Raw genomic sequence first — 56,758 nt, forward strand, 5'->3', positions numbered from 1 at the left:
TTCAGATGTCGTCCGTCAATTATTAAGCTAGTCCCCACATTGCTGATACAAGTCAACCAATTGTTCATCCCGTGGTCTATCATCAAGGCTTTGGATCGATCTACATCTACTTGGACATCTTTCGATTTGTAAATCAACTCTAAATAGAAGGAACCGTTTCGAGGTAGAATCCTATATTCTCTGATTGCTTTGTAGTCGAGATTGGTAGGCATAGGGAGATAGAAAGCATCCAGTCCGAACCAAGTTTTAACTTTGCTGCCCAATGGGAATCTCAGTAGTCCATCCTTAAGTCGGACGGAGCGACTTGTATAAGTCACTAAAGCTAGACCGCCTTGTCGATAATTTGGCAATCTAGGTCTTTGGGTTACAGTGCCTTTACCAATTCCTTTCAGTAGTCCAATGTAGGATTTAAAAGACTCAGCGACGGTAGTTAAAATCTGTTGCGCGGTATCGGAATAAAATGCTTTGTAATGCAAGTTTTGATTTTCTGTACCCAGCACTTTGTGCAAAAGAGCCCTACTCGGTATTTTGCCTGTTTTAAAGTACATTTGACGAGCATAATATATACCGCAGTTCGTCAACTTCGACGACTCGCTGCAAAGGAATTCTAGAATTGCTTTTAAGTCTTTAGTTGGGCTGATTAAATTCTGTTGACATCCAAACATATTCTCTTTCCTCCTTGTTACAGTATACTAGCATAATAGGATTTCCTTATGTCAACAATCAACAAGATAATTCTGTTTGTATTCACGATTTGACCCGGGAAGTAGATCGAGCTACTTTCCGGGTCAAATCTGTCGTAGCGTATCTTCTGCTATGAAGGAATTAATTGAGCACAAAGATATTAGGCGACTGTCGTCGCTGCCGCTTTCCTCCCCATGTCTAAAGCCAGGGGCTTCTGGCTCGTTTTTTGGTGAATGGTACGGATGGAAAGATGTTTAGCGCGATCGCGTAACTCTGAAAGTAGGGCATCACAGAAATCTATAGCTACTACCGAAAAGCCTAATTGCGCTAAAGGAATAGATTGAAATCCTGAGCCTGCACCTAAATCAATGGCTAATCCTCGCGGTGCGGAGTCGATCCCCAATTGACAAAAAAGAGCGTGATTTCGTTCGATCGCTGCTTCAGGGTTTCCTGACATCCAACTGTAAACGGCAGCAAGTTGCTGGTTATAGTGGTCTTGTGCTGTGTTCATTATTATGCTAATTTCGATGACTCGTTGAAAAGGAGCAAAATCATTCAATCCGATGGAAGCTCAACCACCACTGCCACCTTTTACGCGGGAAACTGCTAAAACTAAAGTTCAAATCGCAGAAGATGACTGGAATAGTCGCGAACTAAAACGAGTAGCTTTAACTTATGCCGAAGATTCACCGTGGCGTAACCCTGTCTAATTTTTCAGTGGAAGGTAACAAATCAAGGCTTTATTAAAAGGCAAATGGGCAAAAGAACTAGACTACTGTTTGAAAAAAGAACTGGGAGTTTTACCGATAATCGAATTTCTGTGCGCTTTGAATAGCAGTGGTAGGATGGTCAGACTGCGGATTTGTTCCTTGAAATAATCTCAGAATATCGAAGAAAAAGGGAAGAGGGAAGAAGAGAAATCCTCCCACTCTCTCAGTCTCTAGGCTTGCTTTCGATAGCGAGCGGATCGCACTTGTATATCATTGATATCTAACCGGATTTGATATAATTCATGTTTGGCGATCGCTTTTAATAACTTTTGTAATTCGCAGTTCAAATTTCCCTATTTGTTGATAATAGCCAAGGTAACAATTCCTGGTTAAAATTTGTCGTAAACTGAGGCTTAGGTGAAAAGTTACTATTGATTATTATGCAAAAGTATAACTTAAAAAAGTTGCAACATGGTTCAGACATTCGCGGTATCGCCATTGAAGGCGTTCCAGACGAACAGGTTAACCGATGCAACCGGAAACGATATGACTTACAGATGTTACTAAAAGTTTGAGCATACATGAACAATTTTTAGAGGAGGGACACTATTGCTCAAATACTGTGCTTGCTGCGTAAGTCCTGAATATTGCTATTTCCTTGCCGCAGCATTGGATCTGGGGTCTAAAGCGTCTCGCAGCCCGTCGCCCAAAAGGTTGAAACCCAGAACAGTCAACGTAATGAGCAAACCGGGAAACAAAATAGTCCAAGGAGACGAAAGAGCGTATCCGCCCTTAAAAGCATCAGAAAGCATCGTCCCCAACTCAGGAACCGGCGGCTGTGCGCCCAAACCCAAAAAACCCAAACCGGCAGCTTCTAGTGTCGCCGTACCAGTCGAAAGAGTTGCTTGTACAACTAGAGGCGCGAGACTTCCCGGCAAAATGTGGCGAAAAATAATCCGTAAGTCGCTGGCGCCCAAGGCCTTGACAGCCAAAACAAATTCTTGTTCCCGCAGAGACAGCACCATACTGCGAGTTAAGCGGATGTAAATCGGAATTTGCACGAGGCTGACGGCGATAATTACGCTTTGCAGGCTCGGCCCGGTGACGGTAACAACGCCGATCGCCAGTAAAATCGAAGGAAAAGCTAGCAAAATATCCGCCAAAGTGCCGATCGCAATTTCCAGCAACCCCCGAAAATACCCGGCCACCAGCCCCAAAAGCGTTCCCACAATTAAACCCGCACCCACAGAAACCAGGCTAACAAGTAAAGATATCCCCAATCCGTGCCACACCCGCACCAACAAATCTCGCCCCAAACTGTCGGTACCAAACCAATGTTTAGCGCTAGGAGCCACTAAGCGCGACAAATAATCTCGATCGACCGCCGAATCGTAAGGGGAAAGTAGGGGGGCCAACAGTGCCGCGATCGTCAGCGCTACAGTCAAAATTAAGCCGATTTTCCCCGAAGTCGATCGCCAAAATCGTTGAAAAGCTGCTTGTGGAAATACTAAGTTGTTATTCAATCTTCGATTTTCCATCTTTTGCTGTAACCAAAAAAACTGAGGACTTGGGCAACTATTAGGATAAATTAACGATCGCGATCGCAGAAATACGTTAACAGGACTTGCTCCAGGGAAACCAAAAACTCGGTGCGTGGATTACCGTCAATATCCCATTGCATTTTTCGGCCCAAATGTCCAGTGCCTGAGCTCTTCCTTAAAGACCCTTTAAGATATAGAGAACAAGATAAATTTAAAAGCACAATGACATCAACCTTACTCAAAACCTCAGCTCGATCGCCCCTCAACGCCCCAACAATCCGCCATTTCCCCAACGGCCTCACCGTTATAGCCGAACACTTGCCGGTCGATGCTGTTAACCTCAGCGTGTGGCTCAATTTAGGCTCAGCCGTCGAACCAGACGACATTAACGGCATGGCTCACTTTTTAGAACACATGATTTTTAAGGGAACTCCGAGCATTCCTAGTGGCGAATTTGAGCGCGCGATCGAGCAACGCGGCGCTGTCACCAATGCTGCCACCAGCCAAGATTACACTAACTATTACATCACCACAGCTCCTAAAGATTTTGCCGAACTAGCCCCGCTGCAAGTTGATGTGTTGCTGAATGCCAGCATTCCCGACGACGCCTTCGATCGCGAACGGCTGGTAGTCTTAGAAGAAATTAGACGATCGGAAGACAATCCCCGCCGCCGCACCTATCAGCGATCGATGGAATTAGCGTTTGAAGTCCTGCCCTACAAGCGACCGGTACTCGGCCCGACTGCGGTAATCGAACAGTTGACAGCGCAACAAATGCGGGATTTCCACAGCAGCCGATATCACCCAGGAGCTATGACAGCCGTAGCTGTCGGCAATTTGCCAGTCGAGCAACTAATAGAAATTGTCGCAGACAGTTTTGCTGCAAAAAGTACAGCACAAAACAACAAAATAAATGTGCCGGCTGTCGGCAACTTTCACCCTGAGCCCCAAATCCTGAACTACGGCGAAGAATCGCCGTTTACAGAAACAGTCCGCCGCGAATTTGTAGACTCTGCCCTTCAGCAAGCCCGACTGATCGTGATGTGGCGAGTGCCAGGTTTCATGGAAATGTCCGAAACTTATGCCCTGGACGTTTTGGCGACAATATTGGGTCACGGCCGCACAACTCGCTTGGTTCAGGATTTGCGCGAGGAAAAAGGGCTAGTCTCGTCAATTTCGGTCAGCAACATGACTCAGCGACTTGGCGGTGTATTCTCAATTTCCGCTCAACTACCCACAGAAAACTTGGCAGCAGTGGAAGCAGCCATCGTCCAACACATCCGCACTCTCCAAACCGAACTGGTAACAGATGCCGAAATTTCCCGCATCCGCACTCAAGTAGCAAATCGGTTTATCTTTGGTAACGAAACTCCGAGCGATCGAGCAAGTTTGTACGGTTACTATCAGTCGATGGTAGGAGATATCGCTCCCGCCCTCAACTATTCCGCCTGCATCCAAGCTCAGACTGCCGAGGATCTCCGAGAAGCCGCTGTCAAATATCTGTCTCCCGACGCAATGGGTGTTGTGGTAATTCGCCCCGACGAAGCATAAATCGGACATCGCCTCAACAGGGCAATTCTGCCATCCCTCTGCTTTTGAGGAATCCAACGGCATTCGGAATTCGGTAGAAACAATGTCAACGCGCACCAGGGATTTTTAGTCAATAGTGCGTGAAATTCGATCGGCCCGCGCCTTGAAGGTTTTGTATCAAATAATGAATATGAAGCCTTTAAGGTACGTGCGATCGGTAAAATTACCGTAATTTTATGAGACGATAAACTGGGAATTATTGACGAGCCAGCAATTTAGTCTAGGGAAACCAGATTTATCGGCGATCGTAATTCTCAAATCTAAAATCTAAAATCTAAAATCGATTGAGCGGCAAAATTACCGTAATTTTATGAGACGATAAACAGGGTATTATTGACAATCGAGCAATTTGGTATGGGGCCACCGGATTTATCTGCGGTCGTAATTCTAAAATCTAAATTCTAAAATCTAAAATCTAAAATCGATTGACAGGGGCACGCAAGCATGAAATTACAAAACTTTCTCAACTCAAACATTAGGTACGATGCCAAAGCAATTGCTGCAGACGACGAACTCAGTAGCCAAATTCAAAGCCGCCTCATTGACCTGGGTTTACTGAAGCCTCCCGTAGACGGGGAATTTGGCCCTCTCTCTACTGCTGCACTCCACCGATTTCAAACTCTGATGAAGTGCGGCGAACCGGGTTTTTTGGGAGCAGTCACAGCCAAAAAGCTGATCGAAACCAAACCAGAGGACATTCCCACACAGCCCCTGATCCTGAAAACGCTCAGAGACACCATTTTTAAATCAAAACCGGTCGCGTCTTCTCAACTTCAGGACTCAGAAAAACAAGTAATACCAGCCGGAAAAGAGTTGGAGATCCTGGCTTTTGCTCCGGCTCGCGGTCACATCCGAGTTGCTCTCCGCAACGAGTCTTTCAAAGGTTCAGGGGTTTGGTATGTTTTCGGAGGACACGCTCAAATTACTCAAGACAGCATTCTGCTTTTTCCGAAACCGAATCCCCCAACTGTCAGGCTGGGCATTCCTTATCTATCGCAACTGGATAACTTGAATAATCCTACAGGTTCTTGCAATGTAACTTCATTAGCGATGTGTATGGAGTTTTTGAAGGTGCCACGGCGCAAACAAACCGGTCAATATGAAGACGAACTTTACGAATATGCGATCGCCAAAGGTTACAGTCGCTGGGACCCCTACGATTTAGCAAAGATTGTTAGAGATTACGGCGCTCAAGATTTCTTTACCGAGAATGCAACTATTGATGACGTTCAAGATTGGCTAGCCAGCGGAAATCCCGCTGTCATCCACGGATACTTCACGTCTTTCGGTCATATTATAGTTGCATCAGGCTACGACAGCGAGGGATTCTTCGTCCACGATCCCTATGGCGAGTGGTTCCGAACTGGCTACGATACAAGTGTCAGCGGTGCTTACTTGCACTATACTTACCGCTTAATCCGCAGCCTCTGTATACCTGACGGAAATTTTTGGGTTCATTTTATCTCGAAGTAATTGGGAATTGGGAATTGGGAATTGGGAATGGGAAATTGGCCTTGTTACTACTGACTAATGATACTAAATCCGGGTTCATTAACTTCTTTATCACTAAGCGGTTGAAACCGCTACCAACGCGATCGCACAAACGAAGTTCCTCTCTAAGAGACTAAGAGATAAAGCGAGTATTTAACCCGGATTTGATATAACAACAGTCAACAGTCAACAGTCAACAGTCAACTAACTATTAATTTTCATGCTCAAATCCAGCCAAGTCGATCGCGTAATCGGAGCACTGGTAGAAATATAGTCAACTCCGGTTTCGGCTACACTTCTAATTGTTTCTAAAGTAACATTGCCGGAAGCTTCAATTTTTACCCGATCGCTCTTTTCGCGAATTATTCCCACAGCCTGTCGCATCAAATCCAAGGACATATTATCTAACATGATAATATCGGCTTTGTGCTGCAAAGCTGTTTCTACTTCAGCGAGAGTTTCGGTTTCGACTTCGATCGTCAGCGGATAGGGGATAGAATTGCGAATTAGGGCGATCGCCTCTGCAATTCCCCCAGCCGCCGCAATGTGATTATCTTTAATCATCACCGCGTCATCTAATCCCATCCGGTGATTGCAAGCACCGCCGACTTGAGTTGCGTATTTTTCCAACAATCTCAATCCCGGCGTTGTCTTGCGCGTATCCACTAATTGCACGGGCAAATCGGCAATTTTGTCAACATATTTCTGAGTTAAAGTAGCGATGCCGCTCAAACGCATTGCCAAGTTTAATGCTACTCTTTCTGCGGTTAGCAGCGCATCGAAATTGCCAGAAATCTCGGCAATTACTTCTCCTTTCTCGCACAGTTTTCCTTCTGGTACTTGGGGGATGAAACTGAGGCTGCTGTCTAAAAGTTTAAATGTGCGATCGGCAATTGGCAATCCCGCAATGACTCCAGCTTCTTTGACAATCCATTTAGCAGTACCCTGGATGCTGTTTGCGGGAAATAAAGCCGATGTTGTGCGATCGCCCCTACCGATATCTTCTAGTAGCCAGTTGTGCAATAGGGAGTCTAAAACTATCCAAGGCGGTAATATTGCTGTCATGTTTTTGTTGGTTGTTATATCAAGATGATATCTACTAGGAACAATAGTCGATCGGGTAATTTTAGGCAAGTTGCAGAATGATGATGGTGTGTGCGATCTGGGGCGATTCCCTTCGGGATAGCTTCGCTTCACGGGATTTGGGACGCGGGGGCGATCGCACTACATAATGGGCTATTCTGTGGCTGACATTGGGTTTTGGTGGTTTAATGGAGTAGATGGGCGATCGCGAGCAGAAACCATGATACAGCCAGTCATTTTTAAAGGAGAGTAAAAAATGATGATAGAAACCGCCATCTTAAAAAATCTCGAAAAATTGCCTGAATCTGTCAAACAAGCAGTCCTTGACTATATAGAATTTCTGGTAAACCGATACGCGGAAGAAGTTCCTAAAACGGAAAAAGCTGCCAAGCGAGGCGGACTTGGAATTTGGAAAGGTAAAATCTGGATGTCTGATGATTTTGATGAACCTCTCGAAGATTTAAAGGATTATATGTAAAGTGGTGCTTAAGCCATTGTTGCGGCGGTTAATATGGCGACATCTACGCATTCTTTAGTAGCTGTCGCGAGTATCCCGTTGACAACCTTGGGTATTGGTGCTTCAATGAATAGATGCGTTTGCTATAAAATCTCAACTTACCAGAGAAAACATGGGTATCAAACAGAAAGCGGACGACGCCAGAAAGAAGGCATATCAGAAAGTCATTGCCACCAAACTTCTTGATGGGATTGAGCAGCTATCTGACAGACCTTCGTCAAAAAGACGATGGATTTGGGAACTACTGCAAAATGCCAAGGATGTCGCCAATGAGCAAGTCAGAGTTGAAATCCTGTTGACGAAAGACTATGTTGAGTTCAGACACAATGGAAAGCCTTTCTCAATTGAAAATATTACTTACTTAATTGAGCAGGTTTCTAGCAAAGAGCGAACTACCGAAGTAAATGAATTACCCAAAACAACTGGCAAATTTGGAACGGGTTTCATGACGACTCACTTGCTCTCACGGCAAGTTGAAGTTAGCAGTATTTTACAAAATATAGAAGATGAGTCTTTGAGCTACAAGCGTTTCAATGTCCTTTTAGACAGAAGCGCAACAAACTTGGATGAAATGATTCAAAAGGTAGATGATGCTTTCTCCATCTTTGAGGAAATTGATAACGATAGCGTCTATCCACCACTCGCAAACTACCAACAGAATCAAAACTGTGATACGTCATTTCGCTATGTCTTGGATAATGCTGGCCTTAAAGTAGCTGAAGCAGGCATTCAGGATTTGCAGAATGCGATCGCTTATGCACTTGCTTTCATACCTACTATTCAATCTGTTACAGTTACCGATGATACTAAGGAGTCAATATACTCTTATCAAACAATCAATCGTCATCAGATTGGCCAAATCTCAATTGTAACTATTGAGAGAAATAGCACTGAGTCTCCATGCGAGACGCAAACCATAGCTTGCTTATCCAATGATAATCAAACTATTACCATTGCTGTTCAAGTTGAAGTTTTAGGAGATGACCGTTACTCAATCAAGGAAATCACTAACGAAATTCCCATTCTTTTTTGTGAATTTCCGCTCATTGGCTCAGAGAGCTTTCCGTATCCTGTTGTGATTAACAGCCATCTGTTTAATCCCACTGAACCCAGAGATAGCATATTATTGAACCCTGAAAATGAGCAGAAGACACCCCTAAACAAAGCGATTATTGAAGAAGCGACATTGCTTTATGGGGACTTGCTGAATCAAGTTACATTAGATTGGCAAAATGTCCATTTGTTGGGAAAACTGAAAAGGGAAGCCAAAATACCAGACAACATTGATATCAATTGGTACAAAGAAAAGATTGCCAATCAAATTGTGGCAAAGCTTAGCGCTGCTCCAGTGGTAGACACAGTTTCAGGTAACAGAATATGCCTAAGTCAAGCCCTGATTTTAGACTACAACTTAAAGCAGGACGTACAACAATTTGCAGACTTGGCTTCTTCACTCCACGCTAATCGTTTACCTAAACCAGATCATGTCCTTGATTGGCATGACATTCTTAAGTCTGATTTTGGCCAGAAGTTTTCGGATGAAATTAGATATACCCTAGAGCAATTGCTGCAAGATATTGCTGCGGAACAAACACTCGATCAACTTGCAATAAGCCTCTCTAAAACTGCTTCAGATACTTTAGAATGGATTAATCAGGTAATTCCGTTCACCAGCCAAAGTCAGGAAAATTTATTAGAGCAATATAATGTTATTCCAAATCAGTATAATCAATTCAAGAAAAAGCAAGAACTGTACAGGGATATAGCAATCCCAGAAGCTTTAAAGGACGTTCTTAAAATTTTGAGCTTAGACTGGAGAGCAGCTCTTGCTCACAAAAAACTTACCTGTCAGCTCTCAAACAGTCGCGATATTGATATAGCAGTTGATAACATTGATAAACTTATCAGAATCAAGGGGCATTTATCTTTAAGGAAAGCAGTTTACACTATTGTCAGTTGCTTTCCTAGTGATGCGGAGTTTGAACAAAATACTAAACTTGTTTCAAAAAGAGATGCCATCTGGGATTTTGCACGAGATATAGATAGTTGTTGTGTACCAAATAAGATTCATCTGGAATCATGGATACCTTCACTTTGGCAAGAAGCAGATTTGTGGCTGATGCAAACTTTAGTTGACGATATTGAAAAGCTCAAAAATGTTCAAAATTTGAGCAAACAGCTCAACGTTACTCCAAAAGATGCTATTTCTTGGCTCGATCGCTTTATTGCCTTCCTAAAACAAGAAGAACAATCGAAGCTATACAGTAAGAAGGTGATTTTTCCCAACCAAGAAGGGATATTCAAAGAAGTGGAACAACTCTATATTGACAACAAAATTCCCGATGAATTAAAGGATGTCTTGGAAGATTTAGGTTGTGGTTGTAGAGGAAAGCTTTTGGACTTAGCGATTAGAGGGTTTGAGAATCATCGTAATCAGTTGACTGTCAAAGACGTTTCAGATGATATTCAAAAGCGCCTTCAAGATGCAAAAAATGATAAGGATGATTTAGCGAAGTATTGGAGTTTTAGTGTCGCCATCTATAAGCTCATTAGCTATTTTCGAGATTCCGAACCCAAGGACTCAAATAAACTAGCTATTTGGGCGTTTGCCGATCGGTTCTACCCTGGCGAAATTCCATCCCAGAAATCCCTGCCTAACCTACAAGACTTTTCATGGAATGCCTGTAATAAATGGATACTAAACTGTATAGCCAAGGCTATCCATAATTGTGAAAACCTAGAAGGTTTTGTAAAATATTTTAACTCAGATCGGAATGCAGCCATTGAATGGCTAGACAACTTTAGCTATTTTGCAGCAGAACAGGATGATAAAATCCTTAATTTGTATGCAATTCTACCCAATCAATCTGGTCAGTTTAGGCACAAAAAAGATATGAAGAAAGATGAGGATCTTCCTGAAGAATTGAAAATGATCCTTGAGCTTCTTACTTCTGATTACTGGAATGATTTCCTGCTCGATCGAAGTTTAAAAAGAGTTGAACAGTTATTTGAGAAAGAAAAAACAAAAACTATTCAAGACATTGCTACAGAAATTGACCAAGCCATAAAAGAGTGGGAACACAATCATAAAACAAGTGATATAAAGTTTACCCAAGTAATCACTGCAATGATTGAATGGTCTAACACTCAACGAGATGATAAAAAAATAGAAAAACTCTTTAGTTATTTTTATGCCAATAAAGCACAACTATTGCTGAAGACATTAGATGACAACGAGGTAAGTAGTGGAATTTTCACGATTCTTAATCATCGGGACAAACTATCAGTTTTAACCGAGTTGGCAGAAAATTCTGAGATATCAGAACAAGATTTGCAAGACTTTGCTCAAAATCGAGCCAAATACAAAGAACTGAAAGAATTGAGAGAACAGATTTCTGAGCAGGAATTTCAAGCTTTTAATCTTTTGAAAAAAGAATTTTCTTTACAAGAGATCGGTGAATTGGTAGACAATAAGGAGAACCAAGATATCGCAGCTATTGGTTGGGAAGGGGAAGAGTTTCTGTACCATAAACTGGTTGAGAAATTTGGTGAAAGTCGTGTTAACTGGCTCAATAAAAATTCTGAAAGTTTCAGTCCCTATGACTTTTCTGTTAGCGATAACGAGGGGAAAGAATATCTGTATATTGACGCAAAAACAACTTCAACTGAAGAGTCTAGAGCCGATAGGATTCCTTTTTATGTCGGTAACTCCGAGTGGAATTTTTCTGAAAACGAGGATCACTATTATTTAGCTAGGGTATTTAGGATTCGGACTGAAACACCAAGAGTTAAGTTTCTTAAACTTGTCCGATTACTAGATGGTTGATGATGGAAGTAGCCTAGCAAATTGGGTATATATTCGATCCCCGATAACTCAACCGTTTAGCTATAACTTAAATTTCAGCGACCGCCCACTATTGACTTCTAAAATTCAGGGCGATCACTTGTGATGATTTTGTTAAAATAAAGAGGACAGAAAGAGGCAACTATTGTGACTATTCGTTATATCGCGATCGCCCTTATTGCAGCAACGTCCCGAATCATTTTTGCCAGAAGTCAACGACTTCCTCGACTTTGTGATGCACAAGCACCAAAATAGAATAGCTGAACCCAAACTCCCAGACGATATTGCTACAGCTTGGGCAAAATGGTTCGAGGAAGTCGATCGCTTGGAAGTAATGACTAATGAGCCCGATAGCGAATTTAAGCTACAGTAAAAGCTATAGCAGTTAATCTAACTCAAGAGCAGCGGGAGACTTTAGGGTGGGCAACTAACGCTGAGGCGAGGTTTGCACGAAATTTGAGCGCGTGGAATTCGGATAGTTTTGCTAATTTAGAATGCAAAAAAGATGTTCGGCGTTTGGGGGTAGCTGTGGAAGTGGCGCGGTGGCCAGCTACTTCGGGGTTCTGCACGATTTAGGTAGAGCCTTTAGAAAAGCGTAAATTCAAGACGTAAACCCTGTAAGGGAAAACCTATCCTAAACATAGGAGTTTTCCGTTTTCAAACTTAAGGACTTAAAATGAGCAAATAGGGGTACTTGGTCAAGCAAATCTCCTGTAGGGCTAGAGAAGGTTATATGGTGCACCAAAGTTTAGGACAACGGTTATCCAGTCTCAGAGTTGGGCAAAAAATCGGTTTAGGATACGCCCTTGCTCTAGGCATTGCTGTGTCTGGAACAATTGCTGGTTTTGGAGTTGGGGATCATTATCAACAACAGACTCAAGAACGAGAACAACACGCGCGTAACGAAGTGGAACTTCTGCATCGTCTGCAATCTCGTGTTCTCCAAGCCCGAACCCACCAACAACAACTCATTCCTCTAGCGCAATACCCAGAAAAATTTCAAAATGAATATGCTCACTTGCTGAAGCATAAAGGTGAAATCCAAGAAATTTGGGCTGAACTTAAGGCATTTGTGGCAAATTATCATAGTCGGCAAGATCATGTACACCACGCAAGGATTATAGCCTTCTTGCAAACCTATGACCCTGTACCACAACTCTACTCACAGGAATTAGAACGCCGAGTTGAACGAATTCGCAGTCTGGATCTTGCGTCACCCACTGAGGTTGAGCAAGCCCAAGCCCTGATGTTGGAATTTACCAACAGCGATTTGGCGCTTGAATTCGATGCCATCTCCGATGATTTGGTGGGTTTTATTGACCATGCTTACGAAGAACTTGAGGTAGCAACAAGGTCATATCGACAGGCTAGTGAAGTTGCTGAGAAAGTGGTGGTTGCAAGTATCGGATTGTCTGTTGCGATCGCCATTCTTTTGGCAATTTTGACCAGCCGAGCAATTGCCCAACCCATTCAATCTCTGACCAGCGTTGCCAGACGAACTACTGAAGAGTCTAATTTTGAGTTACAAGCGACTGTTGAGCAAGATGATGAAATTGGAACGCTTGCTAATGCTTTTAACCAATTAATTCGCGCTGTTCAACAACTGTTACAACAACAGAAAACAGCCAACGAACAACTGGAAAACTACAGCCAAACCCTTGAATCTCAAGTTGAGGTAAGAACCCAAGAACTCAGCGACACAAATACGCAGTTGCAACAACTCTTAGAGAAACTGCAACGCACTCAGGTTCAAATGGTGCAAAGCGAAAAGATGTCTGCTTTGGGGCAAATGGTGGCAGGGGTGGCCCACGAAATCAACAATCCAGTCAACTTCATTCACGGCAACCTGAATCATGTGCAGGAATACGCCCACAATTTATTAGGTTTAGTGCAACTCTACCAGAATTACTATCCCGACCCCGCACCCGAAATCCAAGCTGAGGCCGAAGATATTGATATGGAGTTTATCCAAGCCGATTTACCTAAAGTCCTCGACTCCATGAAACTCGGCACGGATCGCATTCGCCAGATTGTGTTGTCACTCCGCAATTTTTCACGAATGGATGAAGCTGAATTCAAAGCCGTTGATATTCATGAGGGCATTGATAGTACATTGTTGATTTTGCAGCATCGCTTGAAAGATAAACCAGAGCGTCCAGCGATTCAAGTAATTCGTGATTATGGTAATCTACCGCTAATAGAATGCTATCCTGGTCAAATCAATCAGGCGTTTATGAACATCCTGGCAAATGCCATTGATGCGCTGGAAGAAGCCAACGTCAAACGAACCTATCAGGAACTAAAGGAAAATCCCAACCAGATTACCATTCGGACTGCAATGATTGATTCAAAGTGGGTAAAAATTGCAATTTCTGATAACGGAATGGGGATGCCTGAATCTGTTCAGAAACGACTCTTTAATCCATTCTTCACTACAAAGTCTGTGGGTAAGGGAACGGGCATGGGGCTGCCGATTAGCTATCAGATTGTCACTGAGAAACATGGCGGTAAGTTAGATTGCTTCTCAATACCTGGTAAGGGAACGGAGTTTGTCCTTCAAATCCCTTTCCAACAGCAAAAGCGTGATTCGGTCTAACACAATGCGCCCCACCGCCGAAAGGTTTTCTGTTCGACTTTTGAGGTGATCTGGGATGAGGTTTTAGTTGTAATATTCACTTTCTCTTTTCGCCTAACTCCCCAAAAAACTAAAGCCCTTTTCCGTTGTTGCGGGAAAAGAGCTTTAATTTATTATTAACCTGGCACTGAGCTATTTTACCGGGCAGTGACCCGCCGAGTATCTTCGCCATAGCAACGTTTAACAACCGAGTTCGGGATGGATCGGAGTGGTTCCATTACATCATAAGCTGTTGTGCATTTAAATTGTATGTTGAGGGCGGGCAAGATGCCCACCCCACAAGAGTGAAAATTTATTTTACCATGCAATTTAAATGCGGATTAGCTTAAGCACGATGTTGTTATGATTGTGTTAAAATAAATACGACTGAAAGAGGCAATTATGATGACTATTTGTGATATAGCGATCGCTAAATTGCAGCAACTTCCCGAATCATTTTTGCCCGAAATCAACGACTTCCTCGACTTTGTGATGCACCAGCAGGAAAATAGAATAGCTGAACCCAAACTCCCAGACGATATTGCTAAAGCTTGGGCAAAATGGTTCGAGGAGGTCGATCGCTTAAAACTAATGATTAATCAGCCGGAGAGCGAATATTAGCAACTCCTACTCAACAAGTAGCAGCTCGCGATTAGAGAAACAAACTAATATCAACGTGGAAAAACTCGGCTAATTTTCTGGCTTCATCTATTTCGAGATCCCTTCCGCTAACAAAAACTTTATCAACCTCTGTTTCCGTTCCCAAAACAGGAATCAAATCTGATTTGTCCAAATTTCTCGCATCCATTAAATGTTGCAACATTGAAGCAGCATTTCCTGCAGGAATCGGATAATTTTCAGATTCAAATTTTTCAATCAGCGTTATCAAAAGCTCCAGAAATAGCTCTTCCTCCAGCGATCGCATAGGGCTGTGTTCCAGTTCGCAAGCGAGAGCGATCGCGGCCTCGTTTTCTGCTTCATTTGCGATCGGTTTTGGTTGATAGCGAACAAGTAAATCTGTATAAGATTTTGCATCAAAAGTACGGATAATTTTTCCACTCATCCTTACTTATATTTACACAGGTAGCGATTGATTTCCCTATTTAAGCTACAGTAAAAGCTATATTTTCTAGCACTACATTAGGTACATTTCCACTACCTAAAACCTGTGTAGCATCTAAAACTTCTATCCCTACCAATAACTCATTTTCCCCAATATTTAAAGCAATTTCGTCAGTTAACTGTAAAGTGCGACACTGATGCTTACCTTCTACAAGCCTAATGTAGAGAGCATCAATTTCGGAATCATAACTAATCTTCATAAACTTTTACCTCAAAAATAAAATGTATACACTGTGATCACAACTAACTCAGTATCAGTCTCGGCAACAATCGGTACTACTTTCTTGAGAGAATAGAACTTATCCTGCCAATCATTATTATACTGAAAAGTAGCTTGATATTTGTACCTACCATTTTTAGCAAGTTGTCGATTACCTGTCATAATGGTATCAATAATTTCGGCTTCATTGGTACCTCTTTCAATCGCTTGTTCCTGGGCATGATTACTTAATCTAATAGGTTTCACTCTTTCTTGTCCAATAAATTAAAATTTTAAATTCCTAATTCACATGGATATTTACAGTTTCCATGCTCTTAAAAAACTAAGTCCATAAACTAACTTTAGTCCAAGGCGGATGGTTGTGCAAGAGCTAGTTCATGAGCGATGCTTGCAGGAGATGATACCAAATCCTGATTTAATAACCTCTTTATTCTTTAGTCCTCGGAGGCGGACTTCGTTTGTTTAGTAGCGGTTTCAACCGCCAAGCCATAAAGAGAATGATTAATAACTACCCAAAAAACTAAAGCCCTTTTCCGTTGTTGCGGGAAAAGAGCTTTAATTTATTATTAACCTGGCACTGAGCTATTTTACCGGGCAGTGACCCGCCGAGTATCTTCGCCATAGCAACGTTTAACAACCGAGTTCGGGATGGATCGGAGTGGTTCCATTACATCATAAGCACCAGGAAAGCTTTGAAAACTTTTAATCCTGTGTCTGCGTTTAGCTTAATTCTAAGCTTGATGCGCTGCATCTCTTTCGCTCGACTTAATTACTGTATCAAGTTTTCCTTTGTCTGTCAACCCCAAAGTCAAAACTTTTTTTCGCTCGCCCGAAACAGCCCCACATAGCCGAGTTTGACGTATTATTTGCCAGTGGGGTCGATCGACCTTTAACTCACAAATCCAAAAAAGCCGCCTCGGTTCCCTGTTCTCTGCGAATCTTCCCGTCCTTCACAAACCACGCCACGACCTGCTTAACTGTTAATTGTTCGATCGCCCTTTCAGATTCTGTCGCAATTTGCCTCTCATCCCGCAAAGACGCCACCACCCTATTCGTAAAAAAGTTTTCACAACTCGCATCAAGTTCGATCGACCACAAATCTGCTGCTGACCCAGAATATTGAGATTTCTACAAAGGGCCCAAGACTTGCTGTTGTGTAGATGCTTAATAACTCACCAAAAAACTAAAGCCCTTTTCCGTTGTTGCGGGAAAAGAGCTTTAATTTATTATTAACCTGGCACTGAGCTATTTTACCGGGCAGTGACCCGCCGAGTATCTTCGCCATAGCAACGTTTAACAACCGAGTTCGGGATGGATCGGAGTGGTTCCATTACATCATAAGCACCAGGAAAGCTTTGAAAACTTTTAATCCTGTGTCTGCATTAAGCTTGATGCGCTGCATCTCTTTTGCTCGACTTAATTACCTTATCAAGTTTTCCCCTGTCTGTCAACCCCTTTGTCAAAACTTTTTTTCGACGCCCGAAACAGCCCCCAATAGCCGAGCTTCTGTCGCAATTTGCCTCAAAAGCCGCAAAGACGCAATTACCAAATTCGTAAAAAAGTTTTCAAAACTAGCATCAAGTTCTATCGACCACAAATCTGCTGCTGACCCAGAATATTGAGATTTCTACAAAGCGCCCAAGACTTGCTGTGGTGTAGATGCCTAAGAACTCACCAAAAAACTAAAGCCCTTTTCCGTTGTTGCGGGAAAAGAGCTTTAATTTATTATTAACCTGGCACTGAGCTATTTTACCGGGCAGTGACCCGCCGAGTATCTTCGCCATAGCAACGTTTAACAACCGAGTTCGGGATGGATCGGAGTGGTTCCATTACATCATAAGCACCAGGAAAGCTTTGAAAACTTTTAATCCTGTGTCTGCGTTAAGTCAGATGCGCTGCATCTCTTTCGCTCGACTTAATTACTGTATCAAGTTTGCCTTTGTCTGTCAACCCCTTTGTCAAAACTTTTTTTTATCGCCCGAAACCGCTGGAATTATCGGGGTTTGAGGCCGGGTTTGGGGGTGGGACTGATCGACCTTTAACTCACAAATCCAAAAAAGCCGCCTCGGTTCCCTGCTCTCTGCGAATCTTCCCGTCCTTCACAAACCACGCCACGACCTGCTTAACTGTTAATTGTTCGATCGGGCTTTCAGATTCTGTCGCAATTTGCCTCAACGGCCGCAAAGACGCAATTACCAAATTCGTAAAAAAGTTTTCAAAACTAGCATCAAGTTCGATCGATCCTTTAATACTCTCATCATTCTTAATCCAATCCATCACCTGCCCATTAGTCACCTCAGCCACCGGCTTCCCAGTCTCCCCAGCAATTTGCTTGAGCACCCTCAAAGCATAAATTGCCACCCGCGCCGAAAACTTTTCCTTCGACGACAGCAGCGCCATATCAACTTCGGCACACTCTTCCGGCTTTAAAAAATCTGCTAGCGGTTCCATATATTAAAAATTAGTAATTGCTAATCGGTAATGGGTAATCCGTGACATCCGTGACATCCGTGACATCCCTTACACTCATCCGTTGTCGAACTTCCATGCGTGACATCCGTTACATCCGTTACAAAATCCGTTGCCGAACTTCTTCCTTCCTCCTTGCAATCAAATAACCGCAGCGGTGTTCCCCATTAATAATCCAGTGAGTCCGCTCCACAGTACAGTCCGGCAACACCCCCGCAAACATTTCCAACTCATTACCGCAGACACTCGGAAAAGTTTCAGCAACATTAGAAATCGCGCAGTTGTGTTCCATCAACACAAATCGATCGCCCTTCCCAGCGCGATCGCAGATCCCAACCTCTACCGATTCTACAGGATAACACTCAGCCATATAGCCTTCAGCCCTGCGGAGTTCCATTAACTTAGTCACCCGCTCTTCCAGCGAACCCGCACCCACCAGCCGCCGATACTCCGTCGCCTTGCGCTGCCACTGTTTTTGCAAGATAGTAATCACTTGCTCGCGGCCGACGGTTTCCGCCAACGTATCCAGAAAAGAGACAGCAAAATCACCGTAACGATTCGGGAATCGATCGCGCCCCTGACTGGTAAGCTCATAAATGTGCTGCGGCCGCCCCATCCCAGCCTGAACCGACTGATACTGAATCAGCCCCTCCGCTTCCAAATCCTTCAAGTGACGGCGAATCGCCTGCGGACTGATATCCAAAGACTCCGCCAACTCAATAGCCGTCCCCTGCCCCCCCTTGAGCAAATATTGCAGGATGTCTTGTTTCGTGGAAGTCTGCTGAGTAGTCTCCATCATCTTCACAAAAAATTATTAATTTGACTTTGACAATATCACTATTGTTAATGTAGCTTAAAATATAGTAAAGCAACAAATCTGTTGTTTAACTTCCCAGAGCAGTCCAGCAGAACTCGCTCAAGCCCTGACAGGCATTGCCCCGTCTGCCATCCAGAGAGCATTATCTAGAACACTGAACACGCAAAATAATGAGTTCTACCACAGTCAAAACCTTAGTCAACCAGCCGTATAAATACGGTTTCGTCACCGACATCGAGTCAGACACCATCCCCCGCGGCTTGAGCGAAGATGTAGTCCGCCTGATTTCCGCCAAGAAAAACGAACCGGAATTCATGCTGCAATTCCGCCTCAAAGCATACCGGAAGTGGTTGACAATGACCGAGCCCACCTGGCCCCACGTCAACTATCCCGCGATCGACTACCAACAAATTATCTACTATTCCGCCCCCAAACAAAAGCCCAAAAAGCTCAACAGTTTGGACGAAGTAGACCCGACACTGCTAGAAACCTTCGAGAAACTCGGCATTCCCCTCTCCGAACAGAAGCGGCTGGGAAATGTCGCCGTCGATGCCGTTTTCGACAGCGTTTCAATTGCCACAACATTTAGAGAAAAGTTAGCCAAAGATGGTGTTATTTTCTGTTCCATTTCAGAAGCCGTCAAAGATTATCCCGAATTAATAGAAAAATATCTCGGCAGCGTCGTACCAGTCGGCGATAACTTTTTCGCAGCCCTCAACTCCGCCGTATTCAGCGACGGTTCCTTTGTTTACATTCCCAAAGGGGTCAAATGCCCAATGGAATTGTCAACCTATTTCCGCATCAACAACGGAGATTCCGGCCAGTTCGAGCGCACACTAATTGTGGCTGAAGAAAACAGTTCTGTGTCTTACCTAGAAGGCTGCACCGCGCCGATGTTTGACACCAATCAACTGCACGCCGCCGTCGTGGAATTGGTAACAATGGACAATGCCGATATCAAATACTCCACAGTGCAAAACTGGTACGCTGGCGACGCCAACGGCAAAGGCGGCATTTACAACTTTGTGACGAAACGGGGTTTGTGTCAAGGAGTCAATTCTAAGATTTCTTGGACACAAGTAGAAACCGGTTCAGCGATTACTTGGAAATATCCCAGTTGCGTGTTAGTCGGCGACAACTCGGTGGGCGAATTCTACTCGGTAGCGTTGACAAATAACAAGCAGCAAGCTGACACCGGCACAAAAATGATCCACATTGGTAAAAATACTCGCAGCACGATTATCTCTAAGGGAATTTCGGCGGGTAATTCATCCAACAGCTATCGCGGTTTGGTGAAAATGGGGCCTAACTCTAAAGGCTCTCGTAATTACTCTCAGTGCGATTCCATGCTGATTGGGGATAACGCTCAAGCGAATACTTTCCCTTATATTCAAGTGCAGAACCACACTGCTAAAGTCGAACACGAAGCTTCTACTTCTAAGATTGGGGAAGAGCAATTGTTCTTCTTCGCACAGCGGGGAATTTCAGCAGAAAATGCTATTTCGATGATGATTAGCGGTTTCTGTAAAGATGTTTTCAATCAGTTACCGATGGAATTTGCGGCGGAAGCTGATAAGCTGTTGAGTCTGAAACTGGAAGGAAGTGTCGGATAATTTTCGCGGGCAAGAAATTCTTCCAGGCCGAGTCCATCGGTGACAACTTAAGCTCCCCGTCCGCCAGGGAATGAATTCCTTGGCTAATAGCTAAACTCCTCTAAACAGGACTAATGAGTTTAAAAATTTTCTTCTCAGTCCTCTTCAGAGGACTTTAGCTTTGAGACAGGGAATTCATTCCCTGGCGGACTATCGGTTTAACGTTAAATTGTCACCAATGGGCAGAGCCTAGGAACGAGAAGAACGAGCAAAAAAACTGTAAAGTGCATTGAGGAAAAGGACAAAAATAGATGATTGTAGAAAATAGTCAAGTGGTGCTATCCGTCCGCGATTTAACTGCGAATGTGGAAGATACCCAAATCCTGAAGGGTTTGAATCTGGAAATTAAATCGGGTGAAATTCACGCGATTATGGGCCCGAACGGTTCTGGAAAAAGCACTTTATCCAAGATATTGGCGGGTCATCCTGCTTATACAGTAACAGGCGGAGAAGTGACATTTCTTGGTCAAAATTTGCTGGAATTAGCGCCGGAAGAACGCTCTTTAGCTGGCGTGTTCCTAGCTTTCCAATATCCTTTAGAAATTCCCGGCGTTAGCAATCTGGATTTCTTGCGCGTGGCTTACAATGCTCACCGCAAACATCGCGGCTTGGAAGAATTGGATGCTTTTGATTTCCAAGATTTAATCGAGGACAAGCTGGATATTGTCAAGATGAATGATTCTTTTTTAGGCCGCAGCGTAAATGAGGGTTTTTCCGGTGGCGAGAAAAAGCGGAATGAAATTTTGCAAATGGCTTTGTTGGAACCGAAATTAGCTATTTTGGACGAGACTGATTCGGGTTTGGATATCGATGCTCTCAAGATTGTCGCCGGCGGTGTGAATCAGTTGTCAAATGCGGAAAATTCGATGTTGGTGATTACTCACTATCAACGGTTGCTGAATTACATTATTCCTGATTTTATTCACGTCATGGAAGCCGGCAGAATTATCTTGACTGGCCCGAAAGAGTTGGCGCTGGAATTGGAAGAGCGCGGTTATGACTGGGTTGTGGAAGAGGAAGCAGCAGGAGTAGGCGCGCGATGATGAATACGCAAGTTGCGAGTAGGGAAATGTTTTTGACTGATTTGGTGAATCAGTGCAGCAAGTTGGAGGCTGCTAATAGCAAAAGTGCGGCTTACGGGTTGCAGGATTTGCGGGCTGTGGCGACGGAATACGTGCTTTCTTCGAGTTTTCCGACGGTGAGGGATGAGGAATGGCGCTTTACTGATTTGTCGCCGGTGTTGCAAATTCCTTTTCATATACCCCAGAGCAATCAGTCAAAAGTTAAGCTGGCTGATATCATTATGCCAGTGAAAAACCGGGATGATTTACCATTAAGATTGGTATTTGTCAACGGTTTTTATGCGCCGGATTTGTCAACGGTGGAGTCGTTGGTTTTGCCGAATTTGCCGATCGACTTTTACGCAGGTAATCTATCGAATGTACCTGAAAAATATCAAGGGCGCATCAGCGATGTTTTGAGCAAGCACAGACAGCAAACCGAGGTGTTTACCGCGCTGAATACTGCGGGTTTGGCGGATTCTGCGGTGGTGTTCGTACCGGCCAATATGTCGATCGAACTTCCGATTCACTTGCTGTTCCTGACAGCACCAGGTGCATCTGGCACGATGTGCCAGCCGCACTGCTTGGTCATAGCTGAGCCTGGAAGCAATGTGACGCTGATTGAGGATTACGCAACTATCGGTAATGTACCAGCCTTTACTAATGCTGTAACGGATGTTATTGTCGGCGAAAACGCTACTGTGAACCACGTTCGGCTGCAGCGGGAAGGTGGGGAGGTTGTTCATATCGGCAAAAGTGCGATCGAACAATCTCGTAATAGCCGTTACACTTGTCATGCTATCAGCTTGGGAGGCAAAATATCGCGGCACAATTTAGAAGTTTTTCAGCGCGGCGAAGCCACTGAAACAACTTTAAACGGCTTAACCGTAGCCTTTGGCGAACAGTTATCAGACACTCACAGTGTAATCGATTTCAATCACCCCCACGGTACAAGCCGCCAACTGCACAAGTGCATTATCGGCAACAAAGCTCGTGCTGTATTTAACGGCAAAGTTTTCGTTCGCAAAGCCGCCCAATTGACAGATGCCGGACAATTGAGCCGGAATTTGTTGTTGTCGCCAAGAGCTCGCGTAGACACAAAACCGCAGTTGGAAATTGTCGCCGACAACGTTAAATGTTCCCACGGTGCAACTGTCAGTCAATTAGAAGATGATGAGCTTTTTTACTTGCAAAGTCGCGGTTTGGATTTAGAAAGAAGCCGCTATTTGCTAATCGATGCTTTTGCGGCGGAAATGCTCAATCAATTACCGATTCTTGGGGTGGCGAAAATGCTTTCAACCTGCATGGCTATCCAAGGATAAAGGAATTAGCAACAGACGGGAGGGTGTTTTATTACCTTTGCAATCAAAGCCGGAGATCCCCCTAAATCCCCCTTAAGAAGGGGGACTTTGAGAATACTCTTGTCCCTCCCTGGATAAGAGGGACTTTGAGAATACTCTTGTCCCCCCCTTAATAAGGGGGGTTAGGGGGTATCTCCGGGTTTCAGAATACGCCTTATAAGCGAGTTCCACAACAATACTAACTTCAAAAAATATGACACTTATTCAAGAAAAAACACTTGCATCAAAAGTTCGCGGCGACTTCCCTATTTTGAATGAAAAAGTTAACGGTAAACCGCTAGTTTATTTAGACAATGCAGCTACTTCTCAAAAACCCCTAGCTGTGCTCAACGCTTGGCGTGATTACTACGGACAATACAATGCAAACGTCCACCGGGGTGCTCACACTCTCAGCGCCAAAGCGACTGATGCTTACGAAGGTGCGAGAGACAAAGTTGCGGCGTTTGTAAATGCGGCGTCACGGCAAGAAATTGTTTACACTCGCAACGCTACCGAAGCGATTAATTTGGTTGCTTATTCTTGGGGTTTGAACAATCTGCAAACCGGAGATGAAATAATCCTGTCGGTGATGGAACACCACAGCAATCTCGTTCCCTGGCAAATGATTGCTCAAAGAACCGGTGCGGTGCTGAAGTTTGTCGAGTTAACGGAAACTAACGAGTTTGATTTGGAACAGTTTAAAACCCTGATTTCCCCTAAAACTAAGTTGGTGTCAACCGTTCACGTTTCTAATACTTTGGGCTGCATCAGTCCAGTCAAAGAAATCTGCGAAATAGCCCACAGTTTCGGCGCGAAAGTTTTAATAGATGCTTGCCAAAGCGTGCAGCACATGAGAGTAGATGTGCAAGCAATAGATTGCGATTGGCTGGTTGCTTCCGGTCACAAAATGTGCGCTCCGACTGGCATCGGTTTTCTGTACGGTAAACTGGACTTGCTGAGAGAAATGCCTCCGTTTTTCGGCGGCGGCGAGATGATTGCTGACGTGTTTCTCGAGTATTCCACCTATGCCGATTTGCCGCACAAATTTGAGGCCGGCACGCCTGCAATCGGCGAGGCGATCGCCCTCGGTGCAGCAATCGATTATCTTAATAACATTGGCATGGATAAGATTCACGCTTACGAAGCAGAATTGACTGCTTATATGTTCCAACAATTGCGGCAAATTCCCGAAATCAAAATTTACGGACCGCAGCCAGACAGCAACGGCGAAGGTAGGGCAGCTTTGGCAGCATTTACAGCCGGAGAAATTCACCCTCAAGACTTGTCTACCATGTTAGATCAGGAGGGAGTCGCGATTCGTTCGGGGCATCACTGCACGCAAGCTTTGCACCGCTATTTGAATATTTCATCTACGGCGCGGGCGAGTTTGTATTTTTACAATACTCGCGAGGAGATTGATGTGTTTGTGCAAGCGTTGAAAGAGACGATCGACTTTTTTGGTGGGATTATGGGATAATTTGGTTGGTGATGGTGCGCGGGTAGAAATTTAGCAGCGCTCGCTCTTTTTTTGACCGCAGAGGTCGGCAGATGAACACGGATGAACGCGGATGAAGAAGAGAGCGATCGCACCCCAAATTCTCCAACCAGAACGCAATCTGGTAAAATATGGGCAGTCAAGCCAAAGGACAGGGAAAAATACAAAGTGTGTTTGATGAACGAGCTGCATATAGACAAATAGAATAAGGCATCCGCGAGTTAAATGGGACAAGTAAAACTTTAGTTACCTTGGGTGCAGATGATGAGTGTTATATGAGCATTGGCGGCGGTGAATCAGACAAATATATTGTTAACATAACTTTTGACAAGGTGAGCTTTCATAATTTAGTAGTTCCCTCAAAAACAGATGCAATAGAAAAGCTAGTTGTTGGCGAACAAGAAGGTAATTATTCCGCCCGGATGTGTGTAAATTTAGAGACGGCACTGTTGGCCGCTCAAACATTTACAGTATCAGGACAACTTCAAATATCACTGTCTTGGGAAGAAGAGAAAGAATTCGCGGTGTCATCAAATAAGATTTAACACAACCTCAGTGAAGTGCGATCGCCATTTCTGCCTCTGCTTGAGGGTGGTAGAAGCCCGATATCTGTGACTAATCAGTGACAAGAGAGTGACAAAACTTACGCAAAGACTCTATCCGTAGTATTGCATTCCCACATCCAATGTACAGATAGTGTAAAGTTTCAATTTTTGTGTAAACCCTCGATCTTTTTTTTTGTAGTATATTTATTGAGAGGTCATTTAACTTACAGAGATTCACCATGGATCCTTCAGAGCAGAAATCAGTACCATCCAGCTTCTTTGATGAAACCTTCCGCCAAAGTTCAGATCCTTGGGGATACACGTCTGGCTTTTATGAAACCAGTAAATTCAGAACAACTATCAGGTGTTTGCCAAAAGTCCAATTCAAAAATGCTTTTGAAATCGGATGTGCCATCGGTGTACTCACCCAGAAACTAGCCAAAAAGTGTGACAGACTGCTTTCAGTAGATTATTCAGAGGTAGGATTAGAGGAAGCGCGGAAACGCTGCGCCGGTCTGCCACAGGTGCGGTTTGAGCAGATGCAGATACCCCAGCAGTTCCCAACTGAGAAGTTCGATTTAATTTTATTCTCAGAAGTGGGCTATTATTTGACAATGCCAGACCTCCTGACAACCAAGCAAAAAATTATTGACCAGTTACTTCCGGGAGGTTATCTCTTGATGGTTCACTTTCGGTCTCAAGTGGAAAGTTTCATCCTGAATGGTGACATAGTTCACGATACCTTTATCCAAGAGTCTGCACAGTTTTTGAAACATTTGGGAGATCCGCGACAACAAAAATTCTGGATAGATATACGAGGTCATCACAAACGCTATCGGATGGATTTGTTTCAGCGGTTGTAAATGGTATAAGTAGACAAGTTTAAAGAGGGTGTATCTACAATTAGCCGTCAATCGCTCTTTTTCTCATCCGCGTTCATCACCCTTCACCCCCGTGCATCTGCGGGAAAAGAAAGAGCGTGAAACGAAGCTATCCAGTAGAAAATCGCCCTTTTGATAGTATCTGGGCCTGTGGTAAAATAAAACTAGAGTTTTCTCAGCTCAAGGAGATTTTGAGATGATTGCTACTACTTCAAGTTTAGCCGAACAAAGAACACTGCTAGAAAACATTAGCTGGCCAACCTTTGAAACGTTGCTCAAAGAAATAGGCGATAAGCGAGGTTATCGCATAGCTTACGATGAAGGGAGACTGGAAATTATGGCGCCACTATTTGAACATGAGAACTACAAGAGCAATTTCGGTAATTTCATCATTGCTTTAGCAGAAGAACTCGACATTGAAATTAAAAGTGCTGGCTCAACTACTCTCAAACTCAAAAATGCCAAAAAAGGCATAGAACCATATAACTGTTATTATATTCAAAATGAAGCAGCAGTTAGAGGCAGGCAAGAATTAGATTTAGAAACTGCCCCACCGCCAGACTTAGCAATTGAAATAGATATTACCAGCAGTTCAGTTGATAAGTTGGCCATTTACTCCGCACTTCGCGTCCCGGAACTCTGGCTGTATAACGGGCGAGTTTTGAAATTTTATCAGTTGGTAGAGACTGAGTATATTGAGCGCGACTTTAGTATTGCTTTTCCCTTTGTATCAGCAGCGGAAATGGCTGGGTTTTTCACTCGCACTCAAACGATGGGGGAAATGGCTTTGCTAAAATCCTTTAGAACTTGGGTTAAGGAGAAAATATAGAAATGGTCTCACATCATGAAAAAATTACTAACTACTACAATTGTTTTTCTCTCCACTGCAATTCCTTGTTTTGCTATGACTCCCTCAGAGCTAGCAATATTTGCAACTAACTATAAATACAATGAGAAGGCTCCGGTAGCTTATTCTTATAATAACAAAGCTTGTCAAACGAATATCTCTGTTTATTTGGTAAAAACCATGAATTTAGGGAATGGAAGAATCGGAGGAATTACCAATCAATTTCTGTGCTGGGAGCCACCTACACTTATTTTGAAATGGCTCGCGGTAACTTGGAATCTATTCGAGCCTTTGTGGCAATACGTGCAGGCAGAACCACTCGCTATACAAACTGGGGCCCAGTTGCCAATCCAGGGGATGATTTAACTCCCAATCAGTTGACATCTGTGGCAAAAACGATGACAGCAAATACAAAATGATTTGTATTTAAAACTCCGTAATTTCAGGATGAACAAACTGATAACCAGCAGCCTTAATTTTGAGATTCGACACCCTAGCATTATAAGGTCGCACGCTAGGACTTCCATCCCAAGAAACTTTAGGCAAATTGTGAGTTTCAAAAATGCGATCGAGCAATTCGCGACTGGATAGGGACACATCCCCGACTAAATTGTAAATTCCCTGCAATCGATTTTCCCAAGCAAAGGTTAACCCCCCAACAATATCATCCCGATGCACCCAATTAGTAACATCTTCCCCCCTACCGGGACGAGTGTTCCCAGCCCAGCCGCCAAAGATTTTAACTAATTCTCGCCCCGGCCCATAAATTCCTCCCAAACGGAGAATGCAGACGTGAAGATTGGGACTCGATGCTGCTAATAAAACCCGTTCTGTTTCGGCGAGAATTTCACCGTTGGGATTAGCGGGCGCGACGGGTGATTCTTCATTTACCAATTCACCTTGGCGATCGCCATACACAGAATAAGTACCCGTATAAATAACCTGCTTTACTGTCGGTATCTGCTGTAAAACCGATACTAAAGTTGTCGCAGTATCTATATAACTTTCCCGATAAGTATGAGGATTTCGGGCCCCGACGCACAGCATAACAGCATCTTGTTCTTGCAGTACAGAGGCGATCGCATCTTTGTCATTTCCTTTGAGCACGGCTACCCGCTGCGCGACACCCTCCAACTCAACTACTCGCGTCGCCGTGGTAGTTGTCGCCGTCACGGTACAATCAGATTTGCCGCGTAAATGTTTGGCTGTCGCAGTACCTACATAGCCGCAGCCGACGATCGCAACTTTCATAAAAAAATTCTCCATTGTGTCATGTTCTCTCAAATTATTGCCTGTTTCTGCAATCATGGCGCGCTGAGTTTTGTGGTAAAATGCAAAGCGTCGTTATCAATCGGAGTAGCATCGTGTCCGAGAGAGATATTTTTGCCACATCCTCAGAAAGCGAACTTTTAGCTTTTTATGGTTCTTTGTTTGCGATCGCAGCCGCCGATGGTTCCGTTGATATTGACGAACTAGATTTGTTGTTTAAAACCATAAATTTAGACAAATTTTCTGACTCTGCAAAGACTCAAATCCAATCCTACACAGCCAGTCCCCCATCACTCAGCGACTGTTTGCAAACACTCAGCAAGTCACAAGAACCGCTGCGTTTGGGAGTCATGTATTTTTTAATTAACATTGCTGGCGCAAATAAGACGCTGCATCCTGCAGAAAGCGAGGCGATCCAATCCGCAAAAAAACTGCTGGCGGTTTCCGACTTGCAAATCCAAGCCATGCAGGAATTCATCGCAGACATGAAACAAATACGGGAGGCCGCCCCTAATAAAAATCAGGCATCAGCATCCTTCAAGTCTGCTGTTTCCCAGCTTAAAACTAAGGGCATTCCTCTCGATTTGATCGACCGGAAAGGAACCACAACAAACCTCAGCAACCCCAAAATTAACTATTCAGATGAAAGTTTTTGGACTAAACTTAAAAACTTTGCTTTGACAGCAGGAAGAGAAGTAGTTGAAAAAGCTTTGATTCTCTACTATACGGCTCAGAACCCAAACGTGCCTGCTTGGGCAAAAGGAGTTGTAGTTGGAGCTTTGACCTATTTTATATCTCCTGTCGATGCCATTCCCGATATATTAGTCGGCATGGGATTTACGGACGATTTGGGAGTATTGCTGGCGGCAATAGCTACTGTTTCAGTATACATTAATGCTGATACTAAAGAACAAGCCAAACAAAAAATGAAAAATTGGTTTGGCTGATAATATTATGTCCGGTGGATCGTTTTGTTTCCGTCTGCATCGGAATAATATAATCTGAATAACATAGCAGTTGTCAATCGGATGAAATACAGGACACGGCACTGCCGTGTCCCTACCCAATATCTGTAATCCACTCAACTGAAAACTTGATTATTGGGGGTTCTCAGTCTTTAATCGGCTTGCCATCTCGATTGACAATACGGCTTTCACCATCCTTAGCCGTGACATTTTCATAAACCCCTTCATCCCGCTTCACGTACTTGCTGAAACCCGAATTTTTATAATCGGTGTCGGATGTCGGCTTCATCAATCTCGGAGCGCTCAGCAGCCGGCGTACCGGAGCATCTGCGGGAGTGTCCCCGGGTTCGCACTTAGCCAACTCGCACAGTTGGCCCCAAGTCGAAACTTCCAGGTTCATGCTGTGCGAAACTTCTAACTGCTGGTTGTTTTTGGGACAAAAATAATCGTATACAGGCATACTAAGAATCTCGTTTGCAACTACTAAAATTACTAATTGCACGGTTATTGAGAATATTATAGCTCAACCTTACTAAAAATTCAAGCCCAAAAATCAAACTTTACTATTTTTAACGGTTGTTGAAACCTTAAATCAGCTATATTATTAACCCAGTGTGCTTGCTCCCGGATGCGATCGAGACAAAGCCCAAAAGTACCCTACCCTGACATCCTCTGACTCGATCGCACGATCGCACGATCGACAGCAAATGCCCGCAAGACTTCCGTGAATGCCGTCAAAGGATCGATCGTAATTTTCAGACTGTACGCAAATCACAGATTCTAAGTTTCAATTTTATTTATTTACTCACCAGCGAGGATTTACCGATGAGCGATTTCAAAGTTACCCCAGAAGTAGAGCTGAACACAGCTCAAATGTTAGAGCGATACCAACTGCAAGATGAGACAAATCTGCGGCGTTGGGCAAAACTGCACGGCATTAACAGCACTCGCGGTTTCTTCTATCCCAGTGAAGTAGATTTGATGGATCACGCTCACCACCATCTCTACAATTTGGGAATGAGCATTGCCGATTACCAAAGCCTTTTAGACCGGCGCCGCACCCATTCCCAGACACCGGGCGACCAAAATAAAACAGTAGCAAGTCAAGTTGCTGACGAAGCATACGATGCCATAGAAACGCTGACAGATCAGTATGCTGAAGCTATAGATTTAATGGGAGAACGTATAGCAGACCATTTCATAGATGAACTCGATTTATCTGTGATGCGACACCTTTCTCAAAAAGTGAAAGACCGCCGCACTCTCAACGGTCAAGCTAAAAAGCCTAACCGTTTTCTCCAAGTAATTAAAGCCGTGTTGCAACCGAGCAGCGAAAATACGCTTCTGGTTCCCAAAAAAGAGGATGACTCTAGTTTAGAATTAGAACAGCATCATCGGCTCGGCTAGCAGCCGATTTTTGTGAAAGGCTAAGAGACTTTTCGTTCAATTTACTGGTCAAATTTACTGAAAAGCAGACCAGAACCCTCCCCTTGTCAAGGGGAGGGAGCAAGAGTCAATCGATTTTAGATTTTAGATTTTAGATTTTAGAATTGAAGCATTGAAGCATTGACCCCACAGATAAATTGGGGGGGCAAGTTTCATCGGATACAGGTTTTTTATTTCTGGGTTCTGAGTCTGCGAAGGAATGAATCCGGGGGCTTGTATCCTGGATGCTTTCGGTCACATTTTTTATATTATGAAGGGGAACTGAAGAGAATAAATTAACGTTTCCCAGAAATCTAAATAACTTTTAAACTGATGTTGGGTTTTGCGAATCAGCCAAACCTAATATAACTGGGGACAGATGGCGCGATCGCCCAAATTAGAGATAATATCTGCAGAATTGAACCTGTCAACCTCGCCCAAGGTAAAAAAATGATTAAATCCTGGATGGTAATTGGAGGCGTCGCCTTGATAGTAGCACTAGCAGCTAGCTTAATCCCGCCCAGGGACATCCAATGGTTCAACCGCTTGCAGCGTCCGAGATGGCTAGTATTTGAAAGAGCAATTCCCCTAATTTGGACAGTAATTTTTATTTGTGCAGCTTGGTCAGCAGTGATTGTTTGGGAAAAAGAACCAGGAACTCAGGAGACTTGGCTGAGAATGGGTTTGTACCTGCTTTTAGAAATAGTAACTATGTCTTACACCTCGGTTATGTGCAAACTTAGGAGCCTAAAAGTCGGCACAATAATCGGCGGAACGGGCGCTATTTTAAGCGTAATCCTAGCTTTAACTGTGTTGCCAGTTTCCGAGCCAGCCGCCCTGTTATTACTACCTTACATACTTTGGAGTCCGATCGGCACTTACACCACTTGGGTAATGATGCACCTCAATCCGGCGGATGTTTAGCCTCTCATGGAATTAGTCATTTTAATGGGATTGCAAGCATCGGGAAAAAGCACATTTTTTCGCGACTATTTAGCGGCCACGCACGTTTTGGTCAGCAAAGATTTAATGCCAAACAATAAAAATAAATCACGCCGACAAATTCAATTAATTGAAGATGCACTGCAAGCAGGTCATTCAGTCGCTGTTGATAATACCAATCCCGAAGTTCTCGATCGCAAGCCGCTGATTGATATGGGTCGCACCTATAATGCCAAAATCATCGGTTACTACTTTGAATCCATAGTCAGCGACTGTTTAGCTCGAAATCAAAAGCGATCGGGCAAATCTCAAGTTCCCGACATAGCAATTTATGCTACTATAAAAAAAATGGTATTGCCCAGTTACGGCGAAGGGTTTGAACGGCTGTTTTGGACCCGCATAGCAGAAAACTTAACCTTTGAAGTAAAAACCTGGCCTGCAGAGGAAGTTATTCATGGACAATCAGACATTTGAAAAAAAAATGCGCGAGCTTGAATATTTTCACAGCCTGCGTTTATTGCCGGGAACTCACACAGTAATTCGCGCCGACGGTCGCAGTTTTTCAAAATTTACTTCCTCCAGTTTTGATAAGCCTTTCGACTTAAAATTCCACGAATTAATGGTGGAAACTGCCAAAGCGCTCCTGTCAGAACTAGACGGCATTTACGCTTATACCGAAAGTGACGAAATCTCAGTTTTGTTTCCTCCAGATTGGGATTTATTTGACCGCAGCTTAGAAAAAATTGTCTCTATTTCTGCCAGTATTGCCAGTGCAACTTTCACTCGCGCCGCCCAAACAGCAGTCAGTTTTGACAGCCGCATTTGTTCTGCAGCCAACAAATCGCAAGTAGTAGATTATTTTCTATGGCGCCAAGCAGATGCAGCGCGCTGCGCTTTGAATGGCTGGAGTTATTGGATGCTGCGAAAAAATGGCGAAACGGGTGAAAATGCAGCAGTTATATTAGAGAAACAATCGGTGGCTTTCAAAAACGAATTGCTGTTTCAAAACGGAATTAACTTTAACGAACTGCCGGCTTGGCAGCGCCGGGGAACGGGAGTGTATTGGGAAAAATACGATAAACCAGGTTATAACCCGATCGAAAACAAAGAAGTTGTGGCAGTGCGGCGGCGACTCAAAGTCGATGAAGAGCTGCCCGTGAAAGATGAATACAAAGAATTTATTTACCAATTTTTAAATGTTGGCGATTAACGATTAAGGATCTCTTGTCAAATCCGCTGGCAATTGATGAATTCTTAGTTTGTTTTAACTCACATCTTGCAGCATTCTCAAGAACAGGCAAGATGCCTGTTCCACAAGAAAATTCACTCTTTGTGGAACAGGCATCTTGCCTGTTCATAAAAGGCTTATTGACAATGGTGCAAGATGTGAGTTTTAACCGAATGCAAGCTGTGAGACGGGGGTTTAAACCCCCGCCCAATGTCGGGCAAACCAGTTAACCTAGCGATTGCCAGAGCTGGTAGGAGGCTCAGTTTCCGGCGGTTCAGGAGGGGGAGATTCAGACTCAGGAGGGTTCAGCGACTCCTCCCAAACTTTGATTTGCGATCGAGCTTGCTCAAAAGCCCGAGTACCCGAAGGAATTTTCTTCAAAGTCGCGATCGCCCCAGCCAGATCCGACGACGACTCTTCCACACCCAGCGCCAAAATCCGCTGACTCCACTCATCAATCGCCTCACTCGCCTGCCACCGGAGCGAACTCGACTCCGGCACCTGACTTGCCAGCGCAATTGCCGTTTGCAAAGCGTCAGCAGTCCCGGATCTGGCCGTCTGACGGGCGCTCTGCAAACCTTGCTCGCCCTGAAATTGAGCCTCCCAAGTCCGAATGTTCGATCGAGCTTCCTCATAAAGCACCCGTCCCGATCGAATCCGGCGGGCCATCTCAATTGCCCCCGCCAAATTGCCGCCCGCCGCTAGCTGCTGAGCTCTATCCAAAAACGGCTGGTCAACAAGCCGCTGTCTCCTCTCGATCCAAGCTTGAATTTTGGTTTGAGCTTCCACGTAAAGCGCCCTACCTCTAGCGATCCGAGAAGCTTGAGCAACGGCCGCTTCCAGAGCATTCGGATCGCCCGTACTCGCCAAATCGTTCGCTCTTTGCAAATACGGACTGTCTTCCAGCAGCTCGATTTGACGGCTCAAAGTGGTAATTTGACGGCGAGCTTCCGAAGCGCGGGGATTTGATTCCGGGACTGTTTGCAATTGCGCGATTGCAGCCCTCAAATCATTGACCCCACCCGGCGCCGCCAGCCTGCTTGCCATATCCAAAACTTTCACATCAGCCATTTCTTGTTGCCAGCGGCCGACTAAATCTTGAGCTTGCTTGTATAAAGGGCGGCCGGACTTCAACTTTTGAGCAATCTCGATCGCCTTGGAGAAACCCTCAACAGAGCCAGTCAAAGCCTGAGAAGTAGCATTCGCCAACTCATTAAAATCTTGTACTTGTTCCCTTAAATTTGCCGACTCAGGAATCTTGTTTGCGATCGCGATCGCCTCCTGCCAATCCCCTGCCTGCAAGCGTTTTTGCGCGATCTCCATAATTTTCTTGCTAAATTCCGCGATCGCCTTATTGGCAGCTTGATACAAATAACTGTTTTGATCAATTCCCTCAGCCAGCTTAATCCCCGTCACCAGATTGTCGAGACCTCCCTCGGAGGCTTTATTCCGGGCTTTTACCAACTTATTGCCCTCAGCCCGAGTCGTCTGAATTAGCTTAGTCAATTCCTCGTACTTAGCCGATTCCCAGAAAGTATTTCCCAAATCCAAAAGCAGAGTAGCTTGGCGGAAAGCCAGCGGCCACTCTTCCTGACGCAAGTGGTCTTCAGCCGTGCGGTAAATTTTCTCTGCATCGCTCCATATCGACTGCCACTTTTCAATCTGCTTTTCCACCTTCGGGTAAGCGGGAACGTTTTGAGGAACCTTACGAGCGAGCGCAATCGCCTCCTCCAGCTTTCCTTCTTGGAAACTAGCATTTCCCAGCCTGAGAATATCCTCCGACCACCGATCGATTTGAGTGTTAATTCTCGGCCGCAGCGGATGGTCTTGTGGCAAAGCATTCACTAATTCGATCGCCCTGAGCAAATCATCCGCCGTCCGCTTGCTTGCTGCTTCTTGAGCGCAAAAAAAGCGATCGTTAGCAGAAGCCGTCGGCCAAAAAATCTTTGAGCAATTGGACTGCGAGGTCAGGTTGAGCAAAGAGGCAATTGCCACAAACCCCATACCCACCGATAGCATCAAACTCAGCGCCAGCCAAAACTGCCACTTATTCGACCAGTTCCGCCACAACGGATTGTGTTCCCCCGGCGGCTGCGAGTTTTCCCCAGACAAATTCGGCGGTAGTTCCAGATGCCCTCCCGGCAGTTTTCCCGAAGTAACCAACTCTCGGAGCTCTTTAAGTCGTTGGGCCCGGTTTTTCCTTGCTGGTAAGCGCACCAGCGACGAAGTATCCTTTGTTGACTCCAAGGATTCTGATGCAGACCAACGGCCTGATGTTTTGCGATCTTGACTCATATCCTCACCACAAACAACAACCAGCCTGTCTTAATTATTTCAAAACAGCGATCGCTGCTATTGACTGCTCTATAGAATGTATTCATAAAAAAACTCGGTAAGTGGGAAACGAGCGCGACTTCAGTCCTGAGAGGAAAACGACTCGGCGATTTCAATCGCCTTGAGTCTTTCCCCTTTCGGGTTGGAGGGGTATGGTTGCCCCTCCGATGAGGTATGGTTGCCTCAGTCTCCCTTGCGGGGTAATGTTCGCCTCGACCTGGTTATAAAGGCTTGTTAGACCTGCGACACTGTTTCAGTGACTTTAAAACTGTTTAATCGCAGGTGACAGAGCCCAAAACTGGCGGATCATTCGCCGGTGTCGTGACCTAAATAACGTCTCCTCTTGCGAGGGGTCTGGTCAGCATAGCTTGCTCGATTTCTCTTACAAGCTCAGTAGCTTTAGCCCGCTCGTTACTGACCACTTTTAAATACTCGTGCAGGCGAAAGACTAAAAGAGCCGATCGCCAAACCGCAAAAATCAAAATTTTGTGATTAGGTAATTGATAATGCGTAATTGGCAATTGGTCAAGGCCGTCATCCCTAACTCGCACTCAATAGAGCCAATTACACATTATCCTCTCAAGAACCGGAGTTTGATCGCAAATCGCCGATGAGTTCCGCAAGTTGGTCGCTATTAGCTTTGTAAACCTCGTTGCAGAAATGGCACGTAGCCTCAGCCCCCCCATCTTTTTCAATCATGTCTTGGAGTTCCGCTTCGCCCAACATTTTCAGAGCTCCCAAAACTCGATCGAACGAACAGCCACAGTCAAAGCGCACCATCTGAGTTTCCGGGAAAATTTCCAGCCCCATATCTCCCAGTAACTCTTCGAGAATCTGGTGCAGCGTTTTGCCCGATCGCAGCAGTGGCGTAAAGCCCGACAATTGAGCAACTCTAGATTCTAAAGTTTGCACCAATTTTTCGTCCGTTGCAGCCTTCGGCAGAACCTGCAACAGCACACCCCCAGACGCTTCTACCCCGCCCGCCCCCACAAACACCCCCAAAACCAGAGCCGAAGGCGTTTGCTCCGAGGTTGCCAAATAGTGAGTCAGATCGTCGCCAATTTCGCCGGAAACCAATTCTACCGTACTGGAATAAGGGAAGCCGTATCCAACGTCCCGCACCACGTACAAATAACCGTCACCTATTGCCCCGCCGACATCGAGTTTGCCTTTAGCATTGGGTGGCAATTCCACTTCGGGATTGTCCACATAACCTCGAACCGTTCCATCCAGTCCCGCATCAATCAGAAGCCCGCCCAGCGGCCCATCTCCTTTGATGCGAATGTTGACTCTCGATTCGGGCCGCTTCATGCTGGAGGCGAGTAACAGTCCCGCCGACATCGTGCGGCCGAGGGCGGCTGTAGCCACGTAGGAGAGCTTATGCCGCTGTCTTGCTTCTTCGGTGAGGCGGGTGGAAATGACGGCTACAGCGCGAATTCCGCCCTCTGCGGCTGTAGCGCGAATTAATTGATCGGCCATGAAAAACCTTACTTTGTCTTTTAATACCTTCTTGAACTATTTTAGAAGTTCTTGAAGGTTGTGGCAGCAGATAGCAGCAGTTGAGTCGGCGGGCCTGGGAGTGCGATCGAACTTCAGAACTCGCCTCTGTTTTCTATAAGACCTTGATCAACCAACTATTTCTTAACAAATATTCGGTCTCATTCTTCCACTTAAATATTTATTTAAGATGCCCGGAATAACGAGTGCATTTATTTTCCACAATCCACCGTGATCTCAGTCATTTTATAACAACTAACAACTAACAACTAATGACTAACAACTAACAACTAACAACTAATGACTAATGACTAATGACTAATGACTAATGACTACTGACTAATGACTAAAGCTTATCTTGGCGCTAACCTGACGATTACCTAACCTTTACCTTGGCAGGTTAAAGTCAGAGGCGTAAGTCTCAGACCAATGTTTTTTAGCTGGAAAAAAGAGATATGCCACCAACATCCAAAGCACTTTTAGCAGAAATCCAGCATAACACAGGAGCGAGTCGAAACTTGCATTTTTATGCCAAGGGCGAAACCATTCCTATGATGCCGCAAGGCCTTTGGCGAGTCTGTCAAGGTTTAGCACAACTGAGTACGCTTTATCCAACCGGGGAAGAAGGACTTTTGGGTTGGGTTGGGCCTTCGATGTGCTTCGGTTTGTGGTTGACAAGCTTGCAGACTTACCGAGCTACGGCGACATCAGATATTTATTTGATGTGGTATTCTATGGTGGAAATCGAAGCTTCTCCTCAATTGGCTCACGAGTTGCTGCCTCAAATGGTACGGCGGCTGCGGCAAATGGAAGCAATTTTAGCGATCGCCGGACAGCGGCGAGTAGATGACCGTTTGTATCAGCTTCTGCTATTATTGCAACAAGATTTCGGTCAGCCTGTGGTTGAGGGAACTCGTTTGAATATCCGCTTGACACATCAAGATATTGCTAATGCGATTTGCACGACGCGGGTAACAGTAACTCGAATGCTGGGAAAATTGCAGCAGCAAGGGTTAATCAGTCGAGATGGCGATCGGCATTTAATTCTTAACAAAGATGTTTTTGCGTCCACGTCGGATTTGTTTGGCTGCAACCCTCAAGCAGTGTAGCAAGCGCAGAAAAAAATCTTATTCTGCTTCGCCAATCAGCGTAAACGCCGCCCAATCTTGCGGATTTGGGTGCATCTTCATTGTCATCAGCATCGCTTGCCGCAAAGCTTGAGCTTTATTCGGGTTTAGCTGTAATTGGCGATAGAATTCTGCCATTAATTCCGCTGTCGCAGCATCGGGCACTAACCACAGAGAAACGATAATACTAGAAACTCCAGCACTAATTAAAGCACGAGATAACCCAAGCACACCATCACCTGTGAGTTTTCCTCTGCCAGTATTGCAAGCACTTAATACCACTAATTCAGCATTTAATTTTAAATCCAAGATTTCGCTCGAAGTCAGCAATCCATCATCATTTCCTGATGGAGCCAGGGCGATCGCTCCCGGTAAATCTCGCCTCTTCACTTCATTTAGTAATCCGTGAGTTGCCAGATGAATAATCCGGGCTTTTAGCATCTGTTGAGTAATCGATGCTTTAGTCGCTTGAGAGCCTGTAATCGGTTTAGTATTCAGAAGTTGGGCAATTGTAATTGCTTCCTGTTCGCTGCCCGGTCATGGATCTAATTGGCGCGGCGGGGTGCCAATTTTGGGCATGATTGGATTGCCGACGACGAGGTTATTTTGCAGAGAAAGTTGTCGGGCTTTTTGCCGTGATTGGCGGGTTAACTGCAAAATTTGAATGGCGGGAGCGGTGAGGATGGTATGTTTTTCTATCAGATATTGACCTGTCGGATCTTGTAAGGCGACAAAGGGAACTAAAAACAGGGATTGATGGGGAATGAAGATGATAGGAGCATTCGGGTCAGTAGGTAAAAGATCGGCAATGGGTTGAATGAGTAGTTGATAACTTTGCTGTAATTTGGGGTAGATTATGCGAGAATTAGCAGGGGTAGAATCAGGGCGATTAGCCGCTTGTCGATTGGCAGTGTCCCCCGATACACCCAGAGCATCGCGAGTGCCGCGAATCATCTCAGCTAAGGCTGTATCTGGCTCGTTTAATCCTCTCCTCCCGGTAGCAGCAGATACTCTTGTCTGTTCAGTGGCTTCGGGTAGATTGATGTTCAGAGTTTTGAGGTCAACTGAGCGAAATGTAATTTCACCAGTCGGCTTGATGACCCAAATATAAAGGGCTTGATTCTCAATAGTTGAATACTCGACGAGGGTAGCGTTTTGCTCTTTAGCGATTTGTTGAATTTGCTGGATATTGGGCGGGTTGATAGTAGTTGTGACAGAGGCAGATGCGGCAAGGCGAGATGCCAATAACTCCACAAAAGCTCTGGCTCTACCCCGCTCGGCAATTTCTAAAGCGTCATTAGTTTTTTTCTGAGCAATGAAGACTTGTTGTAAAGTGACGTAGGGGTAAGTTTGAGTTTCAAAGATTGACACTTTATTGGCATCGTCTAATCCAGCACGGACAGATTCCGAAACTTTAATACTATCAAGTAGGGTTTTCTCTGCTGCTGGGAGATTGCCAGAGTTGGCGAGAGCAAATCCCAGATTTCCCAGAGCTGTCCCCTCGCTTTGGCGGTCTTTAATTTCTCGCGCGATCGCCAACACCTGCTGAAGGTACTCGATGGCTTTGGCGTAGTCGCCGAGGGAAAGGTAAGCACTTCCCAGACTTCCCAGAGCTTTCCCCTCGCTTGGGCGGTCTTTAATTTCTCGCGCGATCGCCAACCCCTGCTGAGTGTACTCGATGGCTTTGGGGTAGTCGCCGAGGGAATTGTAAGCAATTCCCAGACTTCCCAGAGCTTTCCCCTCGATTTCGCGGTCTTTAATGTCGCGCGCGATCGCCAACACCTGCTGAGCGTACTCGATCGCTTTGGCGTAGTCGCCGAGGAAATCGTAAGCAATTCCCAGAATTCCCAGCGCCTGCCCCTCGCCTTGGCGGTCTTTAATTTCTCGCGCGATTGCCAACTGTTGCTGAGCGTACTCGATCGCTTTGGCGTAGTCGCCGAGGGAATTGTAAGCATTTCCCAGATGTCCTAGAGCTCTCCCCTCGCTTCGGCGGTCTTTAATTTCGCGCGCGATCGCCAACCACTGCTGAGCGTACTCGATGGCTTTGGCGTAGTCGCCGAGGGAATTGTAAGCATTTCCCAGATTTCCCAGCGACACCCCTTCACCTTGGCGGTCTTTAATTTCTCGCGCGATCGCCAAGTCCTGCTGAAGGTAGTCGATCGCTTTGGCGTAGTCGCCGAGGGAAAAGTAAGCATTTCCCAGATTTCCCAGAGCTTTCCCTTCACCTTTGCGGTTTTTAATTTCTCTATAAATTATTAGTGCCTGTTGCCAAGACTGCAATGCAGCTTGAAATTGACTAATCTGATACTGCTGAACCCCTTGGTCTAACAGTCGGTCTGCTTCGGCTTTCCGCTCAGCTTGCGTTTGAGCCAAGGCCTGAGAATTGATGATTTTAAATTGAGAGTTAGGGATAAATCGAAACTCACCTATAGTCAGCGCCGCTAAGATTGAGATCAGTCCCGACCATCCTATTTTTTGCAGTTTCATAACTTTTGAGTCGCCTCTGGTTTGAGTATCCGCTTGACGCATCTAAAATATTGCTAACACTTATTAAAGCTCAAATGCCACTCCATGAGAATTGTTTGTCTTAATTTTCATCTCGCTATCTACAGCAATAGATTGGCAGCCCGAAACGATACAATTAAGCGGTGCATCTATTTAGGACTAAACTCAATGGCTAACTCAACTCCAGAAACACCGCAACCAGACAAAAAAGAATTAGCTGACATCACAGCTAAACCTCAAGAACAACAAGAAGAACCGCCAAATAAGGGTGACGGGCGGAAATAGTCGATCGACATTCATCTGTGACGATATAAATCTCGAATTGCCTTAAGAACACCGACTTCTTTTTTTCTCAAAATCAGTGTTCTTCCCTACAATACCGGTTCCTATAAATTGGTATTCTGCCAGTAGTTTTTAAGTAATAAACTAACCCGATTTTTGCCAAAAACCGGGTTAGTTTGCTATTGACAAATTATTCCGTTTGTGTATTGCCGTTGTTCGATCGCAAATTCGGCTTTTCCGGCTTCCCTCTGCGTCCATCCAAAGAAACCACATCAGCCTCAGAACTTTCCCTAGCCACCCGAATCAGCAACCCCGACAACAACAAACTCGCCAACATCGAAGAACCCCCGTAACTAAAAAACGGCAGCGGCAAACCCGTAGTCGGTAAAACCCCCGTCGCCACCCCAATATTCAGCAGCGACTGTCCCACCATCACCACCATCACCCCAATCGCCACCAACTGACTCTCAATATTCCGGGCCCGCGTCGCCACCCTCAAAGCCACAGTAGAGTATGCCGCCAACATCAGCAACAGCGAGAAACCTCCCACCAAACCAAACTCCTCAGCAAACACAGCAAAAATAAAATCGCTGTACTGAATCGGCAAATAAAATAACTTTTGCTGCGACATCCCCAAACCCACACCCCAAATGCCCCCTGAACCGACAGCCAGCAGACTTTGAATCAACTGATAGCCGTCTTGCATCGGATCAGCCCAAGGATTGAGAAAAGACATAATCCGGCGGCGCTGATATTCCCTCAAACTAATACTTAAAACCGCTAAAAGCATTCCCCCCATAGCCGTTGCGCCCAACTGCAAGTAAGGCAAGCCCGCAGCCAAAGCCACCAACCACAAAGTCATCCCGCACAAAGCCGTGGTACTTAAATTTGGCTGCAACAAAATTCCCAAAAGCATTGCACCGAAAATTAACAGCCAAGTTAAGCGAACTTTATTCGTCAACCGGGACCAGTTGCCGAAAATGCGGGCGCTTTGGAGAACAAAAAACGGCTTGATCAATTCAGAAGGTTGAATAATCGGAACCGGGCCCAAAGATATCCAGCGAGTTGCCCCGTTGATTGTGGTTCCCACCCCCGGAACCAAGGTCAGCCACAGCAATCCCAGCAGCAACAGGACGCCTAACTGAGCTGTTTTCAGCAGGTACCGTAGGGGGGAGTATACCATCAAGTTAAAACCTGCCAGCCCGATCGCCACTGCGATTAGCTGTCGTTTAAAATAATAAAGGCCATCTCCAAATTCATAATTTGCAATGGGATAGGAAGCCGAAAACAATGCTGTCAGCCCGACAAACAGCCACAGAAAAGTCAGCCACCTCAGCCACCGAGCCTCAGCGGCCCATTGAGAGGCGCTGGGGTCAAAAAAGGGAATCAAGCGTCGAATGTCATTAGCCATAGGATTTTAGAATGCTCTCAATAAACTCTAACAAAGATGGCTAAAGTACCAGATTGGTTAATTTACGCATTAATCTGTTCGCTATTATATGGTTTGTGGGGATTTTTTGGCAATTTAGCGACTAAATATATTGACTACAAAACTGCTTTTGTTTATGAAGCAATTGGCGCTATCTTAACTACTTTATTTATTATTATCCAAACTAATACTTTTAGTTTTGAGGGAGATGTTAGGGGAATTTTGTTTGCCATGTTAGTTGGCGTTTGTGGCACTGTGGCCTCATTAGTATTTTTTATAGCCCTTGGCAAAGGTGAAGTTGCCAATGTAGTGAGTGTTACGTCTATCTACCCGCTGATTACTATATTATTATCGTCTTTATTCTTGAAAGAGGCTATTACGTTACCACAAATGCTTGCTGTTTTGTTAGCGATAATCGCAGTTATACTGTCTTCTTATTGAAATATTTGTCAATGATGAGATTAACAACGCTGGACATTCTTCCTTCTACTAGAGGAATCCTAAATGATTCAGATAAATTTGTAGGGGTAGTGCTAAGGGTGCCTACCCCCTATCTATCGGGCAACCACGGGGGATTGCCCCTACAATAATTATGCAAATGATGCGAGGATTGCTATATAACAACAAAAAAGAGGTCATCGCGACCTCTTACCCCTCTACTAATCCAGCTTCGGCTCTTAAAGTAAACCTGTATTAGCTCCGGGCTTACCGGTAGCCAGTTGCACTTTAATAATTCTGCCGCCCATTTTCATAATTCTTTGCTGTTCCCGGAACCAGTTGTCGTAAGGAACGAGCTTAGTAAAATAGGTATTTTGCAATTCGCGCTGAGTGCGGATGCGGGTTTGACTTGGGACGCAAGCAGTCACCTTAAACATTCTCATGGGAAACTAACTCCTGAGTAGGTTTACAGATTATTAGATGGATTTTTTAAAGATTGAAGGCAGGGAGTTAGGAGTCAAAACTAGCTCGTTAAAACTCGTCGGGCTTTCTCGGCAAGCCTTTGACGGTCTAGCAATCACTCTCAACTTCCCTGACCTCTTTTCAAAGTCAAAGGTAACAAGTCCAAAGTAAAAAGTTAAAAGTTAAAAGAGGCAAGAAATAAATCTTCTTCCTTCTTCCGACTTCCATCGGACTGAAATCTGTTACATCCGTTACATCGGTTACATCCGTTACAGAATCCGTTGCCGAACTTCCTTCTTCCTTCTTCCTTCTTCCTGAGTCTTAGCTCAAGCCAGAGCAGATGTAGTCGAAATAGACGCCCATTTCTTTACCAGCGTCAGAACCGACCAAACCGGCGGTGACTTCTTTCATTGCTTGGATTGCTTGTACGGTAGAACCGATGGGCACGCCCAAGGAGTTGTAGGTTTCTTTCAAACCGTTGAGCACGCGCTCATCGAGGATGGAAGGGTCGCCAGCTAGCATAGCGTAGGTGGCATAGCGCAGGTAGTAGTCCAAGTCGCGGATGCAAGCTGCATAACGACGAGTGGTGTACATATTGCCGCCGGGACGAGTTACATCAGAGTACAACAGAGACTTAGCAACTGCTTCTTTGACGATTGTGGCTGCATTAGCGCTGATGGCGGTAGCGGCGCGGACGCGCAGTTCGCCAGAAGCAAAGTAGTTCTTGAGCTTGTCTAGAGCGCTGATGTCGAGGTACTTACCTTGAACGTCAGAGGAATTGATAACGGCGGTAATTGCGTCTTGCATGGTTGTCTTGTTTCCTAGAAAGTGGCTGAGTCAGTCCAATTTTGGAGCGAGAATTTGGGATTTGGGATTTGGGATTTGAGATTTTTAAGTAGACGCTTATCTGCAAAAGCTTGTAGCTTGTTACCAGTAACGCCCAATTTTTCAATCTAAAATCGAAAACCTAAAATCGAAATTCCTTACTGCATCGCACCGATAACGTAGTCGAAGTAGGAGGAAGCTTCGGAAGCATCTTCTCCAGACAGCAGCGAGCTTGCTGCATTTTTCATAGCGCGAACGCCTTCGGCGACGGCTTCAATCGGGGTGCCGAGAGATTTGTACATTTCGCGGACGCCGACAATACCGATTTCTTCGATCGGAGTAATGTCGCCAGCTACGATTCCGTAGGTAATCAAACGCAGGTAGTAGTCCATGTCGCGCAAGCAAGTTGCGGTCATTTCTTCGCCGTAAGCGTTGCCGCCGGGAGAAACAATATCAGGGCGTTTTTGGAAAAGTTGGTCGCCTGCTTGTTTGACGATGCGTTCGCGGGATTCGCTCAAAATTTGGGCGATGCGGACGCGGCGTTCACCAGAGGTGACGAAGCTTTTGATCCGATCTAATTCACCTGGGCTCAAGTAGCGAGCTTCGGCGTCTGCGTTGACGATTGATTTGGTGACGATACTCATCTTGTGTGTACCCGCTGGATATTTTGCAATTGCGAACTGCTCCGCGCTGAGCTAGCGACGGCGGGCGCTTGCATCCCTTACCTTTCATGCTCAGGCAGGAGCTTTGACTCCGAAGGTCGGACTTTCCACAGCCAGCAACTGTTGAAGTTGTTGGGGGGCGGCTGCCTTCGGTGTTTGACGGCGCTTGTTCTTCACACCGGTGCGCTTGTGAGTGCCCGCACTAAGCCTGTCGCTTACAATACCATAAATGACTGATGCGATCTTTAATTTATGATAAAGATTGCAGCAGGCCACTTAGTGGCGATCGAGTGACTGTCGGACAGTTAGTAAGGATATTGCTCCTCGGACGCAACTACCTCTCGCAAGTATTTTGAGGCATTATGTTCACATTCTGAGTGTTACTGTAATAGTTTGTAACATTCCTTTTCATATTTGGGCCCTCGCTTGGGTCGGAAAAGTTAAAATTTCCCCGTTAAAAAATTGCTAAAATTATCTTGCAGCAATGGTTACAGGCGATATAGGCCTCGCGAGGGAGTTGTGACGGGCGAGGGCGCGAGGTTCAAAGGCTTGGCCCTGAGATGGAGGGAAGCGGGAGATGGGGGGAGACAGCGCGGAGACAGGGGCCAGATGTGCGATCGTCTCACATCTTGCACCATTCTCAATAATTCTCGGACGGGCCGGATCTCTTGCCCAAGGCGTGTCAACTTAAGGTAAAACCGATAGTCCGTCAGGGGTTGAAACCCCTGCCTCAAAGCGAAAGTCCTCTAAAAGAGGACTAATGAATGATTCAGTCCTCTTTTAGAGGACTTTCGCTATTAGACAGGGAATTCATTCCCTGGCGGACTGCCGGGTGAGCGGGAGGACTGGCGGACTAAAAGCTTAAGTTGACACCAATGGCTGCTGCCCAACTTTTACTCCCGGCAAGAACACTCACTCACTCTTTGTGTTTGTGGAACAGGCATCTTGCCTGTTCTCGATCGCGATGCCAGATATAAAATTATCGGAAATCCTAACTTTCGAGCTTGTAGCTAGATTTGACTCTCACTTTTAATCTGGTGCGCCGTGAAAAGAAATCTATCAGCCCTTAAAAAAGCTTTACAGTTTGGGATTAGCGGTGCAGTCGGCGGTTTCGTCGGCAATCTAATCACCGAACCTTTCATGCAGCGAGTCCCTGGTTCGGAATCTTTTTTTGACAGTGCTTTTTTTGACAGTGTATTGTCCACAGCTCGGTGGTTTGGATTAGTAGGCGGTGGCATTGCTACTGCTATCATGTTCGGCTATTATTACTATATCAAAGGCAAGCCTCAAATTAAACAGGCTTTAAAAAATGGCGGATTGTTTGGTTTAATAGCAGGAGCAATTTCTGGGGCGATCGCCGAAGGTATTTACAGCGGAATTGGCGACGGAAACAACGAATTATTGCGAGTAATTTGCTGGGGAATAGCTGGCAGTTTGTTAGGACTGGGACTGGCACAGCGGATTCCTAATTTGGGAGCGCTTCGCGGCATGGGAGGCGGCGGTGTTGGGGGTGTGTTGGGCGGCTGTTTGTTTATTCTGTTTGCTTACAATTTATCCGGTACGGCGGGTCGTTTAGCTGGCTGTGCTGCGATCGGTTTTTGGATTGGCATCATGTTGGTTGTAGCTGAAACTTTGTTCAACAAAGCTTGGCTAGTAATTAGTTACGAGACAGGAGCAAATCGCACTCTGACTCTGGGTTCGGAACCGATCACTTTTGGCAGTGATGAAAATTTGTCTATTATCTGCATTCCTAATGTTTCGCCCTTGGCTATGCGGTTTGAATTGGAAGCAGGTCAAATTGTTTGCGAGAATGTTGATAGCGGGGCCGTGAGTTATTTGCGATCGGGCGACCAAAAGAGAATCGGCAACTGTACAATTACAGTAGGAAACTCTGACTTGCCAGCCCCAACACCGACAAATCTTCCGCCTACCTTTATATCAGATCAGCCCGCAGTAAATTCTTTTACCAGCGGTCAATTTTCCCTGAAATTAGGAAGTCGAGTTATTCCTCTGAGTGCGGGAACTCAACTATTCACCTCTGACCTACCGAGTTTAACAGCCGCAGCATCTAACGGTCTTGTAGCTATAGTGACTTCTCGATCGAGAAACGAGATTTCGTTAGGATTGACCAATTTGTCCGATCGCGCTTGGTGGGCTACAGACATTCAAGGCGATATAAAAATGGTAGAACCTGAAAGTACCCTAACTTTGGCGTTGGGAACTCAAATCGAATTCGGTGAAATTGACGGCGAGATTGTGTAAGTAAGTGAGTACAAACTCATCGAATAAAATCATTTACAATCAGCCTTTCCTGGGCGGGCTCTCCGGCCCAACCCCTACTCCCCACAAGAAAATTTAGTCGGTGTGGAACGGGCATCTTGCCCGTTCTTAACGGGAGCTCCGGCCCAACCCCTACTCCCCACAAGAAAATTTCCTCTTTGTGGAACGGGCATCTTGCCCGTTCTTAACAGGATATCCGGCCCACCGCACAAGAAAATTTCCTCTTTGTGGAACGGGCATCTTGCCCGTTCTTAACAACAATTCAAGCAGAACTGCCACTAACTCCATTAATTACCGCCGCACCAATCAAATGAGCCAAACGCAAAGCTTCAGGAACTTTACCAGTGTCTGTCAAACGCTGGAGCACCCTCGCTATTACTTCGGGTTGTTCGCCGCACACTTGAAAAAAGAAAGGTTCAAAAGCGTGAATTTTACCAGCGCGGCGCAACAATTCTAAACGGTATTCCGAGTCGGGTAAATGGCGGAGGGCTTTTTCAACAGCAGCTAAATCTGGTTGGCGGCGCATGACAGCAACGCAAGGAATTTGTAGCCGCGATGCTAACTCAGGAAGGTCAATAATATTGAAGCCGCCGAAAGCAATTCCGTCTAGCAAAACCAGATGCAATTGCGGCAGAAACTTGCCTCCGACGAGTAGCCCAGAAATAGCATCCGTGGCATCTAATCCGTCTGGGAGGACTTTTCCCCACACCATTCCTTCAAATCGAGTTCCCCCGCAGACTATGCCCGCGATCGACACCAGGCTGCCGCTTGTACGAGAAAACGGAGCGTCGTCAAAGCCAATAACCTTAATTGTGCGATCGAGCCTCAGCAAATCTGCCAGTTTCAACTTGGGGAATTCCGTCAGCTAAAGTTTTTGACATTAATTTGACTTCTAGATATAGTATTATATACCTTAAAGACCTCATTACTAAAAATATTTTAGACAATTGACCAAAAAATACATAGCAGCGATCGACCAAGGAACCACCAGCACCAGATTTATCGTATTCGATCGCCAGGGACAGATAATTTGCAGGGACCAACAAGAACACCAGCAAATCTATCCCCAAGCAGGATGGGTTGAACACAATCCCGATGAAATTTGGCAGCGCACCCAAAGCGTGATTAAAAATGCCCTCGAAATCGGCAATATCGACCCGAAAGATATTGCTGCACTCGGTATTACCAACCAGCGCGAAACTACAATTATTTGGGACAAAAAAACTGGCAAACCTTACGGTAATGCCATTGTTTGGCAAGATACCCGCACTCGCTTTATTTGCGAGCAATTAGCTGAAGTTGAGGGCAAAGATCGATTTCAAAAACGATGCGGTTTGCCGCTGACAACTTATTTCAGCGGGCCGAAAATTAAGTGGATGCTGGACAATATTCCCGGATTGCGGGAAGCTGCAAATCGAGGGGATGCGATTTTTGGCAATGTCGATACTTTTCTGATTTGGCACCTGACTGGCGGCGCGCACATTACCGATGTTACCAACGCCAGCCGCACGATGCTGATGGATTTGCAAACCCTCGATTGGGATGCCGAAACTTTGGAAATAATGGCAATTCCCCGCCAGATGCTGCCAGAAATTCGCCCTTCGAGTCAAGTTTTTGGAACTGCAAAAGGATTGCTTGCAGGTGTTCCGATTGCTGCTGCTTTGGGCGATCAGCAAGCCGCCCTCGTCGGGCAAACTTGTTTCAGTCCGGGGGAGGCGAAAAATACTTACGGTACGGGCTGTTTTATGCTGCTGAATACTGGTGAGGCGATCGTCCCTTCAAAGCAAGGATTACTAACAACAGTCGCCTACAAGATGGGGGAATCGCCCGCTGTGTATGCTTTGGAAGGCAGTATTGCGATCGCCGGAGCTTTAGTGCAGTGGCTGCGGGACAATTTGGGCATCATCAACACATCTGCGGAAGTAGAAACATTAGCAAATACAGTCGAAGATAGTGGCGGAGTTTACGTTGTCCCGGCATTTTCTGGACTCTACGCGCCCTATTGGAAAGACAGCGCGCGGGGAGTAATTGCAGGTTTAACTCGCTACGCGACTAAGGCACACATTGCCCGCGCAGTATTGGAAGCTACAGCGTGGCAAACGCGAGAAGTATTGGATGCGATGAATCAGGATTCGGGTGTGCAGCTTTTGTCTTTAAAAGTAGACGGAGGAATGGTGGGAAATCACACGCTGATGCAGTTTCAGAGCGATGTTTTGGGAGTGCCTGTGGTGCGGCCAGTGGTAGCAGAAACTACTGCACTCGGTGCTGCTTATGCGGCCGGTTTGGCGGTGGGTTTTTGGAGTCAGCTAGCCGAATTGCGGGACAATTGGGCGGTGGATTGTACTTGGGAACCGAAAATGCCGATCGCACTTCGCGAGCAAAAATATCGCTTTTGGAAAAAAGCAGTTTCCCGCACATTCGATTGGGAAGAATAAATCGCTGAGTTAAGTCCAAAATGCGTATTTAGTGATATCATTAAACCCAGCACTATTTTTTACCTGGCAAATAAATGATTTCACTAAATAACTTTAAAAAAATTCTCACCGCCTTTCTATTGATACTGACACTGGCCTTTGTAGAAATCGCCACTAATTCCCAAATCGCCCTCGCAGATACAGCTACAAATCCCACAACCGCAGCCGAAGTATTCAGCACCAACTGTGCAGGCTGTCACATCAACGGCGGCAACATTATCAGGCGCGGCAAAAACTTGAAACAAAAAGCATTAAAAAAATACGGCATGGATTCCATCGCCAACATTTCCAACTTAGTAACCAACGGCAAAGGTATTATGCCAGCTTACAAAGATCGTTTGTCGGAACAACAAATTATCGATGTTTCAGCTTACGTGCTATCTCAAGCTGAAACCGATTGGAAATAGAACCTCGGTAGATTATTTATAGCTCAATACGCTTGGGTTAAAACTGTTTACTCCGAGGAGATCCCCCTAAATCCCCCTTAAAAAGGGGAGTAGGGGTTGACTTTGAGCAACTTCTTGTCCCACCCCCTACCCCCCTTTTTAAGGGGGGCTAGGGGGGATCTGGCTTAACTGAACGGTATTAATTTATAGCTTAGGCAATCTTGCCACAGACATCACATATTTCTTTACCGCAGGTTGAAGCGCGAACAGGGTTTCACTTTCGGCTTGGACTGTTTCAATTAGCGATCGCCTTAAAAGCGATTCCAGGGCCTTCAGCAATTCTGAATCCCGATCTTGCTGAATATCGGAGTACAATTTTTCACACCCAACAGGCTTGACTTCTTTCGCCATGCAGTGTAATAGCTGGATTTCTAATCCTGATAAGCGATTAAACTGCCGAGATAACGTATCGCTATAATCTCCCAGAAACAGCCCGTTTCTTAAAAAGTTAGCAATGCTGTCCCCAAACATATCATGAATAGTTGTCGTTACTATTTTTAACGCTAAAGGATTGCCGCTGTATGCCTCTATCAATTGTGAGTATTCACCTTCTTCAGACAAACCCTTGTTTTTAAGGATTTCCACAGCCGCTTCTCCCAAGCTACCCAATTTCAATGACCGTACAGATTGATTTTGCCCTTCTAACGCCGCAATTTCTTTAGGTTTTTCGCAGCTAGTCAACAGCAAGCAACTTTGATGCTGCGATGTTCCTACTTGTTTCAGAAATTCCCCATACACTTGATATCCTTCTCGATAATTTCCTGTTAACTCCTCAGTGCAGAAAACAGCTTCCCACTCATCTAAGATTATCAAACATCGACGCTTTTGTAAACACTGAATCAGGCGCTGGATACCATCAGCGATGATTGTCGGTTCTATTGCATTTGTGGAAGCGATTAGGTTCTCCAGGGAAAACTCAATCTGCGAGATCGCAGATTGAAAAAAATTTTTATCCTGAGTAATTAACTGCAATTTATCTAAATCGCTTTGCGGTTTATCAGATAAAAATTCGATTAAATTTACCAGAGTATCTGCCAACACAGGTGCATGACGGAGGTTAACCCAAATTAAGCACTCAAACTGGTGTTTAATCAGATTTGTTAGCTTAGATGTTAAAGCAGTTTTGCCAATGCCACCCATACCCAATACAGCAACTAAGCGGCAGTCTTCCTGTAAAATCCATTGTTCTAAGTTAGCAAGTTCTGTTGTGCGCCCGTAGAAAATAGACGTATCCACCGCCAGCCCCCATTCAGTTCGATTTTCGATGGGAGTTTGGGGAGTTTGAGTATAATTTCTCAATGTAGGAAGCAATGTTTCTCCATTACTCTTTTGTTGATAACCACGTATTTCTAGCATACTTGGGATTTCTTTCCAGTCTTTCGGTTGTTGCAGCGTCAAAACTTGAATGTAGCGATACAGCCCTCTCGATAAGTCTACTCTAATACCGGCACATTCGCGGTGGAGTGCGGCGGCGATTTCCACCGGACTATAATTGCAAAGCAATCCTCGCAGGTAAGTTTTTTCTAAAGGAGTGAGTCGCTGCTTTCTACTGCAAGTGTAATCTTGCTTGGCCGCTGTCAAGTCTGCATATAACTGTTCGAGATTCCAGCAAGCCGCAGCCTCTATAAACTTTTGTGCTGGTATTTGTAAAGGTTTATTTTGGTAGGTCATTTATACTCACAAGCAGAAGCACAGTCATAATTATTGATAATTTTACCAGCTTAAGGGTCTAACTTTCTGCCTATTTTTACGGGTGTGTGAGGAAAATTTAGGTACAACCTTTTAAATATTACAATACTTACCAGAAAGAATTAGTTTAAAGCCCCAAGCCCGATCGGGAGAAATTAAAAGCAGACTATTCATTACTCCAATCCTCTTCCAGGTAGAGGTCGCTGTCCCAGGTCAACTGTCAACTGTCAACTGAATAATGAAGCGATCCGACTCCTGGCAACCCCGTTTTTTACCGAATCTATGGGCCCGCTTGAAGTATTTTCTTAAAAAACCCCGTTTCCGAGCCCCCAGGCGTAAGTCCTATATTAAAAAGATAATTTTTAACCTAGTGTACTCACAAAAATACCTAATAAAAATACTAAGAGCTCTTAGGTAACTTATCGGTATTGAGTGTTTTATAAATGTAGAAGACAGGATTTTATAACACCTGCTATCAGAAAAGTTAAGAGGACAGTTTAAATGGCATCAGTTCAAGTGACAAATCAGTTAACTACAACTGACAAGGATATCCCCACTCCTAATCTTGGCGATGGTCCTGCAAGAACTCGCGCTAAAGATTACCTCTTAGAGGTAGAGTTAGTTAATCAGCCTATATCAATTGATCTTTTTAAAGATCTCAGCACTAGCTTCGACCCTTACTTGCAAGTCTTTCAGGTACCCAAAGGCAGCAGGGGTGCGAATGTCACTGATACGGGTCTTCTTATTGCTCAGGTTGATGATGGCGGCAGCGGCGTCAACTCAAAAATACCGAGTTCTGGTGTCCAATTCTTAAATGGTGCTAATTCGCTTACAAGTCTGCCTGGTGTGGACTATGTAGTCCGCGTGACTAGCTTGAATACGTTAACACAACTTCCTCAGCCTTTCACATTACAGGTTGCAACTCCCAGTGGGAGTGTCGCCTTGAAAGACCCCCTAACAGGTGCGAATTTAAATGCAGGAGGCAGTAGTGGTATTCCCGTCGCCCGTTTCTTTGACAAGACGGCAGGAGGGCATTTTTATACTACAGACCGAATAGAGAAAAGTGACCGACTAACCAACCCTTCTCGTTTCCAGAGTGAAGGCGATGAATTTGTTGCTCCAGGCGACGGTAACGCCAAGGTTCAACGCTTCTTAAATACGGCATCAGGAACCTATTTCTTTACGAATAAACCTGGTGAGATAACGTTTGTTCGCACCTTACCCCAGTTCCGCGATCAGGGGGAGGTTTTCAATTCATATAGCACCGCAGTTCCGGGTGCAATACCCGTCTATCGTTTTACCAACCTGGCGAGGGAACGGGAAAATCCGCTAAATATTACACACTTTTTCACAAGAAGCGAAGAGCAGCGGCGGGCGGTACAGGCGAGGTCAGATTTCCGGGATGAGGGGGTTGCTTTTTATGCTCTTCCCGCCTAAGCAGGCAGTTGGATTCATCTAGGTTTAAAATGAGTAGTAGGGTGCCTGCGACGTACCCTACTTTTTTATCTATTAAACTTTTGGGTAACAAGCGATATTTTGGTCATCCTATGAACAATCTCAGTAGAAAACCTTCCCTCTTCAAGGCTTTAACTGTCATTAGCTTGTGTTTGTATCTAATCTTAGCTATCAGCCCGCCCGCTTTCGCCTCGATTCACAAATATCCAGAAACTGCCGAGACAGTAATGTTCCGATCCGTACAAAGCCTGCGTGATACAGACGATAAAGCATGGCAAGTTGTTTTGTACAAGCGAGTCAAGTCGGGAGTAGTAAAGTCTTTAAATCTGAGATTAGTAGGATTTCCCGGAACAGAATTGCAGCATCCTGTTCCGCTGAAAGTTGCGGCGGGCAAGCGGGAAATGGGCAATGCTAATGATATTTGGAACGAGTCGGGTTTGCCAATTAATGTCGGAGAATACGATTTCAAATCAATAATTACACAATTGGAAAGTAATCGACCTTTGCTGTTGAGTTTGCCTGTGAAAAATCTAAAAGAAACAGAATTGCTGGTTCCTCCTTTTGCTGTCAGAGAATGGCGGCTGTTGTTAGAAAGAAACTAAATATATAGCGGTTCTCAAGCATGGTGAGGTATGCCCTATGCCCACGGAGGCCTATGCCCTATGCACGTCGGGTATCTCATGTTACTGAGAAAGGCTATACAAATTTAATCGCACTCTACATTTAAAATCGATACAATTTCCAATGTCACAAATCGTTATGTTTAAATTATGCCTTAAGGTAGATTTAACGTATTTGAAGAATAATGTGGTCGGGCAAAAACTAAATAGATCAATTTAATCGTACTCTACATTTAAAATAGCTAAAGTTTCAGGGATGTATTAAAAATAACTTTATTTACTTAGACCTTAAGGTAGATTTAACCTATTTTAAGGGTAATTATGAAACAAACTCAAAGCTGAGTTAGTCGGGTGACAAAACTTCAGTGTTTTAACGTAGGTGTATTCAGGGTGAAGCTACTATGACTTTAATCAGTAAAATTGTCCGCAAAGCTTTGGCAACAGGTTACTTAACGGTTGAGGCAGAAGAACAGTTGCGACAGCAGTTGCAGATGACCAAGTATGGTTTAGAAGATTTTGACGCTTTTATTAATTTGCAGAAAGAGGTGATGGAAGGTAGGGTGAAACAACAAGCTTTGGAATTGTTACGATCGCGCAAATGTTCTGCGACGGCTTGAATCCAGTTCGATCGCCCTTTTGGATCAATGGGATAAAAAATTTACAGCATCTTCTATTTTTATCCCTAACAGGACTTACCCATTAAGACCGAAGAAACCGGGTTTTTTACCTAATCTCTGGCTGAAAACGAAGAATTTTCGTAAAAACACCCGGTTTCTGACCACCCGTGCGTAAGTCTTACCTAATTAGAACTTTCCAGCGCGATCGAACTTGACAAAAATACCAAAATCGCGAATAATGGTAGATTGTCTGTCTAAATCCGGCTCGGATCAGGTTAAGACATTCCAAAAGCTGGAGAGCAGTCAGCAGTCAAAAGTCCACAACGACCAATGACCAAAGACTCATCAGCTACCTGTACGGCAATCTCAACAACCATCCCATGACTTACGCAATCATTGAAACCGGCGGCAAACAATTTCGGGTAGAACCAGGCCGCTTCTACGACATCGAACTGCTTCACGTTGAAGCTGAATCCAAAGTCACCATAGACAAAGTATTTCTGATCCAGCACGAAGGCGAGGTTCATATCGGCCAGCCTTTACTAGAAAATGCCACTGTAGAAGGAACGGTTCTACGGCATTTCCGGGGCCGCAAAGTCCTCGTCTACAAGATGAAGCCGAAAAAGAAAACTCGGAAGAAAAAAGGGCACCGTCAAGAAACAACTCGCTTTATGATTGACTCCATCAGCGTCAACGGTACAGTCTTGGCCGCCAGAGACTTAACTCAAGCAGTTGTTGAAACTCCCCAAACCGCCGAAACTGATTCAGAATAAAAAATAGTAAATACAGTTGAGGATATTATGGCCCACAAGAAAGGTACAGGCAGTACACGTAACGGACGCGACTCTAATTCTCAGCGTCTGGGTGTCAAAAAGTACGGCGGTCAAGTTGTCAAAGCTGGCAACATTTTGATCCGTCAACGCGGCACTAAAGTTCACCCTGGTAATAATGTTGGTATCGGCAGAGATGATACTCTGTTTGCCATGATTGACGGTGTGGTGACTTTTGAGAGAAAAGGCAAAACTCGCAAGAAAGTCAGCATTTATCCTGTTGTAGCAGCACCTGTGGCTGAGCCCGTGGCTGAAGCTGTCGCAGTTTAATTCCTCGTTCCTAGGCTATGCCTGGGAACGCATATCTAGAGGCTATGCCTCCTGATTTTCTATCTCAATATACCCAGATACCCGACTTCTTTAAGAAGTCGGGTATCTAAGGTTTGGTAGACAAGTTTTGTGAGAAATAACCGATGATAAACAGCCTTGAACTCAAGAACTTTGGACCTATCCATCAGTTCAAGTGCGAGAACTTAGGTCACATTAATTTGATTATCGGCGGCAATGGAACAGGTAAAACCATTCTGCTCAAAGCGCTTTACAGTGCTATGCGAACCCTAGAAGAGTATAAACGGGGCAACGAACCACGCAATGCTTCCGAAATACTCGCAGACAAACTGTATTGGACTTTTGAGATAGAGAAAATCGGCGACCTTGTGAGCAAAGGAGCAGATGAACCACTATCTTTCAAGCTCAATTGTGATGGTCAAGATTTTTATTATAGATTTGGTAAAGACACCACGAAAAATATCCAAACTCTAGAAAATCATGTTCCACCTCGAAGTAGTAATTCTATTTTTTTACCTACAAAAGAAGTTCTCTCCCTGCATCATATCATTCTACAATCCCGCGAACAGAGCAAGACCTTCGGTTTCGATGATACCTATCTCGATTTAGCACGAGCACTGCGCCAACATCCTACAGGTGGCCGAAATTACCAGCAGTTTGCTATGTCCAGAAAGAACCTAAGCGAGATTCTAGAGGGAAAGGTTGAGTATGATGAAAATTTGGGGCGTTGGCAGTTCAAGAAGGGGAATCAAAAGTTCCCTATTGGCGTAACGGCAGAAGGTATTAAGAAGATTTCCATTCTTGACACCTTACTAGGGAACCGTTATCTTGACCAAAAATCGGTAATCTTCATCGATGAGCCAGAATCAGCACTACATCCAGCCACAATTTCAAAGTTTCTCGATATTATTGCCATGTTAGCTGAGTGTGGAATCCAGTTTATCATGGCGAGTCACTCCTATTTTGTCATCAAAAAACTGTTTCTCATTGCACAGAAAAAGGATAGACTCTCAATTCCAATAATTTCTGTGAAAGATAATCGTTGGGAGCTCGCAAATCTCAGGGAAGGGTTGCCAGACAACCCAATTATCGACGAATCAATCCATCTCTACAAAGAAGAGGTGGAGCTGGCATTGCAATGACGACTGAGCCAATTATTGAGTCTGGGATGACATTCGGCCCTTACCCAGAAGGAGATTGCTTCTACATTGAGAAAAGCGAAACTTATCAAAAAATCAACGAAGGCGTGAAGATAGCGGAGTTCTTACTGCTCCATTCCCAAGATGACTCTATAGTATGGATTGTGGAGGCAAAGCAGAGTTCCCCACGTCCTGAAACTCAGCCGAATTTCGATGAATTTCTCCTCGAAATTCAAGAGAAGTTGACCAACGCGCTCACTTTAAGTGTGGCAACTTGCCTAAAGCGCCATTCTACCTATGAAGAATTGCCTAACTCCTTTCAAACCCTTGATCTGAAAAAAGCCAGTTTTCGCTTAATACTGGTGATCAAGGGACATCAAGAGGCATGGCTACCACCGCTACAGGATGCGCTCAAAAAAGCACTCAACCCTACAATCAAAACTTGGAATTTATCTGCGACTTCTGTGGTGGTGCTGAATGACACAATGGCTAGATTACAAGGATTGATTAGCTAATTTGTGGCTAGCCTCCTCCGACAATTGTGACAACTTCTAAGATGTCACCTTCTTGCATCTGTGTAGCTTCCCAAAATTGTTTGTGCAGAATTTCGCCGTTGTACTCCACAGCCACCAAGCGCGGGTTTAATCCCAATTCTTCTAGTAATTTTGGTAACGGTGTGTCGATCGCACAATTGCGGGTTTCTCCGTTAACTTGCAGCGCAATTTGATTTATCATAAGTAAAATATCAGTTTTCAGGGCGGGTTTGGTAACAAAATTATATTTTATGCACAGATTTCCTGTGCTCAACCCGCCCTACAAATCTCCAATCAACCTAGCTTTTTCCGTGCAAAGCTTTTTGAGCTTTTAGATTCTGCATCCGAATCAACTGCGAGATGAAAAACTGCGTGACTAAAGTAGGCTGTTCTGCTTCCATAATCGCGCGTACTATGGCAACCCTTTGAGCTCCCGCATTCAATACTTCATCGAGGTTGTTGATATCAATTCCG

The 56,758-nt window shown here is 44.8% G+C and carries 61 protein-coding genes, 4 rRNA genes and 1 pseudogene (1 of these 66 cut by a window edge); 37 read left to right on the top strand and 29 right to left on the bottom strand.

Features of this window, described 5'->3' with window-relative positions; genetic code table 11:
* Together QUA00_RS16465 and QUA00_RS16470 are read right to left on the bottom strand one after the other, a co-directional pair.
* Positions 1-665, bottom strand: a 665-nt coding sequence (locus QUA00_RS16465; protein WP_333410247.1) for a transposase, incomplete at its 3' end; no start/stop codon positions are given.
* 179 nt (positions 666-844) lie between these two features.
* Positions 845-1,195, bottom strand: a complete 351-nt coding sequence (locus QUA00_RS16470; protein WP_333410248.1) for a methyltransferase domain-containing protein — start codon at positions 1,193-1,195, stop codon at positions 845-847.
* 52 nt (positions 1,196-1,247) lie between these two features.
* On the opposite strand from QUA00_RS16470, the gene QUA00_RS16475 reads away from it, so the two are divergent.
* Positions 1,248-1,394 carry a DUF1348 family protein gene (locus QUA00_RS16475; protein ID WP_333410249.1) on the top strand — a complete coding sequence of 49 codons (147 nt, stop codon included), beginning with the start codon at positions 1,248-1,250 and terminating at the stop codon, positions 1,392-1,394.
* A 440-nt stretch (positions 1,395-1,834) separates the two neighbouring features.
* Positions 1,835-1,969: a hypothetical protein gene (locus QUA00_RS16480; RefSeq protein WP_333410250.1), complete on the top strand. Its 135-nt coding sequence runs from the start codon at positions 1,835-1,837 to the stop codon at positions 1,967-1,969.
* A 75-nt stretch (positions 1,970-2,044) separates the two neighbouring features.
* Here QUA00_RS16480 and QUA00_RS16485 read toward each other — a convergent pair whose 3' ends face one another.
* On the bottom strand, positions 2,045-2,917 hold the full coding sequence (locus QUA00_RS16485) for an ABC transporter permease (RefSeq protein ID WP_333410251.1): 873 nt from the start codon (positions 2,915-2,917) through the stop codon (positions 2,045-2,047).
* 240 nt (positions 2,918-3,157) lie between these two features.
* Here QUA00_RS16485 and QUA00_RS16490 point away from each other — a divergent pair, with 240 nt between their 5' ends.
* Both QUA00_RS16490 and QUA00_RS16495 read left to right on the top strand, forming a co-directional pair.
* On the top strand, positions 3,158-4,486 hold the full coding sequence (locus QUA00_RS16490) for a pitrilysin family protein (protein ID WP_333410252.1): 1,329 nt from the start codon (positions 3,158-3,160) through the stop codon (positions 4,484-4,486).
* A 483-nt stretch (positions 4,487-4,969) separates the two neighbouring features.
* On the top strand, positions 4,970-5,998 hold the full coding sequence (locus QUA00_RS16495; RefSeq protein WP_333410253.1) for a C39 family peptidase: 1,029 nt from the start codon (positions 4,970-4,972) through the stop codon (positions 5,996-5,998).
* A 222-nt stretch (positions 5,999-6,220) separates the two neighbouring features.
* On the opposite strand, the gene nadC is transcribed toward QUA00_RS16495, so the two are convergent.
* A complete protein-coding gene (gene nadC / locus QUA00_RS16500) occupies positions 6,221-7,081 on the bottom strand; it encodes a carboxylating nicotinate-nucleotide diphosphorylase (protein ID WP_333410254.1) in 861 nt (286 codons plus the stop codon).
* 274 nt (positions 7,082-7,355) lie between these two features.
* Here nadC and vapB point away from each other — a divergent pair, with 274 nt between their 5' ends.
* From vapB to QUA00_RS16525, 5 genes are all read left to right on the top strand, one after another.
* Complete coding sequence (gene vapB, locus QUA00_RS16505) at positions 7,356-7,577, top strand: type II toxin-antitoxin system VapB family antitoxin (RefSeq protein WP_333410255.1); 222 nt, start codon at positions 7,356-7,358, stop codon at positions 7,575-7,577.
* Between the two features lie 151 nt (positions 7,578-7,728).
* Positions 7,729-11,442: a DUF3883 domain-containing protein gene (locus QUA00_RS16510; protein ID WP_333410256.1), complete on the top strand. Its 3,714-nt coding sequence runs from the start codon at positions 7,729-7,731 to the stop codon at positions 11,440-11,442.
* Positions 11,443-11,638: 196 nt separating this feature from the next.
* On the top strand, positions 11,639-11,833 hold the full coding sequence (locus tag QUA00_RS16515) for a hypothetical protein (protein WP_333410257.1): 195 nt from the start codon (positions 11,639-11,641) through the stop codon (positions 11,831-11,833).
* 5 nt (positions 11,834-11,838) lie between these two features.
* On the top strand, positions 11,839-12,036 hold the full coding sequence (locus QUA00_RS16520; RefSeq protein WP_333410295.1) for a DUF6753 family protein: 198 nt from the start codon (positions 11,839-11,841) through the stop codon (positions 12,034-12,036).
* Positions 12,037-12,193: 157 nt separating this feature from the next.
* Positions 12,194-14,056: an ATP-binding protein gene (locus QUA00_RS16525; protein WP_333410258.1), complete on the top strand. Its 1,863-nt coding sequence runs from the start codon at positions 12,194-12,196 to the stop codon at positions 14,054-14,056.
* A gap of 165 nt (positions 14,057-14,221) precedes the next feature.
* Here QUA00_RS16525 and rrf (QUA00_RS36860) read toward each other — a convergent pair.
* Positions 14,222-14,325 (bottom strand): 5S ribosomal RNA (gene rrf / locus QUA00_RS36860).
* A 151-nt stretch (positions 14,326-14,476) separates the two neighbouring features.
* Here rrf (QUA00_RS36860) and QUA00_RS16530 point away from each other — a divergent pair.
* Entirely contained in the window at positions 14,477-14,695 is a 219-nt protein-coding gene (locus tag QUA00_RS16530) for a hypothetical protein (RefSeq protein ID WP_333289447.1), read from the top strand.
* Between the two features lie 31 nt (positions 14,696-14,726).
* On the opposite strand, the gene QUA00_RS16535 is transcribed toward QUA00_RS16530, so the two are convergent.
* The 9 genes from QUA00_RS16535 to sufR all read right to left on the bottom strand — a co-directional run bounded on the left by QUA00_RS16535 (position 14,727) and on the right by sufR (position 18,684).
* A complete protein-coding gene (locus tag QUA00_RS16535; RefSeq protein ID WP_333410259.1) occupies positions 14,727-15,137 on the bottom strand; it encodes a transcriptional regulator in 411 nt (136 codons plus the stop codon).
* 40 nt (positions 15,138-15,177) lie between these two features.
* Positions 15,178-15,396, bottom strand: a complete 219-nt coding sequence (locus tag QUA00_RS16540; RefSeq protein ID WP_106332875.1) for a DUF2283 domain-containing protein — start codon at positions 15,394-15,396, stop codon at positions 15,178-15,180.
* 11 nt (positions 15,397-15,407) lie between these two features.
* Entirely contained in the window at positions 15,408-15,662 is a 255-nt protein-coding gene (locus QUA00_RS16545; protein ID WP_333289442.1) for a DUF4258 domain-containing protein, read from the bottom strand.
* 323 nt (positions 15,663-15,985) lie between these two features.
* Positions 15,986-16,102: ribosomal RNA gene (gene rrf / locus QUA00_RS16550) — 5S ribosomal RNA — on the bottom strand.
* A gap of 208 nt (positions 16,103-16,310) precedes the next feature.
* Entirely contained in the window at positions 16,311-16,514 is a 204-nt protein-coding gene (locus tag QUA00_RS16555) for a hypothetical protein (protein WP_333410260.1), read from the bottom strand.
* Positions 16,515-16,648: 134 nt separating this feature from the next.
* Positions 16,649-16,765 (bottom strand): 5S ribosomal RNA (gene rrf / locus QUA00_RS16560).
* Positions 16,766-17,147: 382 nt separating this feature from the next.
* A 5S ribosomal RNA gene (rrf, locus tag QUA00_RS16565) occupies positions 17,148-17,264 on the bottom strand.
* A 195-nt stretch (positions 17,265-17,459) separates the two neighbouring features.
* Positions 17,460-17,867 (bottom strand): hypothetical protein, encoded by a 408-nt coding sequence (locus QUA00_RS16570; RefSeq protein ID WP_333051988.1) that lies wholly within the window; start codon positions 17,865-17,867, stop codon positions 17,460-17,462.
* A 118-nt stretch (positions 17,868-17,985) separates the two neighbouring features.
* Positions 17,986-18,684, bottom strand: coding sequence for an iron-sulfur cluster biosynthesis transcriptional regulator SufR (sufR, locus tag QUA00_RS16575; RefSeq protein ID WP_333139922.1), 699 nt, complete (start codon positions 18,682-18,684; stop codon positions 17,986-17,988).
* Between the two features lie 188 nt (positions 18,685-18,872).
* Between sufR and sufB the strand changes: the two genes are divergently transcribed.
* The 9 genes from sufB (at position 18,873) to QUA00_RS16620 (ending at position 26,889) form a co-directional block, all read left to right on the top strand.
* Positions 18,873-20,315: a Fe-S cluster assembly protein SufB gene (gene sufB / locus QUA00_RS16580; protein ID WP_333139920.1), complete on the top strand. Its 1,443-nt coding sequence runs from the start codon at positions 18,873-18,875 to the stop codon at positions 20,313-20,315.
* A gap of 290 nt (positions 20,316-20,605) precedes the next feature.
* Positions 20,606-21,397 carry a Fe-S cluster assembly ATPase SufC gene (gene sufC / locus QUA00_RS16585; protein WP_333139918.1) on the top strand — a complete coding sequence of 264 codons (792 nt, stop codon included), beginning with the start codon at positions 20,606-20,608 and terminating at the stop codon, positions 21,395-21,397.
* Entirely contained in the window at positions 21,394-22,737 is a 1,344-nt protein-coding gene (gene sufD, locus QUA00_RS16590; RefSeq protein WP_333139916.1) for a Fe-S cluster assembly protein SufD, read from the top strand. Before sufC ends, sufD begins: the two co-directional genes overlap by 4 nt.
* Before the next feature lie 232 nt (positions 22,738-22,969).
* Positions 22,970-24,232 (top strand): SufS family cysteine desulfurase, encoded by a 1,263-nt coding sequence (locus QUA00_RS16595; RefSeq protein WP_333410261.1) that lies wholly within the window; start codon positions 22,970-22,972, stop codon positions 24,230-24,232.
* Positions 24,233-24,313: 81 nt separating this feature from the next.
* Entirely contained in the window at positions 24,314-24,454 is a 141-nt protein-coding gene (locus tag QUA00_RS16600) for a hypothetical protein (protein WP_333410262.1), read from the top strand.
* A 47-nt stretch (positions 24,455-24,501) separates the two neighbouring features.
* On the top strand, positions 24,502-24,795 hold the full coding sequence (locus QUA00_RS16605; RefSeq protein WP_333410263.1) for a hypothetical protein: 294 nt from the start codon (positions 24,502-24,504) through the stop codon (positions 24,793-24,795).
* Positions 24,796-25,034: 239 nt separating this feature from the next.
* Positions 25,035-25,658, top strand: a complete 624-nt coding sequence (locus QUA00_RS16610) for an SAM-dependent methyltransferase (RefSeq protein WP_333410264.1) — start codon at positions 25,035-25,037, stop codon at positions 25,656-25,658.
* Between the two features lie 214 nt (positions 25,659-25,872).
* On the top strand, positions 25,873-26,505 hold the full coding sequence (locus tag QUA00_RS16615) for a Uma2 family endonuclease (RefSeq protein ID WP_333410265.1): 633 nt from the start codon (positions 25,873-25,875) through the stop codon (positions 26,503-26,505).
* Between the two features lie 15 nt (positions 26,506-26,520).
* Positions 26,521-26,889, top strand: a complete 369-nt coding sequence (locus QUA00_RS16620; RefSeq protein ID WP_333410266.1) for a hypothetical protein — start codon at positions 26,521-26,523, stop codon at positions 26,887-26,889.
* A 60-nt stretch (positions 26,890-26,949) separates the two neighbouring features.
* On the opposite strand, the gene QUA00_RS16625 is transcribed toward QUA00_RS16620, so the two are convergent.
* Positions 26,950-27,774 (bottom strand): NAD-dependent epimerase/dehydratase family protein, encoded by an 825-nt coding sequence (locus QUA00_RS16625; protein WP_333410297.1) that lies wholly within the window; start codon positions 27,772-27,774, stop codon positions 26,950-26,952.
* Between the two features lie 113 nt (positions 27,775-27,887).
* Here QUA00_RS16625 and QUA00_RS16630 point away from each other — a divergent pair, with 113 nt between their 5' ends.
* Positions 27,888-28,739: a DUF1232 domain-containing protein gene (locus QUA00_RS16630; RefSeq protein ID WP_333410267.1), complete on the top strand. Its 852-nt coding sequence runs from the start codon at positions 27,888-27,890 to the stop codon at positions 28,737-28,739.
* A 163-nt stretch (positions 28,740-28,902) separates the two neighbouring features.
* On the opposite strand, the gene QUA00_RS16635 is transcribed toward QUA00_RS16630, so the two are convergent.
* Complete coding sequence (locus QUA00_RS16635; RefSeq protein WP_039887678.1) at positions 28,903-29,217, bottom strand: hypothetical protein; 315 nt, start codon at positions 29,215-29,217, stop codon at positions 28,903-28,905.
* A 144-nt stretch (positions 29,218-29,361) separates the two neighbouring features.
* A complete protein-coding gene (locus QUA00_RS16640; RefSeq protein ID WP_333410268.1) occupies positions 29,362-29,532 on the bottom strand; it encodes a hypothetical protein in 171 nt (56 codons plus the stop codon).
* A gap of 50 nt (positions 29,533-29,582) precedes the next feature.
* Between QUA00_RS16640 and QUA00_RS16645 the strand changes: the two genes are divergently transcribed.
* The 4 genes from QUA00_RS16645 to QUA00_RS16660 all read left to right on the top strand — a co-directional run bounded on the left by QUA00_RS16645 (position 29,583) and on the right by QUA00_RS16660 (position 32,334).
* A complete protein-coding gene (locus tag QUA00_RS16645; protein WP_333139903.1) occupies positions 29,583-30,164 on the top strand; it encodes a hypothetical protein in 582 nt (193 codons plus the stop codon).
* A gap of 468 nt (positions 30,165-30,632) precedes the next feature.
* On the top strand, positions 30,633-31,106 hold the full coding sequence (locus QUA00_RS16650; RefSeq protein WP_333410269.1) for a TspO/MBR family protein: 474 nt from the start codon (positions 30,633-30,635) through the stop codon (positions 31,104-31,106).
* A 6-nt stretch (positions 31,107-31,112) separates the two neighbouring features.
* Positions 31,113-31,598, top strand: a complete 486-nt coding sequence (locus tag QUA00_RS16655; RefSeq protein WP_333139901.1) for an AAA family ATPase — start codon at positions 31,113-31,115, stop codon at positions 31,596-31,598.
* Entirely contained in the window at positions 31,579-32,334 is a 756-nt protein-coding gene (locus tag QUA00_RS16660) for a tRNA(His) guanylyltransferase Thg1 family protein (RefSeq protein ID WP_333160865.1), read from the top strand. The genes QUA00_RS16655 and QUA00_RS16660 overlap by 20 nt, the downstream gene beginning before the upstream one ends.
* Here the strand turns inward: QUA00_RS16660 and QUA00_RS16665 are convergent.
* A complete protein-coding gene (locus tag QUA00_RS16665; RefSeq protein WP_333410270.1) occupies positions 32,303-32,425 on the bottom strand; it encodes a hypothetical protein in 123 nt (40 codons plus the stop codon). The genes QUA00_RS16660 and QUA00_RS16665 overlap by 32 nt on opposite strands.
* A gap of 1 nt (position 32,426) precedes the next feature.
* Between QUA00_RS16665 and QUA00_RS16670 the strand changes: the two genes are divergently transcribed.
* Positions 32,427-32,582: a hypothetical protein gene (locus tag QUA00_RS16670; RefSeq protein ID WP_333103280.1), complete on the top strand. Its 156-nt coding sequence runs from the start codon at positions 32,427-32,429 to the stop codon at positions 32,580-32,582.
* Between the two features lies 1 nt (position 32,583).
* On the opposite strand, the gene QUA00_RS16675 is transcribed toward QUA00_RS16670, so the two are convergent.
* Together QUA00_RS16675 and hslO are read right to left on the bottom strand one after the other, a co-directional pair.
* The gene (locus tag QUA00_RS16675) at positions 32,584-34,647 is read right to left on the bottom strand and encodes a hypothetical protein (protein ID WP_333139897.1); all 2,064 of its coding nucleotides are present in this window, start codon (positions 34,645-34,647) and stop codon (positions 32,584-32,586) included.
* A 618-nt stretch (positions 34,648-35,265) separates the two neighbouring features.
* The gene (gene hslO / locus QUA00_RS16680) at positions 35,266-36,165 is read right to left on the bottom strand and encodes an Hsp33 family molecular chaperone HslO (protein ID WP_333139895.1); all 900 of its coding nucleotides are present in this window, start codon (positions 36,163-36,165) and stop codon (positions 35,266-35,268) included.
* Positions 36,166-36,638: 473 nt separating this feature from the next.
* Here hslO and QUA00_RS16685 point away from each other — a divergent pair, with 473 nt between their 5' ends.
* Positions 36,639-37,292 (top strand): Crp/Fnr family transcriptional regulator, encoded by a 654-nt coding sequence (locus QUA00_RS16685; protein ID WP_333410271.1) that lies wholly within the window; start codon positions 36,639-36,641, stop codon positions 37,290-37,292.
* An 18-nt stretch (positions 37,293-37,310) separates the two neighbouring features.
* Here the strand turns inward: QUA00_RS16685 and QUA00_RS16690 are convergent.
* A pseudogene (locus QUA00_RS16690) lies at positions 37,311-39,839 on the bottom strand (CHAT domain-containing protein).
* A gap of 448 nt (positions 39,840-40,287) precedes the next feature.
* Entirely contained in the window at positions 40,288-41,508 is a 1,221-nt protein-coding gene (locus QUA00_RS16695) for an FtsW/RodA/SpoVE family cell cycle protein (RefSeq protein ID WP_333145169.1), read from the bottom strand.
* Positions 41,509-41,544: 36 nt separating this feature from the next.
* On the opposite strand from QUA00_RS16695, the gene QUA00_RS16700 reads away from it, so the two are divergent.
* Positions 41,545-41,967, top strand: coding sequence for an EamA family transporter (locus QUA00_RS16700; RefSeq protein ID WP_333410272.1), 423 nt, complete (start codon positions 41,545-41,547; stop codon positions 41,965-41,967).
* Between the two features lie 236 nt (positions 41,968-42,203).
* On the opposite strand, the gene QUA00_RS16705 is transcribed toward QUA00_RS16700, so the two are convergent.
* The 3 genes from QUA00_RS16705 to apcA form a co-directional block, all read right to left on the bottom strand.
* Positions 42,204-42,407: a phycobilisome linker polypeptide gene (locus QUA00_RS16705; RefSeq protein ID WP_006634929.1), complete on the bottom strand. Its 204-nt coding sequence runs from the start codon at positions 42,405-42,407 to the stop codon at positions 42,204-42,206.
* 340 nt (positions 42,408-42,747) lie between these two features.
* Complete coding sequence (apcB, locus tag QUA00_RS16710; protein ID WP_006634930.1) at positions 42,748-43,233, bottom strand: allophycocyanin subunit beta; 486 nt, start codon at positions 43,231-43,233, stop codon at positions 42,748-42,750.
* Positions 43,234-43,409: 176 nt separating this feature from the next.
* Positions 43,410-43,895, bottom strand: coding sequence for an allophycocyanin subunit alpha (apcA, locus tag QUA00_RS16715; RefSeq protein ID WP_333036136.1), 486 nt, complete (start codon positions 43,893-43,895; stop codon positions 43,410-43,412).
* A gap of 1,062 nt (positions 43,896-44,957) precedes the next feature.
* Between apcA and QUA00_RS16720 the strand changes: the two genes are divergently transcribed.
* On the top strand, positions 44,958-46,175 hold the full coding sequence (locus tag QUA00_RS16720) for a hypothetical protein (protein WP_333410273.1): 1,218 nt from the start codon (positions 44,958-44,960) through the stop codon (positions 46,173-46,175).
* A gap of 280 nt (positions 46,176-46,455) precedes the next feature.
* Here the strand turns inward: QUA00_RS16720 and QUA00_RS16725 are convergent, their stop codons facing one another.
* Positions 46,456-47,040 carry an endonuclease dU gene (locus QUA00_RS16725; RefSeq protein WP_333410274.1) on the bottom strand — a complete coding sequence of 195 codons (585 nt, stop codon included), beginning with the start codon at positions 47,038-47,040 and terminating at the stop codon, positions 46,456-46,458.
* A 100-nt stretch (positions 47,041-47,140) separates the two neighbouring features.
* Between QUA00_RS16725 and glpK the strand changes: the two genes are divergently transcribed.
* Together glpK and QUA00_RS16735 are read left to right on the top strand one after the other, a co-directional pair.
* Positions 47,141-48,628 (top strand): glycerol kinase GlpK, encoded by a 1,488-nt coding sequence (glpK, locus tag QUA00_RS16730; protein ID WP_333410276.1) that lies wholly within the window; start codon positions 47,141-47,143, stop codon positions 48,626-48,628.
* 74 nt (positions 48,629-48,702) lie between these two features.
* Complete coding sequence (locus QUA00_RS16735; protein ID WP_333145175.1) at positions 48,703-49,074, top strand: c-type cytochrome; 372 nt, start codon at positions 48,703-48,705, stop codon at positions 49,072-49,074.
* A 183-nt stretch (positions 49,075-49,257) separates the two neighbouring features.
* Here QUA00_RS16735 and QUA00_RS16740 read toward each other — a convergent pair whose 3' ends face one another.
* A complete protein-coding gene (locus QUA00_RS16740; protein WP_333410277.1) occupies positions 49,258-50,784 on the bottom strand; it encodes an NB-ARC domain-containing protein in 1,527 nt (508 codons plus the stop codon).
* Positions 50,785-51,303: 519 nt separating this feature from the next.
* On the opposite strand from QUA00_RS16740, the gene QUA00_RS16745 reads away from it, so the two are divergent.
* From QUA00_RS16745 to QUA00_RS16775, 7 genes are all read left to right on the top strand, one after another.
* Positions 51,304-52,239, top strand: coding sequence for a hypothetical protein (locus tag QUA00_RS16745; protein WP_333309297.1), 936 nt, complete (start codon positions 51,304-51,306; stop codon positions 52,237-52,239).
* Between the two features lie 110 nt (positions 52,240-52,349).
* Positions 52,350-52,859, top strand: coding sequence for a DUF3122 domain-containing protein (locus QUA00_RS16750; RefSeq protein WP_333410279.1), 510 nt, complete (start codon positions 52,350-52,352; stop codon positions 52,857-52,859).
* A gap of 419 nt (positions 52,860-53,278) precedes the next feature.
* Positions 53,279-53,494 carry a hypothetical protein gene (locus QUA00_RS16755; protein ID WP_333145179.1) on the top strand — a complete coding sequence of 72 codons (216 nt, stop codon included), beginning with the start codon at positions 53,279-53,281 and terminating at the stop codon, positions 53,492-53,494.
* 380 nt (positions 53,495-53,874) lie between these two features.
* The gene (gene rplU, locus QUA00_RS16760; protein ID WP_333036112.1) at positions 53,875-54,267 is read left to right on the top strand and encodes a 50S ribosomal protein L21; all 393 of its coding nucleotides are present in this window, start codon (positions 53,875-53,877) and stop codon (positions 54,265-54,267) included.
* A 27-nt stretch (positions 54,268-54,294) separates the two neighbouring features.
* The gene (gene rpmA, locus QUA00_RS16765; RefSeq protein ID WP_190738131.1) at positions 54,295-54,594 is read left to right on the top strand and encodes a 50S ribosomal protein L27; all 300 of its coding nucleotides are present in this window, start codon (positions 54,295-54,297) and stop codon (positions 54,592-54,594) included.
* 143 nt (positions 54,595-54,737) lie between these two features.
* Positions 54,738-55,754: an AAA family ATPase gene (locus QUA00_RS16770; RefSeq protein ID WP_333410281.1), complete on the top strand. Its 1,017-nt coding sequence runs from the start codon at positions 54,738-54,740 to the stop codon at positions 55,752-55,754.
* A complete protein-coding gene (locus QUA00_RS16775) occupies positions 55,751-56,266 on the top strand; it encodes a hypothetical protein (protein WP_333410282.1) in 516 nt (171 codons plus the stop codon). The genes QUA00_RS16770 and QUA00_RS16775 overlap by 4 nt, the downstream gene beginning before the upstream one ends.
* 7 nt (positions 56,267-56,273) lie before the next feature.
* Here QUA00_RS16775 and thiS read toward each other — a convergent pair whose 3' ends face one another.
* Positions 56,274-56,486 carry a sulfur carrier protein ThiS gene (gene thiS, locus QUA00_RS16780; protein ID WP_333410283.1) on the bottom strand — a complete coding sequence of 71 codons (213 nt, stop codon included), beginning with the start codon at positions 56,484-56,486 and terminating at the stop codon, positions 56,274-56,276.
* 97 nt (positions 56,487-56,583) lie between these two features.
* Positions 56,584-56,758: the final stretch of a thiamine phosphate synthase gene (locus tag QUA00_RS16785; RefSeq protein ID WP_333410285.1), read on the bottom strand. 908 nt of this gene lie beyond the right edge of the window; the window shows 175 of its 1,083 coding nt (coding positions 909-1,083); the start codon falls outside the window, past its right edge; it ends in the stop codon at positions 56,584-56,586.

The organism is Microcoleus sp. T2B6 (assembly GCF_036700475.1).
Classification (GTDB): Bacteria; Cyanobacteriota; Cyanobacteriia; order Cyanobacteriales; family Microcoleaceae; genus Microcoleus.

Excerpts from the sequence above, each read along its gene's own strand:
- sufB (WP_333139920.1), top strand. The coding sequence starts at position 18,873 with ATGAGTTCTACCACAGTCAAAACCTTAGTCAACCAGCCGTATAAATAC.
- QUA00_RS16775 (WP_333410282.1), top strand. The coding sequence starts at position 55,751 with ATGACGACTGAGCCAATTATTGAGTCTGGGATGACATTCGGCCCTTAC.
- QUA00_RS16740 (WP_333410277.1), bottom strand. The coding sequence starts at position 50,784 with ATGACCTACCAAAATAAACCTTTACAAATACCAGCACAAAAGTTTATA.
- QUA00_RS16770 (WP_333410281.1), top strand. The coding sequence starts at position 54,738 with ATGATAAACAGCCTTGAACTCAAGAACTTTGGACCTATCCATCAGTTC.
- sufR (WP_333139922.1), bottom strand. The coding sequence starts at position 18,684 with ATGATGGAGACTACTCAGCAGACTTCCACGAAACAAGACATCCTGCAA.
- QUA00_RS16645 (WP_333139903.1), top strand. The coding sequence starts at position 29,583 with ATGAGCGATTTCAAAGTTACCCCAGAAGTAGAGCTGAACACAGCTCAA.
- apcA (WP_333036136.1), bottom strand. The coding sequence starts at position 43,895 with ATGAGTATCGTCACCAAATCAATCGTCAACGCAGACGCCGAAGCTCGC.
- QUA00_RS16530 (WP_333289447.1), top strand. The coding sequence starts at position 14,477 with ATGATGACTATTTGTGATATAGCGATCGCTAAATTGCAGCAACTTCCC.
- rpmA (WP_190738131.1), top strand. The coding sequence starts at position 54,295 with ATGGCCCACAAGAAAGGTACAGGCAGTACACGTAACGGACGCGACTCT.
- QUA00_RS16480 (WP_333410250.1), top strand. The coding sequence starts at position 1,835 with ATGCAAAAGTATAACTTAAAAAAGTTGCAACATGGTTCAGACATTCGC.
- QUA00_RS16670 (WP_333103280.1), top strand. The coding sequence starts at position 32,427 with ATGCCTGTTCCACAAGAAAATTCACTCTTTGTGGAACAGGCATCTTGC.
- QUA00_RS16610 (WP_333410264.1), top strand. The coding sequence starts at position 25,035 with ATGGATCCTTCAGAGCAGAAATCAGTACCATCCAGCTTCTTTGATGAA.
- vapB (WP_333410255.1), top strand. The coding sequence starts at position 7,356 with ATGATGATAGAAACCGCCATCTTAAAAAATCTCGAAAAATTGCCTGAA.
- QUA00_RS16510 (WP_333410256.1), top strand. The coding sequence starts at position 7,729 with ATGGGTATCAAACAGAAAGCGGACGACGCCAGAAAGAAGGCATATCAG.
- QUA00_RS16700 (WP_333410272.1), top strand. The coding sequence starts at position 41,545 with ATGGCTAAAGTACCAGATTGGTTAATTTACGCATTAATCTGTTCGCTA.
- QUA00_RS16660 (WP_333160865.1), top strand. The coding sequence starts at position 31,579 with ATGGACAATCAGACATTTGAAAAAAAAATGCGCGAGCTTGAATATTTT.
- QUA00_RS16595 (WP_333410261.1), top strand. The coding sequence starts at position 22,970 with ATGACACTTATTCAAGAAAAAACACTTGCATCAAAAGTTCGCGGCGAC.
- QUA00_RS16495 (WP_333410253.1), top strand. The coding sequence starts at position 4,970 with ATGAAATTACAAAACTTTCTCAACTCAAACATTAGGTACGATGCCAAA.
- QUA00_RS16625 (WP_333410297.1), bottom strand. The coding sequence starts at position 27,774 with ATGAAAGTTGCGATCGTCGGCTGCGGCTATGTAGGTACTGCGACAGCC.
- QUA00_RS16655 (WP_333139901.1), top strand. The coding sequence starts at position 31,113 with ATGGAATTAGTCATTTTAATGGGATTGCAAGCATCGGGAAAAAGCACA.
- QUA00_RS16615 (WP_333410265.1), top strand. The coding sequence starts at position 25,873 with ATGATTGCTACTACTTCAAGTTTAGCCGAACAAAGAACACTGCTAGAA.
- hslO (WP_333139895.1), bottom strand. The coding sequence starts at position 36,165 with ATGGCCGATCAATTAATTCGCGCTACAGCCGCAGAGGGCGGAATTCGC.
- apcB (WP_006634930.1), bottom strand. The coding sequence starts at position 43,233 with ATGCAAGACGCAATTACCGCCGTTATCAATTCCTCTGACGTTCAAGGT.
- nadC (WP_333410254.1), bottom strand. The coding sequence starts at position 7,081 with ATGACAGCAATATTACCGCCTTGGATAGTTTTAGACTCCCTATTGCAC.
- thiS (WP_333410283.1), bottom strand. The coding sequence starts at position 56,486 with ATGATAAATCAAATTGCGCTGCAAGTTAACGGAGAAACCCGCAATTGT.
- QUA00_RS16525 (WP_333410258.1), top strand. The coding sequence starts at position 12,194 with ATGGTGCACCAAAGTTTAGGACAACGGTTATCCAGTCTCAGAGTTGGG.
- QUA00_RS16650 (WP_333410269.1), top strand. The coding sequence starts at position 30,633 with ATGATTAAATCCTGGATGGTAATTGGAGGCGTCGCCTTGATAGTAGCA.
- QUA00_RS16635 (WP_039887678.1), bottom strand. The coding sequence starts at position 29,217 with ATGCCTGTATACGATTATTTTTGTCCCAAAAACAACCAGCAGTTAGAA.
- QUA00_RS16705 (WP_006634929.1), bottom strand. The coding sequence starts at position 42,407 with ATGAGAATGTTTAAGGTGACTGCTTGCGTCCCAAGTCAAACCCGCATC.
- QUA00_RS16490 (WP_333410252.1), top strand. The coding sequence starts at position 3,158 with ATGACATCAACCTTACTCAAAACCTCAGCTCGATCGCCCCTCAACGCC.
- QUA00_RS16755 (WP_333145179.1), top strand. The coding sequence starts at position 53,279 with ATGACTTTAATCAGTAAAATTGTCCGCAAAGCTTTGGCAACAGGTTAC.
- QUA00_RS16540 (WP_106332875.1), bottom strand. The coding sequence starts at position 15,396 with ATGAAGATTAGTTATGATTCCGAAATTGATGCTCTCTACATTAGGCTT.
- QUA00_RS16750 (WP_333410279.1), top strand. The coding sequence starts at position 52,350 with ATGAACAATCTCAGTAGAAAACCTTCCCTCTTCAAGGCTTTAACTGTC.
- sufC (WP_333139918.1), top strand. The coding sequence starts at position 20,606 with ATGATTGTAGAAAATAGTCAAGTGGTGCTATCCGTCCGCGATTTAACT.
- QUA00_RS16600 (WP_333410262.1), top strand. The coding sequence starts at position 24,314 with ATGAACGCGGATGAAGAAGAGAGCGATCGCACCCCAAATTCTCCAACC.
- QUA00_RS16535 (WP_333410259.1), bottom strand. The coding sequence starts at position 15,137 with ATGAGTGGAAAAATTATCCGTACTTTTGATGCAAAATCTTATACAGAT.
- QUA00_RS16735 (WP_333145175.1), top strand. The coding sequence starts at position 48,703 with ATGATTTCACTAAATAACTTTAAAAAAATTCTCACCGCCTTTCTATTG.
- QUA00_RS16470 (WP_333410248.1), bottom strand. The coding sequence starts at position 1,195 with ATGAACACAGCACAAGACCACTATAACCAGCAACTTGCTGCCGTTTAC.
- QUA00_RS16475 (WP_333410249.1), top strand. The coding sequence starts at position 1,248 with ATGGAAGCTCAACCACCACTGCCACCTTTTACGCGGGAAACTGCTAAA.
- QUA00_RS16745 (WP_333309297.1), top strand. The coding sequence starts at position 51,304 with ATGGCATCAGTTCAAGTGACAAATCAGTTAACTACAACTGACAAGGAT.
- QUA00_RS16570 (WP_333051988.1), bottom strand. The coding sequence starts at position 17,867 with ATGGAACCGCTAGCAGATTTTTTAAAGCCGGAAGAGTGTGCCGAAGTT.
- sufD (WP_333139916.1), top strand. The coding sequence starts at position 21,394 with ATGATGAATACGCAAGTTGCGAGTAGGGAAATGTTTTTGACTGATTTG.
- QUA00_RS16695 (WP_333145169.1), bottom strand. The coding sequence starts at position 41,508 with ATGGCTAATGACATTCGACGCTTGATTCCCTTTTTTGACCCCAGCGCC.
- QUA00_RS16620 (WP_333410266.1), top strand. The coding sequence starts at position 26,521 with ATGAAAAAATTACTAACTACTACAATTGTTTTTCTCTCCACTGCAATT.
- QUA00_RS16685 (WP_333410271.1), top strand. The coding sequence starts at position 36,639 with ATGCCACCAACATCCAAAGCACTTTTAGCAGAAATCCAGCATAACACA.
- rplU (WP_333036112.1), top strand. The coding sequence starts at position 53,875 with ATGACTTACGCAATCATTGAAACCGGCGGCAAACAATTTCGGGTAGAA.
- QUA00_RS16675 (WP_333139897.1), bottom strand. The coding sequence starts at position 34,647 with ATGAGTCAAGATCGCAAAACATCAGGCCGTTGGTCTGCATCAGAATCC.